At 40.9% G+C, this 57671-nt stretch carries 45 protein-coding genes and 1 tRNA gene (1 of these 46 running past the window's edge); 20 read left to right on the top strand and 26 right to left on the bottom strand.

Annotated elements, in window-relative coordinates:
- The 3 genes in view from fusA to rpsL are tightly spaced (at most 41 nt apart) and all read right to left on the bottom strand, a layout consistent with a single transcriptional unit that may run on beyond the window.
- Positions 1-1945: the 5' portion of an elongation factor G gene (gene fusA / locus G564_RS0107545; RefSeq protein ID WP_029037127.1), read on the bottom strand. The gene continues 167 nt to the left of window position 1, outside the view; 1945 of the gene's 2112 nt are visible here — the first part of the coding sequence; its start codon is at positions 1943-1945; its stop codon lies beyond the left edge, outside the window.
- Positions 1946-1948: 3 nt separating this feature from the next.
- On the bottom strand, positions 1949-2425 hold the full coding sequence (gene rpsG / locus G564_RS0107540) for a 30S ribosomal protein S7 (RefSeq protein ID WP_029037126.1): 477 nt from the start codon (positions 2423-2425) through the stop codon (positions 1949-1951).
- A 41-nt stretch (positions 2426-2466) separates the two neighbouring features.
- Positions 2467-2841 (bottom strand): 30S ribosomal protein S12, encoded by a 375-nt coding sequence (gene rpsL / locus G564_RS0107535; protein WP_029037125.1) that lies wholly within the window; start codon positions 2839-2841, stop codon positions 2467-2469.
- 508 nt (positions 2842-3349) lie between these two features.
- Here rpsL and G564_RS0107530 point away from each other — a divergent pair.
- The 4 genes from G564_RS0107530 to rlmB all read left to right on the top strand — a co-directional run bounded on the left by G564_RS0107530 (position 3350) and on the right by rlmB (position 9673).
- Positions 3350-6607, top strand: coding sequence for a SusC/RagA family TonB-linked outer membrane protein (locus tag G564_RS0107530; RefSeq protein ID WP_029037124.1), 3258 nt, complete (start codon positions 3350-3352; stop codon positions 6605-6607).
- A gap of 11 nt (positions 6608-6618) precedes the next feature.
- Positions 6619-8049: a SusD/RagB family nutrient-binding outer membrane lipoprotein gene (locus tag G564_RS0107525; RefSeq protein WP_029037123.1), complete on the top strand. Its 1431-nt coding sequence runs from the start codon at positions 6619-6621 to the stop codon at positions 8047-8049.
- Between the two features lie 141 nt (positions 8050-8190).
- A complete protein-coding gene (locus tag G564_RS0107520; protein WP_156879202.1) occupies positions 8191-8871 on the top strand; it encodes a hypothetical protein in 681 nt (226 codons plus the stop codon).
- Positions 8872-8932: 61 nt separating this feature from the next.
- Positions 8933-9673 carry a 23S rRNA (guanosine(2251)-2'-O)-methyltransferase RlmB gene (gene rlmB, locus G564_RS0107515; RefSeq protein WP_029037121.1) on the top strand — a complete coding sequence of 247 codons (741 nt, stop codon included), beginning with the start codon at positions 8933-8935 and terminating at the stop codon, positions 9671-9673.
- A 23-nt stretch (positions 9674-9696) separates the two neighbouring features.
- On the opposite strand, the gene G564_RS18825 is transcribed toward rlmB, so the two are convergent.
- The gene (locus tag G564_RS18825; RefSeq protein WP_037373675.1) at positions 9697-10461 is read right to left on the bottom strand and encodes a rhomboid family intramembrane serine protease; all 765 of its coding nucleotides are present in this window, start codon (positions 10459-10461) and stop codon (positions 9697-9699) included.
- Positions 10462-10636: 175 nt separating this feature from the next.
- Here G564_RS18825 and G564_RS0107505 point away from each other — a divergent pair, with 175 nt between their 5' ends.
- Positions 10637-11914 carry a replication-associated recombination protein A gene (locus tag G564_RS0107505; RefSeq protein ID WP_029037120.1) on the top strand — a complete coding sequence of 426 codons (1278 nt, stop codon included), beginning with the start codon at positions 10637-10639 and terminating at the stop codon, positions 11912-11914.
- Here G564_RS0107505 and G564_RS19860 read toward each other — a convergent pair.
- The 7 genes from G564_RS19860 to G564_RS0107470 are packed head-to-tail and all read right to left on the bottom strand — an operon-like array spanning position 11908 to position 18789.
- Positions 11908-12729, bottom strand: coding sequence for a hypothetical protein (locus G564_RS19860; protein ID WP_051205357.1), 822 nt, complete (start codon positions 12727-12729; stop codon positions 11908-11910). The genes G564_RS0107505 and G564_RS19860 overlap by 7 nt on opposite strands.
- A complete protein-coding gene (locus G564_RS0107495; protein ID WP_037373674.1) occupies positions 12726-14123 on the bottom strand; it encodes a DUF5723 family protein in 1398 nt (465 codons plus the stop codon). The genes G564_RS19860 and G564_RS0107495 overlap by 4 nt, the downstream gene beginning before the upstream one ends.
- Before the next feature lie 2 nt (positions 14124-14125).
- A complete protein-coding gene (locus G564_RS0107490; RefSeq protein ID WP_037373672.1) occupies positions 14126-14671 on the bottom strand; it encodes a hypothetical protein in 546 nt (181 codons plus the stop codon).
- Between the two features lie 35 nt (positions 14672-14706).
- A complete protein-coding gene (locus G564_RS0107485; RefSeq protein WP_029037117.1) occupies positions 14707-15396 on the bottom strand; it encodes a YjjG family noncanonical pyrimidine nucleotidase in 690 nt (229 codons plus the stop codon).
- A complete protein-coding gene (locus tag G564_RS0107480) occupies positions 15383-16672 on the bottom strand; it encodes a polysaccharide deacetylase family protein (protein ID WP_029037116.1) in 1290 nt (429 codons plus the stop codon). Before G564_RS0107480 ends, G564_RS0107485 begins: the two co-directional genes overlap by 14 nt.
- A gap of 8 nt (positions 16673-16680) precedes the next feature.
- Positions 16681-17382 (bottom strand): RadC family protein, encoded by a 702-nt coding sequence (gene radC, locus G564_RS0107475; protein ID WP_029037115.1) that lies wholly within the window; start codon positions 17380-17382, stop codon positions 16681-16683.
- A gap of 51 nt (positions 17383-17433) precedes the next feature.
- Positions 17434-18789, bottom strand: coding sequence for a UDP-N-acetylmuramate--L-alanine ligase (locus G564_RS0107470; RefSeq protein ID WP_029037114.1), 1356 nt, complete (start codon positions 18787-18789; stop codon positions 17434-17436).
- A 354-nt stretch (positions 18790-19143) separates the two neighbouring features.
- Between G564_RS0107470 and G564_RS0107465 the strand changes: the two genes are divergently transcribed.
- The 3 genes from G564_RS0107465 to G564_RS18815 are packed head-to-tail and all read left to right on the top strand — an operon-like array spanning position 19144 to position 26687.
- On the top strand, positions 19144-24030 hold the full coding sequence (locus G564_RS0107465) for a T9SS type B sorting domain-containing protein (protein ID WP_084625603.1): 4887 nt from the start codon (positions 19144-19146) through the stop codon (positions 24028-24030).
- A 20-nt stretch (positions 24031-24050) separates the two neighbouring features.
- On the top strand, positions 24051-24989 hold the full coding sequence (locus G564_RS0107460; protein WP_029037112.1) for a PorP/SprF family type IX secretion system membrane protein: 939 nt from the start codon (positions 24051-24053) through the stop codon (positions 24987-24989).
- A 12-nt stretch (positions 24990-25001) separates the two neighbouring features.
- Entirely contained in the window at positions 25002-26687 is a 1686-nt protein-coding gene (locus G564_RS18815; RefSeq protein WP_051205356.1) for an OmpA family protein, read from the top strand.
- Between the two features lie 83 nt (positions 26688-26770).
- Here the strand turns inward: G564_RS18815 and G564_RS0107450 are convergent, their stop codons facing one another.
- Genes G564_RS0107450 through G564_RS20140 form a run of 3 tightly spaced genes read right to left on the bottom strand, consistent with a single transcriptional unit; the run spans position 26771 to position 29497 of the window.
- Positions 26771-27292, bottom strand: coding sequence for a DUF4136 domain-containing protein (locus tag G564_RS0107450; RefSeq protein WP_029037111.1), 522 nt, complete (start codon positions 27290-27292; stop codon positions 26771-26773).
- 58 nt (positions 27293-27350) lie between these two features.
- The gene (gene obgE / locus G564_RS0107445) at positions 27351-28358 is read right to left on the bottom strand and encodes a GTPase ObgE (protein WP_029037110.1); all 1008 of its coding nucleotides are present in this window, start codon (positions 28356-28358) and stop codon (positions 27351-27353) included.
- Between the two features lie 29 nt (positions 28359-28387).
- Complete coding sequence (locus G564_RS20140; protein ID WP_084625602.1) at positions 28388-29497, bottom strand: adenylate kinase; 1110 nt, start codon at positions 29495-29497, stop codon at positions 28388-28390.
- A 126-nt stretch (positions 29498-29623) separates the two neighbouring features.
- Between G564_RS20140 and G564_RS0107435 the strand changes: the two genes are divergently transcribed.
- From G564_RS0107435 to G564_RS0107420, 4 genes are all read left to right on the top strand, one after another.
- Positions 29624-30781, top strand: a complete 1158-nt coding sequence (locus G564_RS0107435) for a 5-(carboxyamino)imidazole ribonucleotide synthase (RefSeq protein ID WP_029037108.1) — start codon at positions 29624-29626, stop codon at positions 30779-30781.
- 50 nt (positions 30782-30831) lie between these two features.
- Positions 30832-31314, top strand: a complete 483-nt coding sequence (gene purE, locus G564_RS0107430; RefSeq protein WP_029037107.1) for a 5-(carboxyamino)imidazole ribonucleotide mutase — start codon at positions 30832-30834, stop codon at positions 31312-31314.
- Positions 31315-31521: 207 nt separating this feature from the next.
- On the top strand, positions 31522-33555 hold the full coding sequence (locus G564_RS0107425) for a M3 family metallopeptidase (protein WP_029037106.1): 2034 nt from the start codon (positions 31522-31524) through the stop codon (positions 33553-33555).
- Positions 33556-33661: 106 nt separating this feature from the next.
- Entirely contained in the window at positions 33662-34213 is a 552-nt protein-coding gene (locus tag G564_RS0107420) for a sigma-70 family RNA polymerase sigma factor (RefSeq protein WP_029037105.1), read from the top strand.
- 247 nt (positions 34214-34460) lie between these two features.
- On the opposite strand, the gene G564_RS0107410 is transcribed toward G564_RS0107420, so the two are convergent.
- Positions 34461-35282 (bottom strand): UbiA prenyltransferase family protein, encoded by an 822-nt coding sequence (locus G564_RS0107410; RefSeq protein ID WP_029037103.1) that lies wholly within the window; start codon positions 35280-35282, stop codon positions 34461-34463.
- A gap of 107 nt (positions 35283-35389) precedes the next feature.
- Here G564_RS0107410 and gcvP point away from each other — a divergent pair, with 107 nt between their 5' ends.
- From gcvP to G564_RS0107385, 4 genes are all read left to right on the top strand, one after another.
- Entirely contained in the window at positions 35390-38239 is a 2850-nt protein-coding gene (gcvP, locus tag G564_RS0107405; protein WP_029037102.1) for an aminomethyl-transferring glycine dehydrogenase, read from the top strand.
- 224 nt (positions 38240-38463) lie between these two features.
- Positions 38464-39522, top strand: a complete 1059-nt coding sequence (locus tag G564_RS0107400) for a 3-oxoacyl-ACP synthase III family protein (RefSeq protein WP_029037101.1) — start codon at positions 38464-38466, stop codon at positions 39520-39522.
- A 1-nt stretch (position 39523) separates the two neighbouring features.
- A complete protein-coding gene (locus G564_RS0107395; RefSeq protein ID WP_029037100.1) occupies positions 39524-40048 on the top strand; it encodes a class I SAM-dependent methyltransferase in 525 nt (174 codons plus the stop codon).
- A gap of 130 nt (positions 40049-40178) precedes the next feature.
- Positions 40179-41027, top strand: a complete 849-nt coding sequence (locus tag G564_RS0107385; protein ID WP_029037099.1) for a glycosyltransferase — start codon at positions 40179-40181, stop codon at positions 41025-41027.
- A 3-nt stretch (positions 41028-41030) separates the two neighbouring features.
- On the opposite strand, the gene pafA is transcribed toward G564_RS0107385, so the two are convergent.
- Entirely contained in the window at positions 41031-42704 is a 1674-nt protein-coding gene (gene pafA / locus G564_RS0107380; RefSeq protein WP_029037098.1) for an alkaline phosphatase PafA, read from the bottom strand.
- Between the two features lie 107 nt (positions 42705-42811).
- Between pafA and G564_RS0107375 the strand changes: the two genes are divergently transcribed.
- Both G564_RS0107375 and G564_RS0107370 read left to right on the top strand, forming a co-directional pair.
- Positions 42812-43549, top strand: a complete 738-nt coding sequence (locus G564_RS0107375; RefSeq protein WP_029037097.1) for an MlaE family ABC transporter permease — start codon at positions 42812-42814, stop codon at positions 43547-43549.
- Entirely contained in the window at positions 43549-44313 is a 765-nt protein-coding gene (locus G564_RS0107370; protein WP_029037096.1) for an ABC transporter ATP-binding protein, read from the top strand. The genes G564_RS0107375 and G564_RS0107370 overlap by 1 nt, the downstream gene beginning before the upstream one ends.
- Positions 44314-44316: 3 nt before the next feature.
- Here G564_RS0107370 and G564_RS0107365 read toward each other — a convergent pair whose 3' ends face one another.
- The 9 genes from G564_RS0107365 to porV form a co-directional block, all read right to left on the bottom strand.
- Positions 44317-45741, bottom strand: a complete 1425-nt coding sequence (locus tag G564_RS0107365) for a DUF389 domain-containing protein (RefSeq protein ID WP_029037095.1) — start codon at positions 45739-45741, stop codon at positions 44317-44319.
- A gap of 2 nt (positions 45742-45743) precedes the next feature.
- A complete protein-coding gene (locus G564_RS0107360) occupies positions 45744-46826 on the bottom strand; it encodes a mannose-1-phosphate guanylyltransferase (RefSeq protein ID WP_029037094.1) in 1083 nt (360 codons plus the stop codon).
- A gap of 1 nt (position 46827) precedes the next feature.
- A complete protein-coding gene (locus tag G564_RS0107355; protein WP_029037093.1) occupies positions 46828-47433 on the bottom strand; it encodes a SprT-like domain-containing protein in 606 nt (201 codons plus the stop codon).
- Positions 47434-47436: 3 nt separating this feature from the next.
- Complete coding sequence (locus G564_RS0107350; RefSeq protein WP_029037092.1) at positions 47437-48117, bottom strand: SDR family NAD(P)-dependent oxidoreductase; 681 nt, start codon at positions 48115-48117, stop codon at positions 47437-47439.
- Between the two features lie 2 nt (positions 48118-48119).
- Entirely contained in the window at positions 48120-49112 is a 993-nt protein-coding gene (locus G564_RS0107345) for a M20/M25/M40 family metallo-hydrolase (RefSeq protein ID WP_029037091.1), read from the bottom strand.
- A gap of 62 nt (positions 49113-49174) precedes the next feature.
- On the bottom strand, positions 49175-50845 hold the full coding sequence (locus tag G564_RS0107340; RefSeq protein WP_029037090.1) for a pyruvate dehydrogenase complex dihydrolipoamide acetyltransferase: 1671 nt from the start codon (positions 50843-50845) through the stop codon (positions 49175-49177).
- Positions 50846-50851: 6 nt separating this feature from the next.
- Positions 50852-51850: a pyruvate dehydrogenase (acetyl-transferring) E1 component subunit alpha gene (gene pdhA / locus G564_RS0107335; RefSeq protein WP_029037089.1), complete on the bottom strand. Its 999-nt coding sequence runs from the start codon at positions 51848-51850 to the stop codon at positions 50852-50854.
- A gap of 108 nt (positions 51851-51958) precedes the next feature.
- Positions 51959-52441 carry a cytidine deaminase gene (gene cdd / locus G564_RS0107330; RefSeq protein WP_029037088.1) on the bottom strand — a complete coding sequence of 161 codons (483 nt, stop codon included), beginning with the start codon at positions 52439-52441 and terminating at the stop codon, positions 51959-51961.
- Positions 52442-52555: 114 nt separating this feature from the next.
- On the bottom strand, positions 52556-53713 hold the full coding sequence (gene porV / locus G564_RS0107325; protein ID WP_029037087.1) for a type IX secretion system outer membrane channel protein PorV: 1158 nt from the start codon (positions 53711-53713) through the stop codon (positions 52556-52558).
- A gap of 420 nt (positions 53714-54133) precedes the next feature.
- Between porV and gldJ the strand changes: the two genes are divergently transcribed.
- Together gldJ and G564_RS0107315 are read left to right on the top strand one after the other, a co-directional pair.
- Positions 54134-55795 carry a gliding motility lipoprotein GldJ gene (gene gldJ / locus G564_RS0107320; protein ID WP_029037086.1) on the top strand — a complete coding sequence of 554 codons (1662 nt, stop codon included), beginning with the start codon at positions 54134-54136 and terminating at the stop codon, positions 55793-55795.
- Positions 55796-55859: 64 nt separating this feature from the next.
- A complete protein-coding gene (locus G564_RS0107315; RefSeq protein ID WP_029037085.1) occupies positions 55860-57140 on the top strand; it encodes a UDP-N-acetylmuramoyl-tripeptide--D-alanyl-D-alanine ligase in 1281 nt (426 codons plus the stop codon).
- A gap of 451 nt (positions 57141-57591) precedes the next feature.
- Here the strand turns inward: G564_RS0107315 and G564_RS0107300 are convergent.
- Positions 57592-57665: transfer RNA gene (locus G564_RS0107300), tRNA-Val, on the bottom strand.
- Positions 57666-57671: the final 6 nt, after the last annotated feature.

Here is a 57671-nt window from a genome sequence, read left to right as displayed (position 1 = left end):
TTACTTTCGCACCAGATCTGTCAGACATGTTATTCACCTGTCCACGACGTCTGTTCAAATCTCCTACTATATCACCCATGTTCTCTTCTGGGGTAACCACTTCAACTTTCATGATTGGCTCAAGGATCACAGCACCTGCTTTCTTAGCAGCAACCTTATATCCCATTTTTGCAGCCAATTCAAACGAAAGCTGATCGGAATCCACAGGGTGGAAAGATCCATCCTTAAGAACTACTTTTAAAGTATCCATAGTGAATCCTGCAAGAGGTCCGGTTTTCATTGCCTCTCTAAATCCTTTTTCCACTGAAGGAATAAATTCTTTAGGAATACGACCACCTTTTATCTCATCAACGAATTGTAGTCCTGGCCCTTTAAAGTCTTCATCTACGGGTCCTAATGTAAATACAATATCACCAAATTTACCACGACCACCAGACTGCTTCTTATAAACCTCTCTGTGATCTGCAGCTTTAGTAACAGTTTCCTTGTACTCAACACGAGGTTGACCTTCATTTACTTCAACCTTAAATTCTCTTTTCAAACGATCAACAAGGATCTCAAGGTGAAGTTCACCCATTCCTGAAATAATAGTTTGGCCGGAAACTTCATCAGTCTTTACCTGGAAAGTTGGATCCTCTTCAGCTAATTTAGCCAAAGCCATACCCATCTTATCAACATCTGCCTTAGTTTTAGGCTCAACAGAAATACCAATTACCGGATCAGGGAAAGACATCGATTCAAGTACGATAGGGTGTTTCTCGTCTGTTAAGGTATCTCCTGTTTTAATATCTTTAAATCCAACAGCCGCACCAATATCTCCAGCTTCAATTCTGTCGATTGGCTGTTGTTTGTTCGCATGCATCTGATAGATACGTGAAATACGTTCTTTCTTTCCGGAACGATTGTTCTGAACATAAGAACCTGCATCAAGAGCTCCGGAATAAACTCTAAAGAAAGCTAAACGTCCAACGAAAGGATCGGTAGCAATTTTAAAAGCTAAAGCTGAAAAAGGAGAATCAACATGCGGCTTACGACTTTCTTCTTTTTCTGTATCAGGGTTAACACCAACAATGGCTTCAACATCTACAGGAGAAGGAAGGTAACGCATTACCGCATCAAGCATAGCCTGAACTCCTTTATTCTTAAAGGCAGATCCACACATCATTGGGATGATAGACATATCAATTGTTGCAGCTCTTAAAGCAGCAATAATCTCGTCTTCAGTAATAGAGTTTTCATCCTCAAAGAACTTCTCCATTAAAGCTTCGTCGTATTCAGCAACCGCTTCTACAAGTTCAGCTCTGTATTTATTTACATCTTCTTCAAGCTCAGCAGGAATATCAATAGTTTCGTAGGTCATTCCGAAATCTTCCTCATTCCACACAACAGCCTTTTTGGAAATAAGATCAACCACACCTTTGAAGTCAATTTCATCCCCAATAGGAATTTGAAGCGGAACAGGATTCCCACCCAACATTTCTCTTACCTGCTTGATCACATTAAAAAAGTCTGCACCCTGACGGTCCATCTTATTTACGAATCCAAGTCTCGGTACACGATATTTATCGGCTTGTCTCCAAACAGTTTCAGATTGAGGCTCAACACCATCAACCGCACTGAAAAGAGCAACCATCCCGTCAAGTACACGTAATGAACGCTCTACCTCAACGGTAAAGTCAACGTGCCCGGGAGTGTCAATAATATTTACAGTGTATTCCTGGTCGCGGTACATCCACTTACAGTGTGTAGCAGCTGAAGTAATGGTAATCCCTCGCTCCTGCTCCTGCTCCATCCAGTCCATCGTAGCTGCACCATCATGCACCTCACCGATCTTGTGACTAATACCGGTATAGAAAAGAATACGTTCTGTAGTTGTAGTTTTACCCGCATCAATGTGCGCAGCAATACCTATATTTCTTGTAAATTTTAAATCTCTTTGTGCCATTTTTTAGAATCTAAAGTGAGAGAATGCTTTGTTAGCCTCAGCCATCTTATGGGTATCAACCCTCTTCTTCACAGCCGCACCTTCTTCCTTAGCCGCAGCAAGAACCTCGGCAGCAAGTCTTTGTGCCATAGATTTCTCATTACGCTTTCTTGAGTAAGAGATCAACCACTTCATAGCAGTTGAAACTTTACGATCTGGTCTAATTTGCATCGGAATTTGAAAAGTAGCACCTCCAACCCTACGACTACGCACTTCTACGTGAGGCATAACATTAGACAGAGCATCCTTCCAGAGCTCCAGTCCTGTCTTCTCATCATCCTGTTTCTTTTCTTCTACGATAGCGATCGCATCATAGAACACTTTAAAGGCAACAGATTTCTTACCATCCCACATCATCATGTTAACAAAACGTGTTACTAACTGATCGTTAAACTTTGGATCTGGTAAAAGTGGCCTTTTTTTCGCCTGTCTTTTTCTCATTTCTTCTTTGTAATAAGTTAATTTTTACTTGCCGTGGAAAATTATTTCTTAGGCTTTTTAGCACCATACTTGGAGCGTCTCTGTGTTCTACCTGCAACACCGGCAGTATCCAGAGCACCACGAACAATATGATACCTAACACCAGGCAAATCTTTAACTCTTCCGCCTCTAACCAATACTATCGAGTGCTCCTGGAGGTTGTGACCTTCACCGGGAATGTACGCGTTCACCTCTTTACCATTAGTTAACCTTACCCTTGCAACTTTACGCATTGCAGAGTTAGGTTTCTTAGGTGTAGTGGTGTAAACACGAGTACAAACTCCCCGTCTTTGAGGGCACGAATCCAAAGCAGCCGATTTACTCTTCTTGGTAATTGTGGCTCTTCCTTTTCGTACTAATTGTGAAATTGTTGGCATAATTTCTTTTACACTAAATTATTTGTTTTTATAATCCCCTTTTTCAAAAGGTCTGCAAAGGTAGAAATAAAACCCAATTATTCAAATCTTAATTGATTAATTTTCAACTGACTTCTTCTTGAATACATTAAGTCTTTTTGAATAAAACATTTTCCGGTACTTTAAAGTAAAATTTTTTCCTCTTGTCCTATATATAATGTCATGTTAGATCCTGTATAATCATACCTATCAATTCGATCATGAACTTTTATTATCCTATCATTTTAATTTTTATAAAAATTTATAAAAGCCGATAAATCATTCTTACTCCCTTACATCATTCATTCAATAGCGAAAACAGACTGTATTTCAGTCGAATACATTAAAATTTACAAAAAGATAAAAAAGTTAACAAAAACATAAAGTTCCATCCATTTCTAGACGAAAAATGAAGTTTAACGGAAAAAAAGTTGTCCAGTTAGCATTTAATTATCAAATTTGGCTTGGCTAATTCAAACAAATCTTAAAAATGAAAACAAAGTTTAGTGGATTACTAACGCTATTACTGGCGTTAGTCGTGCAAATTTCCTTTGCACAAGAACAACAAACAATTACCGGAACGGTGACGGACGGAAGCGGAATGCCTCTTCCCGGAGTAAATGTTCTGGTTAAAGGCACTACGAGGGGAGTGCAAACAGGTTTTGACGGAGATTACTCCATTGATGCCACCCGTGGTGAAGTTCTGGTCTTCTCGTTTCTGGGAATGCAGACAAGAGAGTATACAGTAACAAACGTGAACACTATTGACGTCATACTGGAGCCAGATGCGGCTCAGTTGGAAGAAGTAGTAGTTACCGCGTTAGGTATCTCAAGAGAAAAAAGATCGATAGGGTATGCTACCCAGGAAGTTGCCGGAGATGAAGTTTCTACTGTAAAAACCGACAACGTGATCAACAACCTTTCAGGTAAGGTAAGTGGGGTCCAGATCAAAGCGAACAACAACTTCGGTGGGTCTGCCAACTTTCTTATTCGGGGGGTAAGCTCCTTAACAGGAAACAACCAACCATTATTTGTTATTGACGGTATTCCCATTTCTAACCAGATCAACAACACTGCTGCCCAAAGAGGTGGAAGTACAGGATACGATTACGGAAATGCAGCTTCTGACATTAACCCGGAGGATGTAGAATCTATAAACGTTCTTAAAGGTGCTGCTGCTTCGGCAATCTATGGTTCAAGGGGAGCTAATGGGGTAGTAATTATTACTACTAAGTCCGGTAAACAAGGTCAAACGAAGATCAGTGTAAGCTCCAGTGTAACTGTAGGTGAAATCGATAAGTCTACTTTTATTGAATACCAGGATGAATACGGTGCCGGATATGGACCATATTATGGCGCACCAGATTTTGACGGATATTTTGAAAGATTTGACGTAGATGGAGATGGAACAATAGACCAGGTAGTTCCTACTTATGATGACGCTTCTTATGGAGCTCCTCTTAATGGACAGCTGGTATACCAGTGGGATGCATTTGTTCCAGATCACCCTAATTACCTACAGGCGACACCATATGTAGCCGGTGCTACTACTCCTGTTGATTTCTTCGAAACTTCGCTTCAGTATAACAATTCTGTGGCTGTTTCAGGAGGAACCGAAAAAATGACTTATAGATTAGGATACACCAACTTTGATCAAACTGGAATGCTTCCTAATTCTAATCTGAATAAAAATTCCTTTAATTTAAATGGAGATATTCAGGTAACTGATAGATTGTCTGCCGGTGCTTCTTCCAATTTTATTGTTCAAAGAACTACAGGTAGAAACTCAACCGGATATAGTGACAACCTTATGTCACAGTTCAGACAGTGGTGGCAGGTAAACGTAGATATGGATTCTCAACGCGAAATTTTTGAGCAAACAGGACAAAATATCTCCTGGAACCACGAAGGTGGAATGGAAGGATCATATTTGCAACCACATTACTGGGACAACCCGTACTGGACTAGATATAGAAACTTTCAAACAGACAGAAGAAACCGTTTCTACGGAAATCTCTTTGCAACTTACAACGTGACCGAATGGTTAGATCTTACTGCTAAAGGAGCGGTGGATACTTACTCAGAATTAAGGGAAGAAAGAAGAGCTGTAGGTTCTGTTGGTGCTCCTTTTGGAGTTTTGAGAGATGTTGAAAGTTCAGGTTATGATCGAAAAGATGTGGACTTCACAGAATACAATTATGACTTCATGGCCAATGTTAACAGAGACTTTGGTGATGATTTCAGTCTCGCCGGGGTAGCAGGTATTAACCTTCGAAGAGAAACTTACAGCTTTTACCATCAGGCGACTGCCGGAGGACTTATTGCTCCAGGTGTATTTGCACTAAGTAATTCTGTAAACACTAACCCTAAACCGGTAGAAGCTTTACAGGAGAAGGAAGTATTAGGATATTATGGCCAGGCTTCTATTGGATACCAGAACACTGCTTATGTTGATGGTACATACAGATATGATATTTCTTCTGCACTACCTCCAGACGAAAACGGATATGGATATTATGCAGTAAGTACAAGTTTAATTTTTTCAAATCTATTTGAATCAGACTGGTTCAGCTTTGGAAAATTAAGAGCAGGTTATGCAGAAGTAGGTAATGACCTTCCTGCAAATAATGTTTACGACACGTACAATATTTTGAATAACTTTGGACAAGCAGCCTTATTTTCTTTCCCGGGAACCAAACAGAATGAAAACCTGGTACCTGAAAGAACTAAGGAAATCGAGGTTGGTCTTGAAGCCCGTATGTGGCAGAATAGAGTAGGATTGGATCTTACCTGGTACAAAAAGAATACAGAAGACCAGTTGATGCCGGTTTCTCTTTCTACTGCAACAGGATTCTCGAACCGCTGGGTAAATGCAGGAGAGCTTCAAAATAAAGGTGTTGAAGCAAGATTGACCCTTGTACCTTTTACAACCGATGACTGGAACTGGACTATGAACATCAACTGGGCCAAGAACGAAAACCTGGTTGTAGATCTTTATGGAGACCAGGAAAATCTTGTTTTGGCAAATTATCAGGGAGGTGTTTCTCTAAACGCCACAGTAGGACAACCATATAACACCTTGAGAGGTACTGGATACAAGTACCATGAAAATGGTCAACGAATTGTGAACGCAAGCGGATATTATGTCGCTGTTGCCGATCAGGTAATTGGAGATGCCAATCCTGATTGGAATGGAGGTATTTCAAACAAGATCTCTTATAAGGATCTTGCTTTAAGCTTCCTAATTGATGTGCAACAAGGTGGAGATGTTTTCTCACTTGACTTGCATTATGGAAAAGGAACAGGTCTTCCTGACTTTACTGCCGGTCTTAACGAATTAGGAAACCCAGTGAGGGATCCTGTCGCTGATGGCGGAGGTATTCTAAATGAAGGAGTGACCGAAGATGGTCAGCCTAACACTACTCGCGCAAGAGCAGATTTCTACGGCGGAGTCTTCTACTGGGGTAACTCCAGCAGAAACCCGAACGAAATCAACGTGTATGATGCTTCTTATGTTAAACTAAGAGAACTTGCTCTAACCTACAGGTTGCCGGTTAAAGATTGGTTTGGAGATAGTGTAAATAGCGGAAATATTGCTTTAATAGGTAGAAACCTTTGGATCATTGATAAGAATGTACCATTTGCCGACCCAGAATCAGGTCTAGGTGCAGGAAACGCTCAGGGATACCTTTCAGGATCTTATCCTACTTTAAGAACCATTGGTTTAAGTGTAAACTTTGAATTTTAATTTTTTAAAAAATGAAAAAAACATTCTTAACAATATTTTGTTTTAGCCTTCTCCTCGCTTCATGCGAAGTTGATGAAGGTTTAAACATAGATCAGAAAAATCCCACTGAAGTTCCTGGAAGCGGACTATTTACTAATGCAACCAGAAATTTCTTTGACCTAATGCAGTCTGCAAGTGTCAATTTTAATGTCTTCAGACTATATTCTCAGTATTGGGCCCAGACAACATATCCCGATGAGAGTCAGTATAACCAGGTTACGCGTAATATTAGCGCTAACATGTGGAATACCATATACAGAGATGTACTTCAGGATTTAAAGGGAGCACGTGAGTCTCTTATTGCCAATGAAGCAGACAACCTCGATAATAAGCTGGCTGTTATTGAATTTATGGAAGTATACTCATATTCGTTTCTTGTAGAGACGTTTGGGGATGTACCATATACTGAAGCCCTCGATCCAGAGAACCCTTCACCTGTTTATGATGACGCCGCTACTATCTATGCCGATCTCATAAATAGATTGAATGCAGCAATTGCTCAAATGGACCCTTCCGCTCCAGGTTTTGAACCGGAGCAGGACCCTGTTTACAATGGAGATATGACCGGATGGCTAAAGGCAGCAAATTCCTTAAAACTAAGAATGGCCATGCGACTTGCAGAAGTTGACATTGCCGGAGTAGACTCTCAGGCAGTGGCCGAAGATGCTGCTTCAGATCTTAGTATGTTGATTTTAAATAATGAATATAATTTTGGAATCGAATACCTTGGAGGAGCACCCAATACCAACCCGGTATGGGTATCTTTAGTACAGAGTGGAAGGACAGATTTCGTAGGTGCAAATACCTTTGTAGATGTGCTTAAGGATTTGGATGATCCCCGTCTGGAGGAATATTTCCAAACCGTGGGTGGCGAATATACAGGAGGAGTTTATGGAACAGCTAACTCTCCTTCGAGCTTTTCCCTTCCGGGAGAACCACTATATGATCCAACACTTCCAGGAAATATTATCACAGCGAGTGAAGTATATTTCTTGTTAGCTGAAGCTGCCGCCAGAGGATATACCGTAGGAGGTACAACTGAAGAATTCTTTGAAGAAGGTGTTGTGGCTTCGGTATTGGAATGGAATGCTGCAAGTGAGGAAGAAGCTGAGGCATACGCCTCACGGGCATGGACGGAAACTCCTGGAGATGCTTTAGCGAAAGTGGCTTACCAGAAATGGATTGCTTTATATAATAATGGGTTTGAAGGCTGGACTGTTTACCGTCTTTTTGATGATGCACTTCCATTAAATGCACCACCAGAAATGAGCCTTGAAGACATACCTACTCGTTTCCTTTACCCAACTACAGAAGCGACTTTAAATCCAAGTGGATATGGAGCTGCATCAACTGCAATTGGAGGAGATACAAAAGCTACAAGGTTATTCTTTGATGTAGAATAGTCCTGAGCACATAAATGACTATGTTAAAAGCTACCGGGAAACCGGTAGCTTTTTTATTTATCTAATCATTAATTACCATAAATTGTGTATTTTTAGCACTTCCCCTATTTTATTTAAACTTTAATCATTAAAAACTTGACGATGAAAAAATTTTTGTTAATTCTACTTTGTACGCCCGCTATAATGCTTGGGCAAAGTAGAGACCTTGGGCCAGGAAGCTCCATATTTGCTAATAACCTCGGAGACTTCGCCCTTCAAAAAATAGATAAGGTTTACAACAGTGAGTATTCCAACAATGTTAGTGGGGAAATCTACTTATTTGACGACTGGCAGCAATGCATCGTTAAGACTAACCTGAAGGAAGAAGGCTTAAATTTCGCAGTTCCCTGCAATTACAATCTTCTTACCGACCAATTTGAAATGAAAGTTGATAACGAGATCTATTTCCTCCAGCATGATGTCGTAGTTGAGATTCAACAAGGCAATAGAATATTTATTCCCAACAGAGATTTTGATGGAAAAAATAAAAAAGCCTATATGGAAGTATTGGGAGAAGGAGATAAATTTGATCTTGTAAAAATTTATGAGCTAAAGATCAAGGATGTCCAATCTAAAAGATCCTTAGGTCTTTATGAAAAGAAAATCTCGACTAAGGACCACTTGTTTTTTGTGGATCAACAGAATGATATTTTAATTGAAGTTCCCGGCTCCAAACGTAAGATCTATAACATTCTGGATTTAAACGAGGAGGAAAAAAAACAAATCAAAGGAAATATAAAGCGAACAGAAAATCTAATAGAGGCAGTAAGGCTGGCAAGTTAAAAACCCAATAAAGGAATAGCCACCCACTTCGGGTGGTTTTTTTTATTTCTATCTTTGCCAGATGAAAGAAAAAGAAACCACTACTATATACGGAATACGTGCTGTCATTGAAGCCATCCAGAACAACGAGACTATTGACAAGATCTATGTTCAGAAAGGCCTTAGCGGACAACTAATCCAGGAATTACAGCAAAAAACAAAATCGGGAGAATACAATCTTTCATATGTTCCGGTGGAAAAACTCAATAGACTGGTAAAAGGAAATCATCAGGGAGTAGTCGCAAAGATCTCCCCGGTTTCATTTTCAACAATAGAGGAAATAGTGGAAAAAGCTTTAGAAAAAGAAACCGCTCCCCTCTTTCTACTTTTGGACCAGATTGATGACGTAAGAAACTTTGGAGCTATAATTCGTACGGCAGAATGTTGCGGAGTAGATGGAATTATTATTCCTAAAAAAGGAGGAGCTCCCGTAACGGCCGATACTGTGAAAACATCAGCAGGAGCTATCTTCAATATTCCGTTAATCAAAGTTGACCATATTAAGGATGCTATTTATTACATGCAGGCTTCGGGTATTAAAGTAGTGGCAGCAACAGAAAAGACTGATGCCCTCCTCTACTCTACAGATCTTACTCAGCCTCTGGCTTTGATTATGGGAAATGAAGGAAAGGGAATATCAGATTCAGTGCTTAAACTTGCAGATGAAAAAGCGAAACTGCCCATGGAAGGCAGCATTGGATCCTTAAATGTTTCTGTGGCTTGTGGGGCATTTTTATATGAAGTGGTAAGACAAAGGCTTTAGACCAGTGGAGACGCGTGGACGTGCTATAGCGCGTCTCCACTATTTCTGCTATCTCCCTCTTCCCCTCTCTTTTTATAATGATAAATATATTGTGGCTCCTCATCGCCCTCGGGATTTTCAATGAAGTTCCCGTTTTCGTCGAAGTGCCTCATAAAAGGATCATCTTCCTCTTTATAGGTTTCCTTTTCCCACTCATATTTAGGTGCCCTGGCAATGTTCTGTTTGTAGATCACTGCAAAGATTAACCCTGAAAGTAAACCAGCTAAATGTCCTTCCCAGGAAATTTTAGGATCAATTGGAGTAATGTACCATAGTAAACCCCCGTAAAGGAAAACTACAATGAGAGAAAGAGCTACCAGCCGGTAATATTTTGAAAAAATACCTTTAAAGAATAGAAATCCCGCCAATAGATAAATAATTCCGGAAGCACCAATATGATATGCCGGCCTGCCAATAGACCAGGTAAGGATTCCGGAAAGTAAAAGCCCGAGAAGAAGAACTTTCCAGCTCAAATTTCGGTAAAAATAGAAAAGAGACATCGAAAGAACGAAGAGCGGAATAGTATTATTAAAAAGATGTTTTATATCGCTGTGAATGAAAGGAGAAAAGATCACCCCCCGAAGACCTTCCACTCTTCTGGGATAGACCCCAAAAGAAGTGAAGTCCCATCCAAATCTTATTTCCATCCAAAAAACAATCCAGAGTAAAAGCACAAAAAGCAACGGATAACCGAGAACTCCGGTGGTAAAGACAAATGGATCTTTTAAATGCTCTCGCTGTCTTTTCATATTAATTATATAACAAAAATTCAACCACTGATAAGCGGACCTGACAAGACCATCCAAAAATGCCTTTTTTGACTACCTATTTTTTACATCACTCAATTGTGACTGCCAGATCGTCATTATTCAAATTCGGCTCTGAAACTTTTCTGCAGCAAAGGCAATTTACTATTTTTACTCAATGAATATACCACTGGCCGAAAGATTAAGACCACGTAACCTTGACGATTACCTAAGTCAGCAGCACCTGGTAGGACCCGAAGCTGCCCTGAGGAAACAGATCAAAAGAGACATTATTCCTAGTATGATCTTTTGGGGCCCTCCCGGTGTTGGCAAAACCACCCTGGCAAATATTATTGCTACAGAATCTGGCAGACCATTTTTTACCCTGAGCGCCATTAGTAGCGGAGTAAAAGATGTCCGGGAGGTGATCGAAAAGGCTAAAAAAAGTGATGGATTATTTACTACCAAAAATCCGATACTTTTTATTGATGAGATCCACCGTTTCAGCAAATCACAGCAGGATTCCTTGTTGGGTGCTGTAGAAAAGGGCTGGATCACACTTATTGGTGCCACTACAGAAAATCCGAGTTTCGAGGTTATTCCCGCGTTGCTTTCCCGCAGCCAGGTATATGTTCTTAATCCTTTTTCCAAAGAAGATCTGGTCGATCTGCTTCAAAGAGCGATGAAGGAGGACGAAATTATTTCTAAAAAGGAAATTGAACTTAAAGAAACTGAGGCATTACTTCGTCTTAGTGGGGGTGACGCCCGGAAACTGCTCAACATTTTTGAACTCATAGTCACTTCCGAGGAAGAGGATAAGGTTGTTATCACCAACAAAATGGTACTGCATAAAGTACAGCAAAACACAGTACTATATGATAAGACCGGAGAACAGCATTATGATATTATTTCAGCTTTTATAAAATCTATTAGAGGGAGTGATCCTAATGCAGCAGTTTACTGGCTCGCCAGGATGATCGAAGGTGGTGAGGACGTAAAATTCATTGCCCGCAGATTGTTGGTTCTAGCTGCCGAGGATATTGGAAATGCAAATCCGACAGCTTTAATCCTTGCTAACAATACTTTTCAGGCTGTTTCTACCATTGGATTTCCGGAGTCGCGCATCATCTTAAGCCAGTGTTGTATTTACCTGGCCACTTCTCCTAAGTCTAACGCTTCCTATATGGCCATTAACGAGGCTCAGGCGTTGGTAAGAAAAACCGGCGACTTACCTGTACCTCTTGCTATTCGAAATGCCCCCACAAAACTGATGAAGGATTTAGGATACGGAGAGGATTATAAATATGCCCATAGCTACAAAAATAATTTTGCCGCTGCCGAATTCCTTCCGAAGGAAATTGCAAACACTACTTTATTCCACCCCGGAAATAATCAGCGGGAACAGGCACAGAGAGATTTTCTTCAGAAAAGATGGAAAGGCAAATACGGTTATTGAGACTGAAGCTTATAAATTACGGATACCAGTTGCTGACTTTCGGGATCAAGATATTCTACAATAAGATTTCCTGAGGTGTCAAAAAAGGCATTTCCGGATATATTTCCGGAAGCATATAAATAATTATTCCCGCTTTTGGATTTCAGAAGCTTTGCAAATATTTCATCACTGCCCTCTTTATATAGATCAAAACCGGCAGAAGTATTTTTTAATATATACCTCAAGGGTCCATTGGTGAATATTTTCTCTTCGGAAGCATAATTAATTCCCGAAGCTTCTCCGAAAGATTTCTCTTCAGCCTCGAAAGAATCAATTTCTTTAGCGGTGACTACAGGATCAATGATCACTTCCTCAGTTTCCTCCGAAGCAGGTTCAACCACGTCTTCAGCTTCAGTATTTAATTTTTTAACGGCAGATCTTTCCAAAGAGTCAAAGGCACTCCTTAAAGCCTCATGATAAGAATTCTTGAAATCTTTTTCCCTGCTCACCCCGATTGCGGAAGTAAAAACAATCTCATTTTTGCAATTTTGCAGTGTAAAATATAACCTGGTCCTAAATAATCCCGAATCGCTGTACACATTAGCCTGTAGCACATCGCAGGGATCAATTCCTTTTGTAATATTGTCTCTGTACAGCACTTCAAAACCTTTCTTCTCAAAAAGAAAAGCAGTCAGCGCATTTAGCTGATACTGGTTCTCCTCTTTTAAAAATTCAAATTGCACAGGTACTTTAATATAATTGTACTCCTGAAGATTTTGTCCCTGTGCAGAAGCGATTAAACTAATAGAAAATATCAGTAATAAAACTCTTTTCATTCTCTACTAAACAAAAGCTGAAAACCTAATTGCACAGAAGCATTACGGGCTTTTGCAAGATTAGTATAATCAAGCAGGTTATCTGCAGCAAGATAAACATTAAAGTTGTACAATTTTGCAGAGACCATTAATCCAATATTTGAAAACGAATAAGAATCTGCAGTATAGGTGAACTTAGCACGTAGATTTTCGTTAAAAGTCCGATCATAATAGAGCGTTGTAGCATAATTGAGTCCCCGCGGCCTCTTCATTGCAAAAACCTGAGCCCCAATATGGTTGTAGTATCTCCTCCTTCCCATTGGCCTGTAACAATTACATGGCTCGGCATTCTCATAGAAACCGTAATCTATGGAAGCATTAATTTTAACCGGCCGCCAGGTAATATAAGAATTAGTAAGAGTTTCATCCTTTAAATTCCGGTCCAGATCATCTTCCCATTCGTCCCAGTAAGAAGGAGCATTATTACCCGGGAAAAGTAGTTGTATTCCATCTGTTTGATAGTTCCCATAGTACCGGTAATTTTCAACATTTTTAGAATGTCTTATAAAACCTATATCGAGTATACTTCCGGTTACCCGGTATTGATCTGACGGGTACCAGGTAAATCCTGCATCTAAACCTAATCCCAGATTCCCTCCCAAAAATGCTCTTTTTCCAATCTTACTTAGGGTACCAATCCCGGAAGGGTTTTCAGCATCCAGTAAATCTGCATAACCTGCCGTATTAATGAGGACATCAACACCGTTCATATAATGCCGGTAAATATTAGGACCTTCAGGCGAAAGTTCTGTCCTGAACGTTCCTTTGTTGCCAACGCTATAGGAATTAAATACTCCTGAATAAATTTTTCCCCGAAAACCATAATTAAGATCTTCTGAATAGTAATTTGTAAAGCCTATATGAAAAACATTCAGCGCATCTGCAGTAAATGCAGCATCAGAAAAATTGAAGTTTTTTCCGATGTAATTCTTATTACCTTCATATGCCAGCAAGGCAGGATCTTTTGGAAAATAAAGGAAAGCATCCAGTTCCTGATATATTCCCGCGGTATAGTATCTTCTTTTTTGGTCACGCCAACCTATCGAAAATATTTCAAGTTGTTGATTAACAGTGAAAAAATCTCTCCGCGTCATTTTAAACAATGATCTTCTAATGCGATCGTTAACTGAACCTCCCTCCTGAAAAATATCATAAAGACTCACACCGGAAGATCCTGCCGATAAATGGATCTGAGAGAGTAGCGGCAAACCAATATGCATATCAAAATTGGTTTCCCCACCGGGATTTGTCAGAAGATTTTGGGGTAAATCGTCGAAGTTGTATATGAGCTGTTTATTTTGAGCCGAAGCCGACAGAGAGATAAACCATATGAAGACCAGGAGCTTTATTCTCATCCTCAAAATTCAAAGTAAAAAAAGCCCCGTGATTGGAGCTGGAGTTCTCCGTCAACAAAGGGTCCGCTATGGGTGGTGATCTCCACTGACATTTTTATACTTCTTCTAATTTTATTTATTTGATCTTCATTAATGATATCGGTGTAATTTACTTTTGCCGGCGAATCGGTGGTGCCGGCAGGAATAGGTATTAAAATCTCATGTTGTACGCCATTACCTTCTGAAAGCAACTTTATTACCGCCACGAATTCTCTTTGAAAACTATTTGTAAATCTGAAATTGAGATTGGCACTTTTAAGGTTGTTCTGAATATAATCGTCATCAAGAAAATCCAGGCGGGTTACGTCTGCAGCCCGCAGACGGTTATTTTGTTCTCCTGTAAAATCTTCACTGGTGAGATTGAAGAAAATCAGATCGAGCGATGCCTGAGGGGGAAGTACAATTTCCTCATACTGGCCAAGATCCACATCCTTGACACAAGAAAAAAGCAGCAGGATAAACAGGAAAAATGCTGAGAAAAATTTTATTTTGACAAGGGGCTTTTTCATATGGCTGTATTTCAAACGAATAGCCGGGTTAATTATTACAGGTATTTAAGCAATTCTTTCATTTCAATTATTTGATGATGATCTTCGGAAAATTCTGCCTTGTAATAATTATATAAAATGGCTTCCATTCCAAAACCTTTTGCTCCCAAAATATCCGCTTCCAGGTTATCTCCAATCATAATACTTTCGGAGACCTTAGCAGAGGCACTTTGCAAGGCTGTTTCAAAGATCCTGCGATGTGGTTTCTTTACCCCCACATCTTCGGACGTGGTAATTGTTTTAAAGTATTTCAGAATTCCTGAACTTTCCATCTTTCTACGCTGTACCTCCTTAAATCCATTTGTGATAATATGAAGCTCATAAACAGGATGCAAATAATCAAGAATTTCAATTGTACCTTCAAGCAGATGATTATGATGGGGCAAATGATCAATATAATCAATACTAAGCTGTTCAATTTTTTCATCTGTCACATTAATCTCTAAACCATCAAAAGATTTCTTAAGCCTCCCATAACGAAGATCTTCCTTGGTAACTTTGTCCTCCCGGTAAAGCTTCCAGTAAGACTCATTTATTGGTGTGTAAACCTCAAGAAAAGATTCCAGTCGCACCATGATCTCGTGCTTTTTAAATATCGATTCAAAGGCCAGCCCCGAATTCTTATCAAAATCCCACAGCGTGTGATCGAGGTCAAAAAAGATATGTTTGATATTATTGAATTTCATTTACAAGTTTTAAAATGCGGTAATTTCTTTTAGAATTGGCATATTCTGCAAAATCTGTATTTGCAAATATTGAAATTAAATGGCCGTTTACCAGTTTGATTTGTCGTTTAATTTCCAGAACCTTATACTCTATTTCAGATTCTTTTATTTTATTAAGGGCTTCAATGTTGACGGCGTATGGATGCAACAACAGAGGAGTTGTAACTTCAAAATTCAGATCATAAAATAAAAAGGGCGTGCAGGTTCCTGCCCGAAAGCCCAGGGCTTCGGTATAACCCATTGAATAATCATTTTTAAAATCCAATTCGACCATGTGATTATAAGTATCAGGCAAAAGGAGGTTGTAATGATTATTGATAGCACTCACCACAGGTCTCTTTACAATGTCCTCCAGGCGTTTCTTTTCCTCTTTAAGCACTTTAAATTTTTGGTTGGCGTAATAACCAGGCTGCAGCCCCACCTCAGCATAGTCTGCAACAGATTTGATCAAACTTTGAAATTCCAGACGATTGTGATTAATATTTCTGTCATAAGTAGAAAAATCACTCACCTGGAATAGGAAAGTCATTGACACTTTATGTTTTTTGAGGAACCTTATGAGACGGGAGTAAATATCATAGGGATCCTTTTTGAATTTCAGCATTACCTGCAACCGGTGTAGCACATACTTGGGTTTTAACTGTAGTAAATCTACCAGCCATCCCAGTACCACTCTTACAATCCCTTTTTTCTTATAACAGTAGGCTTCCGTTACTGTAATTATATTTTCAGCCTTAAACTGTTTTTCAGGAAAATCGTAAGATGGAAACCGGTCTTTAAGCAGACTCCTGAATTTGTGCGCCCAAATATCTATTACCGGCTTATCAAGAAAATCCTCCTGAAAAGCAACACTTTCACTGGCCTGGAATCTTCCGGCCTTATCTTTCACGTGGGGCAGGTATTCTTCATAGCGACTAAGCAGGTAAAAAGAAGCAGCAAAAATGTCAAAAGGTACAGAGCTTGTTTCCCCTACTGAAAAAAAGCAGGGAATTCCATCCCAATCCTGCACCTTCACTTCCAGATCGCTCATCCCCTGTTCGAGAAGAAGATCAACGTTTTGTATAAAAACTTCGTTAGCGAGATTTTGTTTTCCATAAGATAATTTCATTCCCTCATGGGCAACAAATTCCTCTATTTTTGAGGTAAAACCAACTTGTACACCCAGGATTTGGGTGCAAACATGTTTAAAAACATAAGTAATTCGGGGCGTAATTTTTTGAGTATAGACCAGTAGCATAAGTGGAGTTATAGCAAGCCTTCATCAGCAAAGCTATAGTAAGATTTTTCGGTTATTATAATATGGTCAAGGACTTTAATATCAAGACTTTCTCCCGCGGTTTTAAATTTCTGCGTCAGCTGCTTATCTGCTGCACTGGGATTTAAATTGCCCGAAGGATGATTGTGAACAAGAATGGTGGCTGTGGCTCCTAAATGCAATGCCTGCTTAAAGGCAAGTCTTATATCTACCAAAGTTCCTGTAATCCCACCTTTGCTTAATGCATATCTGTCAATAACCTTATTAGAATTATTAAGATAGATTACATGGAATTCCTCGTGAGGAAGCTCTCCAATTACAGGTTGCATTAGTTCAAAAACTGATGAACTTGAGGATATCTTTTTCTTTTCCAGGGCCTCTTCTGCTCTCCGTCTGCGTCCCAGTTCAAGAGCAGCAACAATGGTCAAAGCTTTAGCCTGTCCTATTCCTTTATTCTCCATGAGGTCTTTAACAGAAAGTCTGCCGAGCTCATTAAGATTATTGCCCGCTTTCCCAAGGATCTTTTGACAAAGTTCCACGGCAGTCTCATTGCGACTGCCCGAACCAATAAGAATAGCTAGTAGTTCGGCATTAGAGAGAAATTCCCTTCCCTTCTGAAGAAGCTTTTCCCGTGGCCTGTCTTCTTCTGCCCAATTTTTAATTGTAAAAGATGTTGATTTTACAGAATCCATTTTACGAATTTCCTTAAAGATAAGAAAAGGAAGTAATTCGCAGAGGCTCCTTTAGTTAATCCAGTCTTTTATTTCGTCAAAGTCAAGTCCTCCATAATTTCCACTGCTCATAAGTAGTAGCACTGATTGATGATAATTTTGTTCTTTCAGAAATTTTCTGAAGCGCTCGGCATTTGTGTAGACCACAAGATCCTTTCTATTAAAAGAATTAAAGATCTGCTCCTCTGTAATGGGATCCAGTTTTTTATTCTCAACAGCTTCGGGGGAGAAAAAAACCACAGCTTTGTCTGCCGCATCGAGGGTATCCTTGTATTGTTCTAGAAATTCAGAATTTAAGCTACTATAGGTATGTAATTCCAGGCAGGCGAGAACTTGTTTAGAGGTATATTGAGCTTTAACAGCTTCTGTAGTTGCTTTAACTTTGGAAGGACTATGAGCAAAATCCTTGTACACTATAGCTTTTCTGGATTCTGCGATCTTTTCCAGTCGCTTAGACGCTCCCTTGAAGGAAGCTATAGCTTCATAAAAGTCTTCCTCATCTATTCCCATGTGCTGACAGATCCATTTGGCCCCGGCAAGGTTCTGAAGATTATGGGCGCCAAAAATTGCTACAGGCATATCTCCTTCCGGAGTATTTAAAAAAGTTTGTTCCTTATCCACGTGAAATTCGGGAGTACGGTAAGGATGTTTTCTGATAGTGTTGGTTGTTTCCTCCACCAGCTTTTTCAAAAGCGGATCTTCCTCGTTGTACACCAGGATTCCTCCTTTTACAATGGAATCAATAAAAATCCTGAATTGATCCAGATAATTTTCAAAAGTGGGAAAAACATTAATATGATCCCATGCAATGCCACTAAGTAATGCAATATTAGGCTGGTATAAATGGAATTTTGGACGGGGATCAATGGGTGAAGAAAGATATTCATCACCTTCCAGTACAATAAAATCCGTATCGTCTGAAAGTTGTACCATGGTGTCAAATCCCTCCAGTTGTGCACCCACCATAAAATCAACCTCCTTTTGATGGTATTTTAGCACGTGTAAGATCATGGAAGTAATAGTAGTTTTACCATGAGAACCTCCTATTACCACTCTGGTTTTTTCTTTGGATTGTTCAAAAAGAAATTCAGGATAAGAATATACAGGTATACCGGCCTCCTGAGCTGCCAGCAACTCCGGATTGTCTTTACGGGCATGCATTCCCAGAATAACGGCATCAACATTTTTCTGAATTTTTTCAGGAAACCAGCCATATTCTTCTGGAAGCAAATTTTGTTTGGCCAGTCGGGACCGGGATGGTTCATAGATCATATCGTCACTGCCGGTTATTTTGTATCCTTTTTGTTGCAATGCCAGAGCCAGATTGTGCATTGCACTGCCTCCTATAGCAATAAAATGTAAATGCATTTTGAAATTTTGAGTAAATATAAATGTTTAGAAAGGATGGGGAATTGAAATTTACCGAAAAAGAAATGGAAAATTGTGTAACAATTCCTGGATAAATAGGTCCAACTGTGAGTAAGAATTTCCCGATGAAGGGAATAGTTAACAAGTTATGTGTAAAAAAAATCCTAAAAATGTTTTATTAACGAAAAAATTGTACTTTTAACGCTCCCTACTTCAACGAAATACACAGCTTTGCGCTGAGCCCCCTTAGACTCCATCCTTAACAGGAGTTTAAGTTTTAATATGAATGATTAATTTATATTTGAACCGTAAAAACCTTTAATGAAAATCGATTTAATTTAACACTTTGAGCCTATGCGAATTTTTACTCTGGGTAAAATGAGAGTACCATTACTCTTTTTTGCCTTTATTTTATTTAGCGGAACCACGATGTATGGACAGGACTGTCCTACCGTAGATAGTGGAGATTCCCTACAGTTTTTCTGTGATTCACAGGAAGCTGTTGTTGGAGATTTGGTAGTAACCACGGGAACAGATGTAGTGTGGTATTCAAGTCAGACCACCTCCACATCAATTCCAAATACTACCTCCTTAGTTAGTGGCACCTACTATGCTGGAACAAGTTCTGACAACTGTCAGGGCACACGTGCGGAAGTTACCGTCCAAATTGCAAGCGAACCTGAAATTTTAGGAATTAAAGCTTCCACTACTCCTACCAGCTCGGCAAATAGAAAACAGTCATTATCTGTTATCGGTGTTTGTGTGGCAGATGTTGAAAATCCAGGTTTATATATTGAGGATTTGAGAACAAACGCTGAAAACGAAGACAATGTAAGATGGTATTACAGCAGAACTTCCACTGATCCTATCCCTGCGGGTACTGAGCTTCAGAATAATACTGATTATTTTGCAGCAGTATATTCACCCGAAGGAGATTGTGAGACCAACAGAAGGAAAACCACTGTTCAGTTTTATTCAGAACCAGCTCCCACCGGACCGGCAGCACAGGAATTCTGCGCTATAGACGATCCGACTCTTGCAGACATTGAGGCGACGGGAACTAATAGATATTTTAGCACTGCAACTTCCCAAACAGAATTAAGTTCCAGCACACCTCTTGTAGATGGAAGAACTTATTACGTATCTGCAGTTGGTGAAGATTGTGAGAGTATTGCCAGACTAGCAGTAACTGTTACTGTTATCGAACCACAAGATCTTGGAACTCCGGAACCGGGAATTGTTTGTGAACTCGATGTAGATGAAACTTTTCCGAGTATTGACGCCATTGAAAATTATCTTTTAGGGTTATTGGCTGAAGGAGTTCCAACTGACGGAACATTTAGTCCTACAGCAGAACAACTTGCCAATCAATACCAAAATGACGAGGACGGTCTGGGAGATTTCACCACAACATATACAGTAGGTTGTGACCAGGTAGATCTTACCATAACAATTATTGAGGCATTAGATGCCAATGCAGGAGATGATGTTACAATTGAATTGGACCTGAACGATTCTGCTATAGATCTATACAACTATATTTCTGGAGTAGGTGCAATTGAAACGGGATTCTTTGTTGAATATCCCGATGGCAATTTCGATCCTGCAGCCGAAGGAGAAGGAACTTATACTGTTACTTATACTGTAGATGAAACTTCCGGTTGTATTGTGGGTAGCGATTCTGCCACATTTACCATTATAGTCGCTCCTTGCACGGCTAATGCAGGTGCGGATGTTGACGCAGATCTATGTCAGTCTGAGGCCGAGGCTCTTGCAGTACAACTGTCTACTGCACAGTCAGAAGAAGAGATGAATGCCATTTTAGCCTCCTACTTTGGAGAAAGAGATACTGACGGCACATTTACCGGAGATCCTGCAGCCGAACTTATTTTAAAATACAATACCGGAGTATATCCATTTACTGTTTCCACAACCTACATTGTGGGGGAAGGAGTATGTGAGGATCAGGCAGAGATTACAGTAACTGTATATGAGGATGTATATGCCGGCGAGGATGCAAGCATAACATTAAATTCTGATGACGCTCCTGTTAACCTTTTCGACCTTTTGGGAGATAACGCTGAGGAAGGCGGAACATGGAGTTCCGGAGATGGAATTTTTGATCCGGCTACAGATTCACCGGGAACTTATACTTATACCGTTGGAGACGGCTGTACAGATTCAGCCGATGTTGTCGTTACAGTTACCTCTGATCCTGTAGATCCTACAGATCCAGGTGATGCAACGGGATACGCTATTGTTTGTGAAGCTGATGTAGATACTTTTTTTCCAAGCTATGATGAAATTAGAAAATTTTATTTAAGACTTCTTCCTGAAGGAGTAGCCACTAATGGAACTTTTAATCCTACGCCGAGACAGATTAGTGAAATGTATCAGGCCGATGAAGACGGATTGGGGGAATTTACAACTGTATATACAGTAAATGGAGATTCATACGAGCTGACAGTGAATATTGTTACTGAAGCTAATGCAGGAGAAGATGCCTCTATTACCGTTAATGAGGATGATGCTCCGGTAGATCTTTTCGCTCTGCTTGGTCCGGATGCTCAACAAGGTGGAACCTGGAGTTCCGGAAATGGGACTTTTGATCCGGCTACAGATGAAGCAGGCACTTTCACCTACACCGTAGGTTATGAAACTTGTATGGATTCAGCTACTGTTACTGTAAATGTAACAACAGATCCGACAGATCCAACAGATCCTACCACACCAGGTACCGGTTATGCCATAGTTTGTGAAGGAGATGTAGATACTCTCTTCCCAAGTTTCGACGAAATAAGGAAGTTCTATTTAAGGCTGCTCCCGTCGGGTGTACCTACTACCGGAACATTTAATCCTACTCCACAACAAATTTCTGAAATGTATCAGGCAGATGAAGATGGTTTGGGAGAATTTACAACTGTTTATACAGTAAATGGAGATTCATATGAGCTGACTGTGAACATTGTTACTGATGCTAATGCGGGAGAGGATGCAACTTTTACCGTTAATGAAGATGATGCTCCGGTAGATCTTTTCGCTCTACTTGGTCCAGATGCTCAACAAGGCGGAGTCTGGAGTTCCGGAAATGGGACTTTTGATCCGGCTACAGATGAAGCAGGTACTTTCACCTACACCGTAGGTTATGAAACTTGTATGGATTCAGCTACTGTTACAGTTAACGTAACTACAGATCCAACAGATCCTTGCGAGGGTGTGGTGGATGCAGGAACAGATACAAGTACTACAGTTTGTGAAACCGATGTTCAGGCAACCTTTCCTAGTGTGGATGAAATCAGAAAGTTCTATTTGAACCTACTAGATTCCGGAATTGACAGAACCGGTACTTTAAGCCCAACTGCTGCTCAGATTGCCGCCATGTATCAGGCTGATGAAGATGGTTTAGGAGACTTTACCACTACATATACCCTTACTGATGGAGAGTGTTCAGACTCTGTTCAGCTTACAGTGACTATAATTGCCGTTGAAGAAGCAAATGCAGGCACTATCGACAATTTCACGGTATGTGTAAGCGACAACACACTTGATCTATTCGCATATTTAGCGGATGATTCTTCTCAAGGTGGTAGATTTTTTGACGCAGACGGAAATGAGATAAACAATGGAGCTCTTGATGTTTCTGTAGAAGGTGATTACACAATTACCTATACAGTTAGCGAAGATGATCAGGGCGCATGTGTCACAGGTACAGATTCAACAGATTTCACAGTTACTGTTGGAGAGAATACCGCAAACGCCGGGGCAGATAACTCAATTGAAGTTTGTAACTCAGAAGTTGAAAATTTAAGTAACTCAGGAGTTAGAAATCTTTATCTGAATCTTCTTGAGGCTGGAGTTGATAGGAACGGAACATTCAATCCGACTATTCAGCAAATTATCGACCAATACAATATCAATAGTAGATTCGGTGATTTCACAACTACTTACACGGTAGGTACTGGACAGTGCGTAGACTCTGCTGTTCTTACTGTAACAGTTCTTGAAAATCCCGATGCCGGTCAAAGTGCTACTGTGAACCTTGAAGAAGATGCTACTGAAACAGTAGATCTATTCGCTGAACTTGGAGGAACTCCGGAGACAGGTGGAACATGGACCTTCGGCGGAGAAGAAGTTGATGGAACATTTGATCCCGCAACAGACGATGAAGGTGTTTACACCTATACAGTGACAGGTGACAACGGATGTTCAGCATCAGCTACAGTTACCGTAGTTGTAGGAACAGTAGAACCAAATTGTCCTGAAGTAACTCAAACAGAACAAACTTTCTGTGACGGTGCTCCAACTATAGCCGATCTTTTACCTGCAGGAGTGCTTTGGTACTCTTCTGTAGATGCAGCGACACCACTTGATGCAACTACTGCTCTGGTTGATGGAAGCGTATATTTTGCCGGTGACGCGGAAGGAACCTGCGACGACAGACCTTCTGTTACTGTTACAATTTCTACCACTCCAGACGCCCCAACAGTTACCGACTTCACAGGATGTGTTGTTGAAGGTGCTACCGTGGCCGACCTGGATATTACAGGAGAAGATGGTGCTACTTTCGACGTGTTCACAAATGCAGAACTTACAGAGCCTGCAGCCGGTACAGATGTGTTGACAGAGGGAACTTACTATGTGACCCAAACTAACACAGCAGGTTGTGAGTCTGATGCTGCAATGATTGAAGTAACTCTTGAAGACAGCACTGCTCCTACGCTTGAAGCGGGAGGAAATGTCTTCTGTGAATTTGATGGAGCTACCATTGCAGACCTTCAGGAAAATGTATCCGGATCGGGAACGATTACCTGGTATGCTACGGCTACAGGAACACAAACAGTTCCTTCGTCCACAGTACTGCAAAATAACACTACCTACTATGCAGCGTCTACAGATGCTACTACCGGATGTGAAAGTTCTGAAAGACTGCCGGTGACAGTTACTCTTGAAGTTTGCGAGATCATTATCCCTGAGGCCTTTTCTCCAAACGGAGATGGAATAAATGACCGTTTTGTCATTGAGAACCTGGCTTCAGAATATCCAAACTTTAACCTGGAGATCTACAACCGCTGGGGAGAACCTGTTTACAAAGGAAATTCTTCTACCCCCGAATGGGATGGAGTTTCAACCGAAGGATCTTTTGGAAGCGGAGTACTACCTGCAGGTGTATATTTCTACATCCTGTATTTCAATGATGGACAAACCGCACCTACTCAAGGTAGATTGTACTTAAGCAGATAATTTTGAAATATTCAAAACACATGAGAAATTCTTTTATAAAAATTTTTACAGTTGTTTGCATTGCCCTTTTTTCACTAAAGGGTAATGCACAACAAGACCCAATGTATACCCAATACATGTATAACATGAGCGTGATCAATCCCGCTTATGCAATAGATGACCTGGGAATGCTAAACGTGGGAGGTCTATACAGAAATCAATGGGCCGGAATGGAAGGCGCACCGGAAACAGCTAATTTCTTTGCTCATACCGGTCTTACCGAGAGGCTGGAAGTTGGTCTTTCCATTGTTCATGATGAAATTGGTGACATTGTTAAAGAAAACAACCTATACGCAGACGTAGCTTATGTTCTGCCGGTTACTGAATCTTCAAAATTATCTTTTGGAGTAAAGGCAGGGGTTACCTTCTTTGATGCCGACCTTAGCAGACTTAGAACAAATGAGGCTAATGACCCCGCAATGCAAAACATAAGCGAGGCATTTCCAAATTTTGGAGTAGGTGCTTACTGGTTTGGAGAGAAGTATTATGTTGGTCTTTCAGCACCAAATATCTTCACATCAAAACACCTGGAGAACGAAACAGGATTGGCCCGTTTGGGTGAGGAAAATATTCATTACTTCCTAACAGGAGGTTATGTCTTCGATCTTAACCCAAACCTGAAACTAAAACCTGCCTTTATGGCCCGTGCCGTGGAAGGAGCTCCTCTTTCGGTTGATGTTACTGCAAACGTGCTTCTTTATAACCGTTTTGAAGCCGGGGTGGCATACCGTTTCGATGAAACCGTCAGCGGACTTGTAAACTTCAGGGTTACTCCGGAGCTTCGTATAGGTTATGCATATGACTATACTACAGGAAACCTGGGTGATTTCAACGACGGAACCCATGAGATCATGGTGTTGTTCGACCTTGACCTGCTAGGCCTTTCAAAAGGTTATAACGTATCCCCAAGATTCTTCTAAAACCTAAGACACATGAAAAAACTTTATACCATACTTTTCACAATACTTGTTGGATTCTCGGCCTTTGCCCAGAGTTCACAGGTTAAGAAAGCAGACAGGCTCTTTAACCAAAGAGCTTTTATGGATGCTTCTGAAGAATACCGCCTGGTTCAGGATAAGGATCAAAAAGTTCTTGAAAATCTTGCCGATTCCTATTTCTTTACCAACAGGATGAAGAATGCGGCGGAAACTTACAGATTATTATTTCTGAGACATGAAGGAAGTACTGCACCTGAATATAAATTCAGGTTTGCCCATGCCCTTCGTGCAACCGGTGAAAATGAAGAAGCCGATAAGTACCTCAGCGAATATCTGGGACAAGAAGTTGATTTCGAGGAGTGGTCCAGTAAGTTAGATACTACAGTATCCCACACTTATACTACCAACCAGGTAATGCAAAATGCTGCATCCTCAGACTTTGGAATTACTTTTATGGGAGACCGTATTGTTTTCGCATCTACGCGAAACTCAGCACGCCCTATCTACAAATGGAACAACAAACCATATTTGGATCTTTATGTAGCCGACATTGATAATGAAGGAAAGCTAAGCAACATTTCTCTGTTCAATGACAAGATCAATACTGATACTCATGAGAGCTCTGCATCTTTTTCAAACGACGGAACTGTAATGTATTTTGACCGTACCAACTCAAGAAGAGTAAAAGTGGATTGGGCAGATGTTCCGGTGGCAACTATCAGGATCTATCGTGCCGAGCTTGTTGACGGAGAGTGGACAAATATTGAAGCTTTACCTTTTACCAGCGACCAGTACTCTACAGAACACCCAACCCTAAGCGAGGATGGTTCAACTTTGTACTTTGCCAGTGATATGCCGGGTTCTTTAGGTTCTTTCGACATCTACAGCGTTTCTGTAAATGATGATGGAACTTTCGGACAACCTGTAAATCTTGGTCCTAATGTGAACACTGCTAACAGGGAACAATTCCCTTATATCGCTAACGACGGAACTCTCTATTTCACATCTGACGGGCATGTTGGTTTTGGAAATCTTGATGTTTTCAAAAGTGAACAATCCAACGGCACTTTTGGAGAAGCGCAGAATCTTGGCGCCACTCTAAACAGTGAGTTTGATGATTTCGCCTTTGTACTTAGAGAAGGAGAAGAAAAAGGTTACCTCGCTTCAAACAGAAGAGGTTCAGATAACCTGTATGCTTTCACAAGAGAAGACTACACTCCTCCAGTTCTACCTAAGGAAATTAGTGAGATCAATCCTGATACAGGAAGAAGACAAATTGCAGGTGTAGGAAACATCTACTTTGACTTTGACAAGGCCACTATTAAGCCAGAATCTGAGCCTACGCTTAACAAAGTAGCTGAGATCATGAAAAACTTCCCATCTCTTAAAATCGAGATAGGTTCTCATGCCGATGCCCGTGGTAGTGATCAATACAATATGAAGCTTTCACAGAGACGTGCAGAAGCTACTTTGGAGTATCTGGTTAACCAGGGTATTGACAGAAGCAGACTAACTGCTAAAGGATTTGGTGAAAGTATGCCGCTTAATGATTGTACAAAACCAACCGGTTGTACAAACGAGCAGTATGCAAGAAACCGTAGAAGTGAGTTCACCGAAATCACCGGAAAAACTCCTACGCAACCCGAAGAAGAATCGGGAGTTTACGAAAACCAGGAATAATTTTATACGTTACTAACTAACCAACCAAACAGGCCCCGGGAAACCGGGGCCTGTTTTTTTATAAGAAAAGATGTAGGTTTAAATTACCTTTTTGGAGGATAAGCTTTGAAGGCTTCTTCCACTATTTTATTAAAGCGTCTCTGTCTTTCTTCAGGATTGGCATTAAAATCAAATTTACTATCTACAACAGCCTGCCACACCAAGGCATCTGTACTTACATCAATAAGATCAAAAGTAAGTCTAAGATATGTCTCAGGACCTCCGAGGGGGATTCCGCCACTCACTCCTACCCCGACATTTCTTCCGGTGCCACCCAGCCCGATTCCCAGACTGTTACGGCTTTGCTCCCGGTACTCTTCAGTATAGACATTAAGGTAAAGATCGGGATTCGAAGAAAATGACAAACTCTCATTTGTCAATTGCCCCTCAATGGCAGTCATTAAACGCTTCTCGTCTAACTGGCTCAGACCACTGCGCAATTCCGGATAAATAGCAACTGAATTATATGCTGTAAAATCTGCCTGTTCGTCGTAGTCATAGACTGCCTGTGTACCACTACATGCAGATAATACAAGGCAGAGAAAAAAAAGTTTTAGAAATTTCATAAAGTGTTTTTCCTAAATTTAAAGAAAACACAACTGAATACTAAGAGATTAACATGAATTAAACAGCTTCCCTGTTCAGCATTTCCCAGAGCTTATCCTTTAATTCTGTCAGCCCCTGTTGAGCAACAGACGAAATAAAGAGGTATGGCTCATCAAAGGTCTTATCCAGCTCTGTCTTCATTTCGGCTCTTAATTCACTGTCCAGCATATCGCTTTTTGAGATAGCAATAAGTCTGTCTTTATCCAGCATCTCGGGATTGTAGCGTCTTAACTCGTCTACCAGTATCTCGTACTGCTTCCTGATATCTTTAGCATCTGCAGGAATTAGAAACAACAGTGTGGAATTTCTTTCAATATGTCTCAGGAAACGATGACCAATTCCTCTCCCCTCGGCTGCACCTTCAATGATGCCGGGAATATCGGCTACTACGAATGTCTTAAAGTCGCGATATTCGACTATTCCAAGGTTAGGCTTAAGGGTGGTAAATTCGTAATCGGCTATTTTTGGTTTAGCCGCTGTGATCACTGAAAGTAAAGTAGATTTTCCTGCATTGGGAAAGCCTACAAGACCAACATCGGCTAATATTTTCAGCTCCAGAGTGACATCACGTTCTTCGCCGGGAATACCCGGTTGGGCATATCGCGGCGTTTGATTGGTAGATGATTTGAAGTGCCAGTTTCCCAGTCCTCCCTTTCCGCCTTCGGCAATTACAACTTCCTGCCCGTCCTCTGTGATCTCATGAAGGATATTCTGAGTCTCGGTGTCACGGATTACAGTTCCCAGGGGCACCTCAACATATTGATCTTCTCCATCGGCTCCTGTACTGCGTTGTTTGCTCCCATGTTCTCCATGGCCGGCTTTCACATGGCGTTTAAATTTTAAGTGAAAAAGCGTCCAAAGATTCTTATTGCCTTTAAGGATCACATGTCCTCCACGCCCGCCGTCACCACCATCGGGACCGCCTTTAGCTACATATTTTTCCCGGTGTAAATGAGCAGACCCCTTCCCCCCGTTTCCGGAAGCTACGTGGATCTTCACGTAATCAACAAAATTCCCTTCAGTCATATTTTTATCTTATCCGGAGTCCGGAAATTTTAGACCAACCGGTCTATAACATCTTTTAAACGGGAGGTGATCTCATCAATAGAGCCCACACCGTCAACGCCGTAAAATTTATTCTCCTTGAGGTAAAATTGTTTTAAGATAGCAGTTTCTTCGTAATAAACTTTAATTCTTTTTCGAATTACCAGTTCATTGGCGTCATCTGGTCTCCCTGAAGTTTTTCCGCGTTCCAGTAAGCGCTCCACCAGAATCTCGTCATCTACTTCCAGTGCGATCATGGCGCTAACCTGCGTTCCTTCCTCATTAAGAAATTCTTCAAGAGCTTCGGCCTGTGCCACAGTTCGTGGAAACCCGTCAAAAATAAAACCGTTTCCTTCGCTTGCCTGCCTCACTTCAGCTTTAAGCATATCAATGGTTACACTATCAGGTACTAACTGACCTTTGTCCATATAGGCTTTCGCCAGTTTTCCCAACTCGGTTTCATTTTTAATGTTATATCTAAACACATCTCCCGTTGAAATATGCTTTAAATTATAGTATTCTTTAAGAATAGTCGCCTGAGTGCCTTTTCCGGCTCCCGGAGGTCCAAATAACACGAGGTTGGTCATTTTATTTTCTTTTAATTTATACACCTGGGTAAGATTTCTTCCCAGTCCGTTGTAATCCAAACCGAAACCTACAATAAAATCATTGGGAATTTCCATTCCCACATAATCGATATGAAGGTCCTTTTTATAAGATGCAGGCTTATAAAATAAAGTAGCAATTTTGTATTGATTAACCTGTTCTTTTAATAATATCCCATGAATGCTTTCCAGGGTATTACCTGTATCAACAATATCCTCGATGACTACCACATTTCTTCCTTTTAGAGACTCGGTAAGTCCCATCAAAGATTCTACTTTTCCGGTAGTGCCGGTACCGTCGTAAGAGCTAAGCTTGACAAAATTAACCTCACAATCCCCTTCAAACCTCTTAATAAGTTCTGCTGCGAATAGAAAAGCGCCGTTAAGAACACCTAGAAATAAAGGATTTTTTCCAGCAAAGTCCGCATTAATTTGTGCGGCCACTTTTTCAATGCCAGCTTCAATCTCGGCTTCAGAAATAAAAGGTGTAAATTGTAGATCGTGTAATTGTACCAAACGAAAATATTTTTGGGAAGCAAAGATACATATTCCATTCAACTCATTATGTCACATCTGCGCATTTCTGAGTGAATCCTGCGGCATTTCAGTTTTTTAAAATTATTTTTGCTGAAAGACAGATTAATGAACAACTATTTTTCTTCAGATTTCACCCTTGGGATCCTTGGCGGAGGCCAGTTAGGAAAAATGCTGCTGTACGAGACCCGAAAATATGATATCAGGACCATTGTCCTTGATCCCAGTGCCGAAGCTCCCTGCCGAATCTCCTGTAATGAATTTACTCAGGGAGATCTCATGGATTTTGAAACAGTCGTCAATTTTGGAAGAAAAGCAGATATAATAACCTTTGAAATTGAGGGGGTCAATGTTGATGCATTAAAGAAACTCGAAGCTGAAGGAAAAAAAGTCTATCCTTCCTCTAAAACCCTGGAGCGTATTCAGGATAAAGGGGTGCAAAAAGATTTCTACAGCAGTCATGGAATTCCAACGGCCGCTTTCAAGAAATACCCCTCAAAAATTACATTTTTGGAAGGTCTTGAGAAAGGAGAAATTTCCCTGCCGTTAGTCTGGAAAAGTACCACGGGAGGCTATGACGGGAAAGGCGTAGCAGTTATCAGGGATCAGTCCGCTGCCGAAGCTTTACCCGAAATTCCTTGTATCGCAGAAGAGCTTATCCCTTTCAAAAATGAACTTGCAGTGATCGTGGCACGAAATCCTTCAGGAGAAGTAAAAACTTATCCGGTGGTAGAAATGGAGTTCCATCCTGAAGCCAATCAGGTAGAATATGTGATCTGTCCGGCCCGGATTGACGCTTCCGTAGCTAAAAAAGCACGGGAGATTGCTGAAAAAGTTTCAGAAGCTTTTGAACATGTAGGTTTACTTGCCGTGGAAATGTTTCAGACGAAAAATGATGAAATCCTCGTCAATGAGGTAGCTCCGCGTCCACACAACAGCGGACATTACAGCATAGAAGCAGCGTTTACAAACCAGTTTGAGCAACACCTAAGAGCAATTTTAGATCTGCCTTTGGGTGAAACTGAGAGCAAAGCCGGCGGAGTAATGGTTAATTTGGTAGGAGAAGAAGGATATACCGGAAATGTGGTTTACGAAAACATCGCCGAAATCCTTAAATTGAATGGGGTTACTCCCCACATTTACGGAAAAAGGATCACCCGTCCTTTTAGAAAAATGGGACATGTTACTATTGTAAACGCCGATCTTTCTGAAGCAAGAAGAATTGCTGAAGAAGTTAAAAAGAAGATAAGAGTAATAAGTGAATAAATACCAGACCTCATAGATTTGACAACTTGTGAGGTCTTAAATATATCAATATGAGCAAAATAGGGATCATCATGGGCAGTACCAGCGACATGCCGGTAATGCAGGAAGCAATTGACATTTTAGCTTCTTTTGGAATAGAGACAGAGGTAGATATCGTTTCTGCTCACCGCACTCCCGATAAACTTTTCGATTATGGAAAGAATGCCCATAACAGAGATATAGCTGTTATTATTGCAGGGGCAGGCGGGGCAGCCCATCTTCCCGGAATGATCGCCTCCCTCTCCCCTCTTCCGGTAATTGGTGTTCCTGTAAAATCCAGCAATTCGATCGATGGCTGGGATTCTGTCCTGTCCATATTACAAATGCCCGGCGGAGTTCCGGTGGCCACAGTAGCTCTTAATGGCGCAAAAAATGCTGGAATTCTCGCCGCCCAGATCCTTGGTAGTTCAGATTTGAAAATACTTCAGAAAATTGTAGATTACAAAGAAGGCCTGAAGCAAAAAGTAATAGAAGGCGCAAAGAAAATTAAATAGTAAAGCCACGCTCTCGCGTGGCTTTAAAGTAGCATTTTGTTGTTTTAATAGTATTTATTAACCATTCTAAATATATTAATCAAAAACCTAAAAGCTACTGTCTTTAATATTTTCGAAATGTGAAGTAAAGAATAATTTTTAGAATTTCCCAATTTTTTCTGAAAATTTAGTTAAAGTACACACTTTTAGGTTAAAATGAGATACAGCATGATGAAAGAAAATCCGCTTTTGGAGCCGTTTGATACTGCTCCATTTATGAAGATAAAGACTGAACATTACAAGCCTGCCATTGAAGAAGCTATAAGTCTGGCAAGGGCAGATATTGAAAAAATCACCAGATCTACAGAAGTACCGACTTTTGAAAACACTATAGAAGCTCTTGAATTCGCCGGAGAAAAGCTGGACCGAATTACAAGTATTTTCTTTAATATCAATTCGGCCGAAACGAACGATAAAATTCAGAAGCTGGCGCAGGAAATTTCACCAGTATTGACCGATTTCAAAAATGATGTCATTCAGGATGCCGAACTCTTCAGTAAAGTTAAAGCGGTTTACGACAAAAAAGATTCCCTGGAGCTCAATATTGAACAAAAAACCTTGCTGGACAAGAAATATAAAATGTTCACCAGGAATGGTGCAAATCTAAATTCTGAAAAAAAACAGGAGCTGCGCGAACTGGACAAGAAACTTGCTGCATTGAGTCTCAATTTTGGAGAAAACGTTCTGGCAGAAACGAACCGCTACGAACTTCATATCACCAAAGAAGAAGATCTTGACGGGTTACCGAAAGGAATAAGAACCGCCGCCAGGATGCTGGCCAAAGAAAAAAATAAGGAAGGCTGGATCTTCAATCTCCACTACCCCAGCTATATTCCTTTTATGAAGTACGCGAAGAACCGGGAGCTGCGTAAGCAACTGGCAATTGCCTTTGGAGCAAAAGGATTTCACGGGGATGAATTGGACAACAGGGAAAATGTACTGCAAATAGTCAAACTCCGTCACCAAAAAGCCAATCTTCTCGGTTACCAAACTTATGCCCATTTTAAACTAGAGGAGCGCATGGCCGAGACTCCCGAAAAAGTTAATTCCTTTATGGAGGAACTACTGAAAAAAGCAAAGCCCGCAGCCGAAAAGGAATTTAAGGAACTGGAAGATTTCGCAAAAGACCTGGATCAAATTGACCGCCTGGAGAAATGGGATGCAGCCTATTATTCCGAAAAATTAAAACAAAAACTTTTCGATCTTGATGACGAGCAGCTAAAACCTTATTTCGAGCTTAATAAGGTAATCGATGGAGTTTTTATAGTAGCCGAAAAACTGTACGGACTTAAATTCAAACAAGTATTTGAAGTTGAAGTATATCATCCGGAGGTAAATACTTATATGGTAACCGATGAAGACGGAAAGGAAATCGCACTGTTTTATGCCGACTTTCATCCCCGGGAAGGGAAACGTGGCGGAGCCTGGATGACTTCCTATAAATCCCAGTACCGGCAAAATGGAGAAGATGAGCGACCTCACATTTCTATTGTGTGTAATTTCACTAAACCTACAGATGAGGAGCCGTCTTTACTTACCTTCAATGAAGTGACTACACTTTTCCATGAATTTGGCCATGCGCTTCACGGAATGCTGGCCAATACCATCTACCCCAGCATATCGGGAACCAATGTATTCTGGGATTTCGTGGAATTACCGAGTCAGGTGCTGGAAAACTGGTGTTATGAAAAAGATGCTCTAAAACTTTTTGCTAAACACTTTGAAACAGGCGAGGTTATTCCAGATGAACTCATTCAGAAAATAAAAGATTCCGCTACTTTTCATGAGGGAATGGCTACACTAAGACAGTTGAGTTTCGGAATGCTTGACATGAGCTGGCATAGCAAAGACCCTTCAGGAATTACAGATGTGAAAGCTCATGAAGAAAAGGCTTTTGAATCCACACAATTATATCCTGAAGTGAAGGAAAATTGCATGAGTACTTCTTTTTCACATATCTTTCAGGGAGGCTATGCAGCAGGATATTATTCTTATAAATGGGCAGAGGTTTTGGATGCAGATGCATTCGAATTCTTTACCGAAAATGGCATTTTTGACAGGGAAACAGCTAATAAATTCCGGGAAACAATTCTATCACAAGGAGGCACGGAGCATCCGTTAACCCTGTACAAACGCTTCAGAGGGAAAGAAGCTGCCCCGGAAGCATTATTACGACGGGCAGGATTGCTTCCGAAGAAATAGAAGATCGGAATACCCCTGACTTCCGCAGCATTAGAAAAGGTTTGGTGAAACTTCAGAAAGTATTAACCAAATCTTTTCCTATTTTTGAGAGACACCAGCCACCAAGATGGAAGAAAACGTTCTTAACCCCGATAAATGGGTTGACAGGTATGCAGATTACCTGTTCAACTATACCATTGTGCGCGTAAATGACCGGGAAGTGGCGAATGATATTATTTCGGAAACTTTTTTGGCAGGCCTTAATTCCATGAAGAATTTTAAGGGCGATGCTACAGAAAGAACCTGGCTTATCTCAATTTTAAAGCGAAAGATCATTGATCATTACCGCAGGATCAATTCCGGTAAGGGACAGGCCGAGGTAAAGATGAATTTCCCGAATAGTGAGGATGAAGGAGACTGGCTGGAAGAGAAGGTGGCAGATCTTTCTGACATGACTGCCGAAGATCGTATGGAAAATACCGAACTGGGGCTCGCAATTCTTGAATGCCTGGATCAACTTAATGAAAAACAGGCCCAGATCTTTAAAATGAAAACAATTGACGGAATTGATACAGAAACCATCTGTAATGAATTTAATATAAGTCCGTCTAACCTTTGGGTGATTATTCACAGAGCCAGAACTTCTCTGGCTAAATGCCTGGAGAAAAACTGGTTTTAATATGAAGGGATTAAGTCTTATGAAACTAAGTTGTGCAGAAGCAGCAAGCCTTTGCACCAAAGCCGAATACCGGGAGGCAAATCTCAAAGAGAAATTAAGGCTTAAGCTCCATATATATTTATGCAGGACCTGCAAAGACTACCAGCACAATAATAAGAAGCTGTCTTCCCTCCTAAAAAAAGCCAATTTAAAATCCTGCTCCTCCAGTGAAAAAGAAAATTTCAGGAAAAAAATGAATAACGGCAATTCACAGGCTTCTCAGGAGCAAAAGAAACATTAACCACAGTACCGGAATCCCTTCAACCCAAAGAGCAGTAAAATACCGGGATTGATCTTCATTTGACTTCCAGACCATCACAGCTGTTACAATAGCAGTAAGGATAACTGCCAATATACTTTCAAGGGTAGAGTAATTCTTCAAAATCTCCAATACCACTACGGCTAAAAGGATTACCAATCCAATTATCTTTGTTGCTGTAACACCAACCCGCTGCGGAATTGTACCTAATTGCTGGAGATCATATTTAAGATCTCTTATCTCAAACGGCAGGATCCAAACCAGCACGAGGAAAAACCGCTGAGAAAATTCAAGTCCTATAGTTTCAAAAATGACATTTTGGTTGCTTGTTATTGGCAGCACTACAGTCACCCCTGCCCAGACAATAGCAATTATGAAAATTTTCAATCCCGATACACTTCTAAGGTTTTTTTGTCTGCCAAAAACGGGGAGTGCATAAAGTAAGGTTAGAAGGCCAAAGCCTGCACTCCACAGCAAGACCTTTAAAGGGACCAGGAACAGAGTAATTAACAGACCCAGCAGACTAAAAAGGGAAACAAAACGGATAATTTTGAGGCTTTTAGCAAGATTGCGGTGATACAATTTTACCACACCTGAAAATTTCACAAAATTGTAGCCTGTGATGGTCCCGAAAAATACAAAAATAAGAAGGCTTTTATCTGTCGTTAAATTAAAATGCAGATTGGTGATCGTCACCAGGGAAACTACCGCCACTGCCACATGAATACTACTGTTGATGTAAACATCTAAAAACTTCTTTGTGGCACTCATATCCTGTTATGGAAGCTTATAAAACTTAACAAATCTTGCTCCTTCAAATCATTAAAAATTAGGTTATAATTCCGTATTTTCGCTCCTCGAAACACAACTTTTATTTGATGAATACTTATTCTTTTGCCTCACGTCATATAGGCCCCCGGGAACATGATCTTCAGGACATGTTGAAGACGGTTGGAGTTGATTCTATAGATCAGTTAATTTACGAAACTCTTCCGGATGATATTAGATTGAAAAAAGATCTTGAGCTTGCCCCCGCCATGAGTGAACATGAATATCTTGCTCACAATATAGCACTGGCTGCCAAAAATAAAATTTTCAGAACATATATTGGACTTGGATATCACCAATCCATAACTCCGCCGGTAATTCAGCGGAATATACTGGAAAATCCGGGTTGGTACACGGCTTATACTCCGTACCAGGCAGAGATTGCCCAGGGAAGACTGGAAGCTCTACTGAATTTCCAGACCGTCGTTGCCGATCTTACCGGAATGGAACTTGCCAACGCCTCTCTTCTGGATGAGGGCACTGCGGCAGCCGAAGCTATGTCTCTGCTTTACGAAGTAAGGGAGCGTAACCAGAAGAAGAATGAAGTTAATAAGTTCTTTGTTTCTGAACTGGTACTTCCGCAAACTATAGATGTACTTAAAACCCGAGCAATTCCGCTCGGAATTGAACTGGTTTTTGGAGATCATGAAGAATTTGATTTTTCAAATGAATTCTTCGGTGCATTCCTTCAGTATCCCGGAAGAATGGGGCATGTATATGACTATTCACATTTTGTTGCTAAAGCAAAGGAAAACAATATTAAGACAGCTGTTGCTGCAGATATTCTGAGCCTTGTTAAGCTACGTGCTCCGGGAGAATTTGGCGTTGATGTAGTAGTGGGAACAACCCAGAGATTTGGAATTCCATTAGGATACGGAGGTCCACACGCTGCGTATTTTGCCACAAAAGAGGAATACAAGCGTAATATCCCCGGAAGGATCATTGGAGTTACAAAAGATACCGACGGGAATTTTGCTCTTAGAATGGCTCTTCAAACAAGGGAGCAGCATATTAAAAGAGACAAGGCCACTTCCAATATTTGTACTGCCCAGGTATTATTGGCAGTAATGGCGGGAATGTATGCCGTTTACCATGGTCCCCGAGGATTGAAATTTATTGCAGACAGGGTACACCGGTCTGCCGTAACTGTTGCTGAAAGTATTGAGAGCCTTGGATATTCTCAACTGAATTCCTCTTTCTTTGATACCGTTTTGATCAAAGCTGATGCAGCTAAGATCAAGGAGATTGCTGAAAGAAATGAGGTGAATTTCTACTATCCTGCTCAAGATGTTGTTGCTATGTCTCTTAATGAGACTGTCAATCTTGACGATATAAATACCATTCTTGCAATTTTTGCTGAAGCTGCAGGGAAAGAAACCATCACAGTTTCTAAACTATCAGAAAATAATCACATCCCGGCTTCTGTGGAGCGGAAAACTGAATTCCTCAAAAATGATGTTTTCAACTCTTATCATTCAGAAACAGAGTTGATGCGATATATCAAAAAACTTGAGAGAAAGGATCTTTCTCTTAACCATTCCATGATCTCTTTGGGATCATGTACCATGAAACTTAATGCGGCTGCAGAGATGCTTCCAATAAGTTATCCGCAGTGGGGGAATCTTCACCCGTTTGTTCCTGTTGAGCAGGCAGAGGGTTACCAGATCGTATTAAAGAGACTTGAGGAACAACTTAATGAAATAACCGGTTTTGCAGGGACTTCCCTTCAGCCAAATTCCGGAGCACAGGGAGAATATGCCGGACTCATGGTAATTCGTAAATACCATGAATCAAGAGGAGAATCTCATCGAAATATCTGTCTCATCCCATCTTCTGCCCATGGAACCAATCCGGCATCGGCAGTAATGGCGGGAATGAAGGTAGTAGTAACGAAATCAACTGAATCAGGAAACATCGATGTAGATGACCTGAGAGAGAAGGCTATTAAGCACAAGGATAATCTTGCTGCGCTCATGGTTACTTATCCTTCCACCCACGGAGTATTCGAATCGGCCATTATTGAAATTATTGATACTATCCACGAGTATGGCGGACAGGTTTATATGGATGGAGCCAACATGAACGCTCAGGTAGGTCTAACCAGTCCCGGAGCTATCGGTGCCGATGTATGTCACCTCAACCTGCACAAGACCTTTGCGATTCCGCATGGTGGCGGTGGTCCCGGAGTGGGTCCTATTTGTGTGGCTGAGCAACTGGTACCCTTCCTTCCGGGGAACCCGGTGATCCCAACAGGAGGAGATGATGCAATAACAGCAATCTCTGCAGCCCCCTGGGGATCTGCATTAGTGTGCCTTATATCTTATGGGTACATCAAGATGCTGGGAGCCGAAGGCCTTAAAAGGTCAACTCAATTTGCCATTTTAAATGCCAATTATATTAAAGCCCGTATTGAAGAGCACTATAAGACACTCTATAGTGGTGAGCGTGGAAGAGCAGCTCACGAAATGATCGTAGACTGCCGCCCATTCAAAAGCAAAGGAATTGAGGTAACAGACATTGCTAAGAGGTTAATCGATTATGGATTCCATGCACCCACAGTATCTTTCCCTGTAGCCGGAACCCTGATGATCGAACCTACCGAAAGCGAGAGCAAGGCCGAACTGGATAGATTCTGTGATGCACTTATTTCTATTAGAAAAGAAATAGATGAAGCCTCTGCAGATGAACCCAATAACGTGCTTAAAAATTCTCCTCACACACTGGGAATGTTAACATCAGACGATTGGAAATTCCCGTATACCCGTGAAAAAGCAGCTTTCCCCATTGATTACCTGGCAGAAAATAAATTCTGGCCTTCAATAAGAAGAGTGGATGAAGCTTTTGGGGACCGAAATCTCATTTGTACCTGCGCTCCCATAGAAGAATATATGGAAGATTAAGCTAATAACAACCGAAGGCACTCCACCTTCGGTTTTTTTCTATTTTATTTTATTAACATCTTCTTAACGAAACTTGAATTTTTGGTATGATTTTTAATCATATGAAATAAATTTAATTCATCTTTTGAAGATGTCGCAAATCTGAATTTTTTCTATAAAAAAGAGGGGAAACCGGCATTACATTTATTAATTTTGGTAGATGTCGATCGTATAACAGACAGAGAATGAGCATAAAAATTACAGGGGTAGGAAGTTATATCCCAAACAAGGTTGAGAAAAATTCTGACTTCCAGCAGCATGAATTTTTATATGAAGATGGTTCTTCTTTTGAGCAGTCCAATACTGTGATCATTGAAAAATTCAAGGCTATAACAGGAATTGCCGAACGCAGATATATACATTCTGAACTGAATAATTCAGATATCGCATATCTGGCTGCAAACAGTGCAATTGAAGATGCGGGTATAAATCCTGAGGAGCTGGATTATATCATTGTCGCTCATAATTACGGAGATGTCCTTCATAACGATGTGCAAAGTGATACTGTCCCTAGTCTCGCCTCCCGGGTAAAACACAAACTCCGTATAAAAAACCCAGGTTGTGTTGCCTATGATATCCTGTTTGGATGCCCAGGATGGGTAGAAGCCGTGATTCAGGCCAAGGCATTTATTCAAAGTGGTATGGCCAAAAAGTGTCTGGTTATAGGATCTGAGACGCTTTCAAGAGTTGTGGATAAACATGATCGGGATTCCATGATCTATTCTGATGGTGCAGGGGCAACTGTAATTGAAGCCAGCAATGACGAAGGAGGAATTTTGGCGCATGAAACTGCCTCTTATACTTTCGATGAAGCTAATTTTATTTTCTTCGGAAAATCCAATAATCGAGAGGTTAATGATTCCCGGCGTTACATAAAAATGCACGGCAGAAAGATATATGAGTTCGCCCTTAGCCATGTTCCGGATGCCATGAAAGCCTGTTTGGAAAAAAGCGGTAAGAGCATTACAGATGTCAAAAAGATCCTCATCCACCAGGCCAATGAGAAGATGGATGAAGCCATTATTAAACGCTTCTACAGGCTTTTTCAAACCACACCGCCTGCGGGCATTATGCCGATGACAATAGAGAAACTTGGAAATAGTTCTGTAGCTACCGTACCAACTCTCCTGGATCTTATTCTTAAAGGTAAGATGGAAGATCAGAGTATTAATAAAGGAGATATAATTATCCTTGCCAGTGTTGGAGCAGGGATGAACATCAATGCTATAGTGTACCAGTTCTAGAATGTACGAAAAGAACTTTCCGAACAAAAGGTATAAAGAAACTATCGAATTTTTAAAAGCTGTAGCTCCGGCTCCCGCTAACATTCTGGATCTGGGGGTTAGAAATCCATTTTCGGAAGTTATGGAAAGCCATGGATATTCTGTTTCCAATACTTCCGGAGAGGATCTCGATCTGGACACCACAGCTGTAAAGAATACTTCTGCCGAAATTGTTACTGCTTTCGAGATTTTTGAGCATATGCTTGCACCCTATAATGCACTTAGGGATATCAAAGCAGAGAAACTCGTAGCCAGTGTTCCGTTGAGATTGTGGTTTTCCCCGGCCTATCGCAGTAAAACAGATAAATGGGACCGGCATTTTCATGAGTTTGAGGACTGGCAGTTTGACTGGCTCCTCGAAAAGGCAGGTTGGGAAATCAAAAAACGTCATAAGTGGGCGAATCCTGTAAACAAAATTGGTTTACGACCATTGCTGAGAAAGTTTACTCCGCGGTACTACGCCGTCTACGCCGAAAAGAAAATCTAGTTAAAAATGCCATTTTTGACACCCCTGTTGAGGATCATTTCCCCTTCCCATTCCTTGGGATCAAGCCACATCAAACTACTTCTGTAACAGACAGGCAAAAATTGTAAATTAGCTGAAACTTTCAGAAGCATTGAAATTTTACATTGTCATTCCCGCCCATAACGAAGCAGATCTTATTTCCCTTACTCTGGATTCCCTTGTGAATCAAACGCTGCTTCCGAAAAGACTTGTGGTGGTTGATGACCAAAGCAACGATGAAACAGGAGAAATCATTAAAAAGTTTGCTTCAGCCTATCCATGGATCTCTCTGGTAAAAACTACCTCCTCCCAGGCCCATCTTCCGGGCAGCAAAGTAGTCAATGCTTTTCAAAAAGGACGGGACCAACTGGATGAGGATTATGATATCATCTGCAAATTTGATGCGGACCTGATTTTTCCTAAGCATTATTTAGAGACTATTGCAGGAGAATTCAGCAAAGATCCCAAAGTAGGATTGTGCGGCGGATTTTGTCACATTCTGTCAAAAGAAAAATGGGTAGTGGAAGATCTAACGGATAAAGATCACATTCGAGGAGCACTGAAAGCCTATCGAAAGGAATGTTTTAAGGCCATTGGAGGATTAAGACCATCAATGGGTTGGGACACGGTAGATGAACTGCTTGCCCTGTTTCATGGCTGGAAAATTAGAACAATTCCATCTCTGATTGTGAAACACCTGCGTCCTACCGGCTCTACCTATAATAAAGCCGCAAAACTGAAGCAGGGAGAAGCTTTTTACAAGCTGCGATATGGCTTTATCATCACTCTTATAGCTTCTGCCAAACTAGCTGCAAAAAAGAAAAATTTAGGACTGATGAGGGATTATGTTCAGGGCTATTTTAATGCAAAGCATCAAAAAATTCCTTTTTTGGTAAACCAAAAAGAAGGAGCCTTCATTAGAAGGCTCCGGTATAGAAAAATGCTGGAAAAATTATTTTAAATTTTATTTTTCAAGAACCATCTCAAGAGGTTTTCCGGTTGAACCATTAGGGAATGGAATTCCCAATAAAGCTGAAATAGTTGGAGCAATGTCTATAATTTCTGTTCTTTCCAGGCTGTTTCCGGCTTTTATTCCTTTTCCGAAGAAAATAAGCGGGGCGTGAGTATCATAATTTTGTCCGCTGCCGTGAGTGGAGCCGGTGCGGGAATATGAGATCACAGAAGGATCTAAAAGATATACGACATCGCCACTTCTTTTCTGGTGGAATCCATTATCAATAGCTGCAGCCAATCCTTTCCCATAAGATGAAGACTCGAGTTGTTCGCGAGTATAGACCTGGTTGATCCTGTCGTACTGCAAAAGATAATGCGCAATTTCCATTTGAAGTTCCTCTCTTGAAATATCATTTTTGGCAATCTCCTCATAATCAAAGAAAACCTGTCCATTAGAAACGTTCATAATTAAGGAATCAGATTTGAATTTTTGAGAAATAAAAGTGTCAAGATCATTTCTAAAATTAGATGTTTCAAAATATCCTGAAGGGACTTTTACTGTTTCCAGGTAAGCTGGCACCTGAACTCCTCCATGGTCTGCGGTAAGAAATAAGGTATAATTACCCTCTCCTACTTTGGCATCAAGCTCTTTTAAAAGCCTGGCTATATCTCTGTCGAGTCTCATATAAGTATCCTGAATTTCTTTGGAATTCACGCCGAAGTTATGACCAATATAATCGGGGGAAGAAAAGCTGAGAGTTAAAAAGTCGGTAAATTCATCCTGACCTAATTGTTCTCCGTCAATAGCGGCAAGAGCAAAATCCAGCGTAAGGTTATTCCCAAATGGAGTTTCTTTTATGATGTCATAGCCTCTATTTTGTCCGCTCAATTCTTTAAGATCGTAAGGGAATTCAGCAGTCTCCTGACCTCTGAACCCGCCTTCGAAAATATTCAGATCCTCTCCGCTTTCCACATATGTATTTACATCTTCTAAAGTATTCCATGGCTTCAGGTAGCTTTCTACATGTCCTGCAGCATTAAAATCTTTTACCCACTGCGGAAGATCCTGAAAATAAAAGGAACTGCTTATCCATACTCCTTCATTTTGTCCATGGAACCAATAAGCAGCATTAGCGGTATGCCCTGCCGGAAGTATTGCACCGCGATCTTTCATTCCCACCCCAATTGTCTTTCCACGCATTTGGGTGTGCAGCCTGTTCTCATCGGAAACTGTGGTGGTAAGAAGTCTATGAGGTGACATTTTTCCTGCATCATCCAGGGTTCCCACAGGTTCTACCCCCGCATCTTCAACACAATAAACCATTTGCCTCTCAAACTTATTGAACCAGTTATTTCCAATAATACCATGAGTTTCGGGCGCAGAACCGGTAAAAACAGAAGCATGACCCGGGGCAGTGTAAGTTGGTATATAATTGAAATGATTATTCCGTAGGTTGTAACCTTCAGAAACTAATCTTTTAAAACCATCTTCCCCATATCTGTTCCAAAACCGGGTAAGATAATCGTAGCGCATTTGGTCCACCACCACTCCTACTACGAGTTTTGGAGTCGCTATAAGATTCCTTTCCTGATTAAAAGAACCTTGAGAATTTGTTATTTTTTCCTGTGGAGCTGCACAAGAATAAAAAAGAAATATCAACAGAGTCTGAAAAAAATACTTCATTATAAAATTTTCCACAAAAATACGAAGTTCCCCGGGTTTTAAGATTAAGTTAAGCTTAAATACAATGGATTAAAAAATTAGTATTTTAGCCGTTACAAAAGCATAGAATGAGATACCTGCAGTCTATTGGTGAATATTTCTTAATGTTAAAAGGAGTGTTTGGAAGAATGACCAAACGCAACGTCTTAAAAGAATTAATTTTTAAGGAAATAGATGAACTTATAATCGGCTCCCTGGGAATTGTGGCTTTTCTTTCCTTCTTTATTGGAGGAGTAGTAGCACTACAAACGGCCTTAAATTTAAATAATCCTTTAATTCCCAAAAGTCTTATTGCTTTTGCGGCGAGACAATCCATTATATTGGAATTTTCTCCAACCTTCATTTCCATTATTATGGCGGGAAAGGTTGGATCTTTTATTACGTCAAGTATAGGATCCATGAGGGTTACCGAGCAGATCGATGCACTTGAAGTAATGGGAATAAATTCCCTTAATTACCTCATATTCCCCAAGATCATTGCTATGTTCACCTATCCTTTCCTCATAGCCATATCGATGTTTTTGGGAGTGATGGGAGCTTATACAGCGGCAGTAATGGGAGGATTTGTACCTGCCGATGTGTTTTTACAGGGGCTACAGGAGGAGTTTGATCCTTTTCATCTTTTCTATGCCTTTTTTAAAACATTTTTATTTGCATTTATTCTGGCAACCATACCATCTTACTATGGCTATTATATGGAAGGAGGTTCCCTTGAGGTGGGGAAAGCAAGTACTACTTCGTTTGTCTGGACCAGTGTTGTTATTATTGTTACAAATTACGTAGTTACCCAGTTATTACTTAGCTAATGATCGAAGTAAAAGGTTTACAAAAGAGTTTTGATGATGAGCACATCCTTAGAGGGATTGATTTCGTTTTTGAAACGGGAAGGACAAATCTTATCATAGGACAATCGGGATCGGGAAAGAGTGTACTCATGAAGTGCATGCTTGGACTGTTCACGCCAGATGAAGGCACCATAGAATATGACGGAAAACCCTATTCCACTTTTTCAGATGAACAAAAACGGGAATTGCGACAGGAAATGGGGATGTTGTTCCAGGGCGGGGCATTATTTGATTCTATGACCGTCGAAGAAAATGTAATGTTCCCCTTGAGAATGTTCACCAATAAAAAGAAAAAAGAATTAAAAACCAGGGTAGACGAAGTTCTTGAAAGAGTGAATCTTGTCGATTCCGGCAGAAAATATCCTGCAGAAATAAGCGGAGGTATGCAAAAACGGGTCGCAATTGCCCGGGCTATCGTGAACCGACCTAAATATTTATTCTGTGACGAACCAAATTCCGGCTTGGATCCAAGGACGGCTACCGTTATTGATAATTTAATTCATGAACTGACTGTAGAGTATGACATCACTACGGTAGTGATTACGCATGATATGAACTCTGTTCTGGAAATAGGAGAAAATATTGCCTTTTTAAAGGATGGGGTTCTGGCCTGGAAAGGTGACAAATCCCAGATCTTTAAAACCGAGGATGAAACAGTGACAGATTTCGTGTATTCCTCAGACTTGTTTAAAAAAGTACGTGATGCTCAACAACAGGGACTTTAATTTCTAATTAACAGCTTTAACTGACAGGGTATCGAGAGATAACCGAACCTGTAGCCACTGCTCAAGCTTATTCATTTCTGCTTTTTTAGCCGTGTTACTCAGACCCGAAGCCCAACGCACATTAAAAGTGGGTACAGTGTCAATTCGGGAGAAGTTGGTCACCAGACTATTGGCATAACTCATTTCTTCAATGGCTGAATAATTAATTTTAGCTTCCCGGGAAATGCTTGCAAATGGAATGCCGGCACTCCGATATTTGACAAGCTCCTGCTCAAGAAGTCTAATCCTTGCATCTTTATCCTCTACTACCTGTTGATTTCTCACATACAGATCTTCTAAGATGCCGGCACGTACTTCTGTAGATAATCTTGCAGCCATTTCAGAACTTTGATCAGATCCCTGATAAACCTGCAGCACGACATCTTCAAAATCCGGAAGCTGCTTTATCTCGGTAATCCATTGATCCACCTGTAACTGTGGCACCTGTCGACCAATAAGATAGACCTCTATAATTTTAGTCTTATAATTTTGTTCGAATTTTACTACCTCAGCACCGGGATAATTAATTACCTCGTGTACGAATTCTTTCGTTTTACTAACAAAAACCTGCTCTCTTAAAAGATTTACGAATAGAATAATACTCGGTATCATTACAAGAATTGCTACCAAAGAAGCCAGTCTTGCTGTGTTTCTTCTTCTTTTACTATTTGCATATTTCACAAGCGGAAAACGAAGTAATTTTGCCATCAGGAAAGTGGAAAGTGCAATAAATATGGAGTTGATGGTAAAGAGATAAAGTGCGCCTCCTGCATATTCCCAGTTTGCTATAGCCAAACCATAACCTACTGTACAAAGTGGCGGCATAAGAGCTGTGGCAATTGCAACTCCCATGATCACACTGGCAATCGCTCCTTTTTTTGTTTTAGCGACAATTAGTGCCAAACCTCCAAAAATAGCAATTAACACATCCAGTATAGTAGGATAGGTACGCGCTACAAGTTCGGGAGTTTCTTCTTTAATTGGGGAAATTAGAAAATAAAGATAAGCGGTGAGTACGCTCAAAAACACCATTACTCCCAGGTTTACCAGGCTGCGTTTTAAGGTGTCAATATCATTAATAGCCACAGAAAATCCCACTCCCACAATAGGCCCCATTAAAGGAGAAATTAACATGGCACCGATCACTACAGCAGTACTACTAACATTCAGACCAATAGAGGCCACAAAAATGGAAAAAACAAGGATCCAGGCATTATGCCCTTTAAAAGAAATATCCCGTTTAACCGTTTCAAGAGTTGTCTCTCTGTCGGTATCATCATGTATATCCAGAAGCTCCTTCAAAAAATTCCTGATCTCCTTTAGAAAAGATTTCCCGTTATTCATCAGTTCTTTTGGCAACTCTGCTTTACCGGCCGTATTATTTTCCATTCTTATCCTAAATTATCACCATATTTCCTCTGTACCTTCTCCCGGATATTTTTAATCTCCTGCTCCTTTTCTTTGGGGACGATTAATAAAATATTTTTTTCGTCCACCACAATATGATCATTGAGACCATCAATTACCACTACTTTATTCTTGTCTGAAGTTATTATGTTTCCCGATGCATTTTCTGCAATCAACCTTACATTAAGTACAGCATTCTGCTGATCATCCTTAGCACTCTCGGAATATATGGAGCCCCAGGTGCCAAGATCATTCCAGTCAAAAGATGCAGGAATTACGTATACCGTCCCCTTTTCTTTTTCAAGAATACCATAATCAATGGAAATATTTTCGGCGGCAGGATAAGTATCTTTTATGAATTTCTTTTCTCCGGAGGTGTTGAAGACTTCCGTTTCCACGGAAAATATCCGGTACATTTGAGGAAGATTATTTTTAAAAGCCTGAAGGATATAATTTACATTCCAAACAAATATTCCTGAATTCCACAGATGGTTGCCGCTGCTTAAAAATTTTTGCGCAAGCTCATATGAAGGTTTTTCAGTAAATACCTCCACAGGCTTTACCTGTGCCTCTTCCTGAGGATCGAATTTTATATAGCCATATCCTGTGTTCGGAAATGTTGGCCTGATTCCAAGGGTAATGATCCTGTTTGCTCCCCGTGCAGCTTCAAAAGCTTTTTCGACATCTACAGAAAATGCGGCTTCATCTTCAATCCAGTGGTCGCTGGGAGCCATGATCATAACTGCATCCTTATTTATTTTGTTGATCTTTAGAGCTGCAAGAAGTACTGCAGGAGCTGTATTCCGCATTACCGGCTCCAGAACAATCTGCTCCTCTGTAATTTCGGTCAACTGCTTCTTTACAAGAGATTCATAGGCCTCATTAGTAAGTATGAAAATATTTTGAACCGGCACAAGCTGACTTAACCTGTTGAAAGTAGTCTGAATAAGGCTTTCTCCTTTCCCCAATAAGTCTATAAATTGTTTTGGATGTACTGCTGTACTCACCGGCCAGAATCGTGATCCAACTCCGCCTGCCATAATTATCGCAAAATTATTCTCCCTCATACTAATTAGCTGTTTTTAATAATTCTACTTCCGCATTAGGCTGAAACAGGTATATTCTTCCTGTTTTGACCTCTACACACTCATATCGTTTAATTCGCCGTTCACCTTTTTGAAAAACCTTTCCGTTATAGATCCTGAAGATCCCTCCCTGTGGGATCTCAAAAATGTAATTTTTGTCGTTCTCTTCATCAAATTGTTTCAAGGCCACAGAAAGATGTGCATCTGTATCACTGCTGGCTTTGGGACTCTTAAAATGCCTGGCAATAACAGGCAGTAATTGTGAGGGAAATATCTCCGGACGGATAAATGGTATCATTAATTTTTGAAAAGTTCTTTTCCATTCTTCCCCATGTGGTTTTATGTGCCTGCCAAAGGATTCAAATGCCAGCAGGTGTGCAATTTCATGAATTAAGGTGATTAAAAAACGGTATTTATTCAGGTTGGCATTGACAGTAATCTGATGAGAACCTCCCGGAAGACGACGATAATCCCCGTGCCGGGTCTTTCTTTCATTGACGATCTTGAGGTGGATGTGATTTGCCTCTATTAAACCAAAAACAGGCTCAACGGCATGGGTAGGTATGTACTTCTCAAGTATTTGCTTCATTCTTTAAGGGGTACTACTGGAAACCTGCAATAATTTACCATTGTAAAATCTATTTCCCGTCAGGGAAAAGTCTGCAATATACTCTGCCATTTCTCCCGGCTGCAGCGGTGCCTTATAGCCGGGGAAAGCCTCCTCCAGCATTTCTGTCTGTACTGCACCTAAAGCAAGAACGTTAAAGGAAGGACCTGTCTCTTTATATTCTTCCGCCAGTACTTCGGCAAGCGTTATCACGGCCGCTTTACTGGAGCTGTAGGCAGAAAGACCGGGGAATTTCATACTTCCCTGCACTCCTCCCATGCTGCTCACAATGACCACATGGCCCCCGGGATTTATGAGCGGAAGCAGTTTACGGGTGAGTGCAGCCACTCCGAACACATTTATTTTATATACCTCTTCAAAGTCTGCTGTTGAGAGCTCCTGAAAGGGTTTATTCACTATTGCTCCCGCATTATGAATCAGAATGTCAACCTGTTCCCATTCTTCACTAATAAATGAATAACTTTTCTGCAGATCCTCTTGCCTGGTAATATCAAAAGGGAATGCGTGAACGTTCTTAAGCTGTAGTACATCCACTGGTTCGGTATTTCTGGACAAAGCCAGAACATTATGTCCGGCTTTGGAAAAAATCTTCACCAGCTCAAATCCAATCCCCCTGCTTGTTCCCGTTATAACTATATTTTTCATGCCTAGTTCAATTTTATTTCCTTCCCGGGAGTATTGGCCATTCCAACAAGTCCCGGCAGGATAGCTTCAATTAAATCCTTCATATGTGTGACATCCATTTTTTCGAATTCATCATCCACATGATGGTAATATTTATAATTTGTAAAATCAAAGGTAGAGATCGTTTGAGCCGGCACATTGAATTCCTGAAAAAATGGATAATTATCGCTCCTTTGGAACAGGCTGTATTGTTTTGCTTCAGGTAAAAATCCCAACACCGGTTGACCTGAATATTCATTCAATTTTTCTGCCATATTGGATATGTCATAACCTGTTATATAGGCTTTATATTCTTTGCCGGTCATAGGCACCCCAATCATTTCTATATTGAACATTGTATACAGGTCCAGACCTTCTGATTTAAGCTCTTTCGCCAGTTCTTTTGCACCTACCAGTCCCATTTCTTCTGCTGAAAAAAGAGTGAACAAAACTGACCTTTTTGGCGCCCTTGCAGAAAAATACTTTGCCAATTCTAAGACTGCAGTGGTTCCGGAAGCGTTATCATTTGCTCCATTGGCAATATCATCTCCACCCACAGGCTTTTGACGACCCACATGATCATAATGTGCTCCCACAATAATGAACTCATTTTTAAGCACAGGATCTGTGCCTTCAACCATTCCTACAAGATTATAACCGGTTCTTCCTTTTACCTCAAAGGAATCTCTATAGGTCCCAAAAAAGGGCTTTAAATCATGCTCCTCAAAAACACTTTCAATAAATTGGGCAGCTTTTTCAATTCCGTCGGTACCGGTTTCACGGCCCTGTAGTTCATCTGAGGACAAATACTCCAAAGCGTCACTGATTTCCTTTTCTAAAATGACATCTTTAGGAGAAGCTTTTACAATAGAATCGCGCCGGGAAGTATCTCCACCCGAGACTTCTTTGACTTGACCACAACTTAGCAGGAACAGAAAACTAAAGGCTGAAAGCCAGAAAAGGGATTTTTTTCTCATGTGGCTAAAGATAAAAAAATCCCGCTTATTGCGGGATTTTTCATATAAGAGTATGAAGGTTCTTAAGCCAGCATTGTCACCGGATTCTCAAGATATTTCTTAAGGGTTTCAAGGAACTGAGCTCCTGTTGCCCCGTCTACTGTCCTGTGATCACATGCAAGTGTAAGCTTCATAGTATTTCCAACCACAATCTGCCCATTTCTTACCACCGGTTTTTCTACTATAGCACCTACAGATAGAATGGCAGAGTTTGGCTGATTAATTATGCTTGTAAACTCTGTAATACCAAACATGCCAAGATTAGAAACCGTAAAAGTACTACCCTCCATTTCCTGAGGCTGTAATTTTTTATTTCGTGCTTTCCCGGCCAGATCTTTTACCTGCTGTCCTATTTGTGTCATGGTCATCTGGTCTGCAAATTTAAGCACAGGTACTACAAGTCCTTCGTCTACAGCCACTGCCACTCCCATATGGATATGTCTGGCAATTTTTGTCGAATCACCTGTCCACTGTGAATTCACCCTTGGGTGTTTTCTTAAGGCCATAGCCGTAGCTTTGATGACGATATCATTAAAGGAAACCTTGACCTCGGGCAGCTCATTGATCTGCTTGCGGTTTGCCATGGCATTTGCCATATCCACCTCGATGGTGAGATAATAATGAGGCGCGGTGAATTTAGACTCTCCAAGTCTCTTGGCAATGGTTTTACGCATCTGCGAATTCTTCACTTCCTCGAAGCTCTCTTCGCCGGCAGGAACGTAAGGCTGTGCGGCCGGCGCCTGTTGTTCCTGTGAAGGAGCAGCGGCAGGTTGTGCCTCAGTTGCTTTTTCTGAAGGCTTGAAGTTCTCGATATCCTTCTTCACTATACGTCCATTCTCTCCGGAACCTTTAACATCGGCAAGATTAATTCCCTTGTCTTCGGCCATTTTTTTAGCCAGCGGAGAAGCAAATATTCTGGCGCCATCGCCGGAAGCAGATTCCCCTGAAGTCTGAGAAGCTTCAGCTTCTTCGGTTTTCTCTTCTTTCTTTTCTTCGGTCTTTTTTGGAGCAGGCTTTGAGGCACCACCACCTTTTACAAATGATGAAACATCTGTACCCTCAGGTCCAATTATTGCCAGTACCGCATCCACAGGTGCAGTTTCTCCTTCCTGAATACCTATATGCAGTAAAGTTCCACTGTAGAAAGATTCGAATTCCATTGTAGCCTTATCGGTTTCGATCTCGGCAAGGATATCTCCTTCTTCCACTTCGTCTCCCTCTTTCTTGATCCAGGAGGCAACAGTTCCTTCTTCCATAGTGTCGCTTAGACGAGGCATTTTAATAACCTCTACTCCTTCAGGAATCTCACCTGCTTCAGAAGAATCATCTTCAGTAGAGCTATCTTCAGAAGATGATTCAGCAGCGTCTGACTTTTTAGCGTCAGCTTTTTCAGAAGTAGCTTTGTCGGCAGCAGCTCCACCGGACTCACCATCCAAAAGTGAGGAAATATCCTCTCCTTCTTCTCCAACAATGGCCAGTAGTGCATCAACCGGGGCAGTTTCTCCTTCTTCGATACCAATATGCAGTAAGGTGCCCTCGTAGAATGATTCGAATTCCATAGTAGCCTTATCGGTCTCGATCTCGGCCAGGATATCCCCCTCTTCTATTTTGTCACCTTTTTGTTTAAGCCACTTTGCCACAACACCTTCTTCCATGGTGTCGCTAAGACGTGGCATTTTAATTACTTCTGCCATAATTATTTATAATTTATGGGGTAAAAACGGATAATCTTTTTGCTCATAGACCACGTCATACATCGTCTGAATTTCAGGAAATTCAGATTCTTCAGCAAACTTCTCACATTCGGCCACCAGGTCTTTCACGCGCTTGTCCATTTCCTTGATCTCCTTATCTGTGGCGTATTTCTTTTCCTTAAGGATGTCCTTTACCTGAGTGATTGGATCTATCTTCTGATATTCGGCAACCTCTTCTTTAGTACGATACTGCTGGGCATCACTCATTGAGTGACCGCGGTAACGGTATGTCTTTAATTCAAGGAAGGTAGGACCTTCTCCCTTACGGGCACGCACTATAGCCTCATCCAGGGCTTCCGCTACCTTTTCGGGATTCATTGCATCTACAGGACCACAAGGCATATCATATCCCAATCCAAGTTTCCAGATCTCTGTACTCTTGGAAGTTCGGGCTACAGATGTTCCCATCGCATAGCCATTATTTTCCACACAGAAGACCACGGGCAGATTCCATTTCACAGCCATTGTAAAAGTTTCGTGTAGTGAACCTTGTCTTGCAGCTCCATCTCCTAAAAAGGTTAGGGTTACAGCATCTCTTTTAAAGTATTTATCGGCAAAGGCAAGCCCCGCACCCAGAGGAATTTGTCCTCCTACTATCCCATGTCCACCATAGAAGCGGTGTTCTTTGGAGAAGATATGCATGGAACCACCCATTCCCATGGAAGTTCCGGTTTTCTTACCATACAATTCGGCCATAACTTTTTTGGGATCAACTCCCATACCAATTGGCTGCACATGATTACGATAAGCAGTGATCATTTTATCTTTCGAAAGATCCATAACGTGCAGAGCTCCCGCAAGAATAGCCTCCTGACCGTTATACAGGTGTAAAAAACCTCTTACTTTTTGCTGAATATAAACCTGGGCCAGTTTGTCCTCAAACTTACGCCAAAACAGCATCTCCTCATACCACTTAAGGTAAGTGGCTTTTGTAATTTTCTTCATTTAACTACTATTTTTTAAGGCTAAGCAATGCTTCCGCCAAGAGAAACACAAAAATACTATTTTCAAAAGGAATTGAAAACAGTTTCTACCTTAAAAACCGCGAAATCGTTATAGATAAGAATTGTCGAAGATAAGCGGCAATAAATCTGAGATAGAATTGGCTTTTACAATCTTACCCTTCTCCCCCATAAAATATATTTCAATGGGTTGTTCCTGCTTCACTTCATACTCTGCAATAGCTTGCCGGCAAGAGCCGCAGGGAGGAGTAGGTACTTCAACCTGATGATTTTCAGAACGGGCAGTAAGGGCCATTTTTGTAATTTTTATCTCCGGATATTTCGCACCTGCGTAAAAAATGGCAGTCCTCTCGGCACATAAGCCTGCAGGGTATGATGCATTCTCCTGATTGCTCCCTGTAACCACCTCTCCATTTTCCATAAGAATTGCGGCTCCAACTTTAAATTTTGAATAAGGAGAATACGATTTTTCTCTCGCTTCTATGGCTTCTGTCATTAGATCCTGCACATCATTCGGTAATTCTGCTTCCGAATCATAGATCTCTAGATCGGCACTTATGGTAATTTTTTTCATTTATGATATTTCTAAAGATGAAAGCTCCCGCAACTTATAAAGTCCGGGAGTATTGATCTGCTTTTTAAGGATGTAAAGTTAATGAAAATATACAGTGAATATCACAGGAAGCTGTTAGTATTCATTATACTGGCTTCCGAAGTTAAAGGTTAGACCAAAACGTAAGGTTCCTTCCAGCGGACTCACCACCTGAGACGTTGAGAAGAGATAGGAAATATCTATATTCACTACTGTGTATTTAAAACCGGCACCAAAAGAAATAAACTCTCTTGAACCTTTTTCAGGACTTTCATGGAAATAACCCGTTCTAAGTGAAAAAATATCATCATAAACATATTCGGCTCCCAAAGCATATGTAATCTCCTTTAGCTCCTCACTAAAACCATCGGGTGCATCACCAAAAGATTTAAATATTCCTTCAATGGCACCTATGGAGTTATATTCTTCATTGTCTTCGGGCCCAATTTGTCCATCTCCGTTAAAATCCTGAGGAGTTGGCACGAGTAGTTTGTTAAACTCCAGGTAAGTTCCAATCCGGTTTTGATTATCCAGAATAAAATCAAAACCACCTCCCAGCTTTAGATTTGTGGGAATGAAATTCTCCTGCCCACCTTCATCATATTTAATTTTTGGACCTACGTTAGAAACAGCAAGACCTGCTCGCCACCTTCCATCGAATTGAGTAAAATCGATCCTGTCACTCTGGTAATATGCCGTTACATCAACACCAAAGGTATTTGCAGCAGTAGCGTCTGCATCAACCGGAGCAAGTTTAAGATCGGACCTTAAAAATCTACCGGCAACCGCCATAGAAAACCTCTCACTTAATCTCAAAGAATAAGAAAGATCCAGCGTAAATTCATTCGGACTTAAAATTAACGGAAGATCATCGGGCGTATCACGCGCCTCAATATTTCCCAGACTAAAATATTTAAAACTGGCTCCAAAGGCACTTCTTTCGCTTATCCTATTATAATAGGTAATATTTCCGAGGAAAATATCATTTACCAGCTCACTCAAATAAGGAGTATAAGTCACTCCAAATCCCTGCTGACTCTCTGCAAAAACATATTTCGCCGGGTTCCACTGCTGGGAAAAAGCATCAACCGGTGTTGCAACCCCCTGGTCACCCATTCCTGCTGCACGGGCATCTGCAGCTATTAATAAAAAGGGGACAGCCGTGGTAATTACGCGATCCTGCTCTTCCTGGGCCTGAGCCTTTCCACAAAACAGCAGTATTGCCGATAAAGTTAAGAGTGATAATTTTTTCATAAGACTGGTAATAATTAACAAATATACCCGAAAAGTTTAAAATTTATTCTGATAGCCGAATTTCTCCATTTTATTCTAACATAACGTTTAATTTAACAGAAGCTTATATCTAAACCAAGATTTTCACAAAAATCTTTGAAATAAAAAGTATTGCCGCCTGTTGAAAATTGCTATGTTAGCTTCATCAATAAAAGCCGGGAGCAGGTACAAAGAAATTAAATTGTTGTAAAAAACCATTACTTTTGCCCGGATTAGTGAGGGATAAGTTATTGTAACACTATAAAATATAAACTTAAAACTTCCGTTATCATAAAGATTTACAGGAAACTACAAGTTCTTGTTTCTACTGAAATAAACTTGATAGTTTTACGTTAATTACTATATTGCAAAGCCAAAATTGCTACAAAAGACATTGTGTATATGAGAAATAAGGTTGCTGTAAAAGCTCTTTTTGCCATCGCTGTAAGTGTTGGTCTATTTAGCTGTAACAACTCGAGGGATTACAAGGATAATTCCCGCGCCACAGGTTGGGATATAAATTCCAAGGAAGGCGGTTTCAATTACAACGCCGACTACGATGAGCAGGAAGCCGGGCCTGGCCTGGTGTTTGTTGAAGGAGGTACATTTACTATGGGTCGTGTTCAGGACGATGTGATGCATGACTGGAACAATACCCCCACTCAACAGCATGTGCAATCCTTTTACATGGATGAAACTGAAGTTACCAACCTCATGTATCTGGAATATCTGGACTACCTGAAAAGAGTTTATCCTCCAAGTGAACCCCGTTACCGGAATATTTATCTTGGTGCATTGCCCGATACTCTTGTTTGGAGAAACAGATTGGGCTATAATGAGACCATGACCAATAACTACCTGCGGCATCCTGCCTATGCAAACTATCCTGTAGTAGGAGTTAGCTGGATACAGGCTGTAGAATTCAGTAAGTGGAGAACAGACAGGGTAAATGAACTCAGGCTGGAAAAAGAAGGTTTCACTGCCAAAGGCGCACGTTTCGCCGCAGAACCGGGTCAAGGTTTTAGCTCTGAGACTTATTTAAATGCTCCAAGTCAGGTTTACGGCGGAAGTGATAGTCTTGTTCGTGGCGGTAATAAAGCTGACCGATTCATGACTGCAGACAGTACCAACCTATATGTACAAAGAAAACACGGAGTTCTGCTTCCGGAATATCGTCTTCCTACGGAAGCGGAATGGGAATATGCAGCTCTTGCTCTTGTAGGTATCAGAAATTACAACGTTTACCGCGGAAGAAAAAAATATCCGTGGGATAGCCAGTACACCCGAAGCGGAGATGCCAAAAGACGTGGAGATCAAATGGCCAACTTCAAACAGGGAGATGGTGATTATGGGGGAATTGCGGGGTGGAGCGATGATGGTGCCGATATTACTGCCGAAGTTAAATCTTATGAACCAAATGATTTCGGGCTTTACGATATGGCAGGAAATGTAGCCGAATGGGTTGCAGATGTTTACCGTCCAATCGTAGATGACGAATTCAATGATTTCAACTACTACCGCGGAAATGTTTACACAAAACACGAAATTACTGAAGACGGAACTGTAAAGGTTCTGGGAGTAGATGAAATTGAATATGACACTTTAAGCAACGGAAGAATTGTAGCAAGAAACCTGCCGGGGGAAATTAAAACAGTTCCTATTACCCCGGAAGATACTTACCTGAGATCAAACTTTAACGAGAGTGACAATAGAAACTTCCGTGATGGGGACAGGAGATCTACCCGCTACTATAACACCTTTGGGAATGAAGGCGATGCCGATCCTACTCAACGTATGTACAACTCTCCCGTGCACACTGCAACGGTAGACAGTCTTGGAGGACAAAGCCTTCAGTATGATCAGTCAACCGGACGTACTACCCTTGTTGATGACAATGTAAGAGTTTACAAAGGTGGTTCATGGAGAGACCGGGCATACTGGCTTGATCCTGCACAGAGAAGATATTTCCCTCAGGATATGGCCACAGATTATATTGGCTTTAGAAATGCAATGTCAAGAGTTGGTTCTAAATCTTTGAAGAAGAACAAGACAGCAAAGAATTAGAAACGAAACCATAAATTTTATATAAGCCCTAATTTGATTAGGGCTTTTTTTATAGTTTTATTCAATGAACATAGAACAACTTCACCGGCTTTTCCTGGAAAGCACAGGCATTAGTACAGATACCAGGAAGATCAAATCAAACAGCATATTTTTTGCCTTAAAGGGAGCAAATTTTAACGCCAACGAATTTGCTGCTGAAGCACTTCAAAAAGGTGCATCCTATGCAGTCATAGATGAGGATCTCCCGCAGGATGACCATCGATTCATCCAAGTAGATGATAGTCTGAAGACACTGCAAGATCTGGCAGCATTCCATAGAAAACATCTGGCCCTTCCTATTCTTGCACTAACCGGCAGTAATGGCAAGACAACAAGTAAAGAGTTGATCCATGCTGCACTGTCCAAAAGGTTCAGAACTGTGGCAACTGCAGGCAACCTGAATAATCATATTGGAGTTCCGCTCACCCTGCTTTCGATGACTTCCGATACCGAAATCGGAATTGTTGAAATGGGAGCCAACCACCAGGAGGAGATCTCTTTCCTGTGTAACATCGCAACTCCCGATTTTGGTTACATCACGAACTTTGGCAAGGCACATCTGGAAGGATTTCGAGGTGTAGAAGGTGTCATAAAAGGCAAGAAAGAATTATATCAACATATTAAAAAATCAGGAAAGCTTCTTTTCCTGAACCTGAATGACCCACTTCAAAAACAGGAAACAGAATATTCCAAAATTTTCAGTTTTGGCTCCACGCCCGATGCAGATGTACACGTGAAATACATCAGCAGGGACTCTTTCGCGGGAATAGAAGCAGGAGGAAGAACTATTGTTGGGAATCTTTCCGGTGCCTACAACAGCACCAATATGGCGGCAGCTTACGCTATTGCCACTTATTTTGAAATTCCCACAGAAGAGGTCGCAAAGGCCCTGGAGGAATATATCCCGCAGAACAACCGTTCCCAGATCATATTAAAGGACAACAGAAAGATCATTATGGATGCCTATAACGCCAATCCCTCAAGCATGGCTGCCGCTTTACACAACCTCAGCAGTATAGATCTCGCTCCAAAAATAGCCATCCTGGGTGATATGTTTGAATTGGGGGCTATGGCTAAGGATGAGCATCAACAGTTGGTGGAGGATTATGAGAATGCCGACATAGACAAAATATACCTGATTGGATCAAATTTTTATAACACCACCTCCTCCTCAGGAAAAGTGAAGAAATTTGAAAGCTTTGAAGATTTTAAGGAGTGGTTCCAGCCATCTGAATTTAATGCAGGCTCGATTCTAATCAAGGGTTCAAGAGGTATGGCATTAGAGCGGGTATTGGATTTACTATAATTCAAGGTTCAAGGTTCAAGGTTCAAGGTTCAAAAAATTAAAAGTTCAGATTAAGCCTCCTCTGATAAATTAAAAAAACCTAACAGGTCTTTGAGATCTGTTAGGTTTGCATACTTCTTCTCATATTGTTCCAACCTTACAGGCTGGTTATCTCATCTTATTTTATTCCGGGGCGTTGGCCCCGGGCTTTTAAATGATAGCCCTTCAGGCTATTGGGAAATCATTGTTACACCTCCCTTTTTCTACCTTAACTCCGAAGGAGCGGAATATTTACAACAAGCAGGAGCTCCGGAGGAGCGATATATTTATAGAACTGTATAGAAGTTAGATGCGGGAGCTCCGGAGGAGCGGCATATATAACATCAATAAAAAACCTCACAGGTCTTTGAGACCTGTGAGGTTTGAAACAAAAATTGGAATTTCTTTTTTGGAAATTGGAGCTTCCATTTTGTGGGTGATACTGGGTTCGAACCAGTGACCCTACCTTGTCGAGGTAGTGCTCTGAACCAGCTGAGCTAATCACCCTTTGAC

The organism is Salinimicrobium xinjiangense DSM 19287, assembly GCF_000423585.1.
Classification (GTDB): Bacteria; Bacteroidota; Bacteroidia; order Flavobacteriales; family Flavobacteriaceae; genus Salinimicrobium; species Salinimicrobium xinjiangense.
This window is presented reverse-complemented; position numbering and strand designations above follow the sequence as displayed.

What these genes read in the sequence shown, in the direction of transcription:
- rpsG (WP_029037126.1), bottom strand. Translation starts at nt 2,425, where the DNA reads ATGAGAAAAAGACAGGCGAAAAAAAGGCCACTTTTACCAGATCCAAAG.
- rpsL (WP_029037125.1), bottom strand. Translation starts at nt 2,841, where the DNA reads ATGCCAACAATTTCACAATTAGTACGAAAAGGAAGAGCCACAATTACC.
- G564_RS0107530 (WP_029037124.1), top strand. Translation starts at nt 3,350, where the DNA reads ATGAAAACAAAGTTTAGTGGATTACTAACGCTATTACTGGCGTTAGTC.
- G564_RS0107525 (WP_029037123.1), top strand. Translation starts at nt 6,619, where the DNA reads ATGAAAAAAACATTCTTAACAATATTTTGTTTTAGCCTTCTCCTCGCT.
- G564_RS0107520 (WP_156879202.1), top strand. Translation starts at nt 8,191, where the DNA reads ATGAAAAAATTTTTGTTAATTCTACTTTGTACGCCCGCTATAATGCTT.
- rlmB (WP_029037121.1), top strand. Translation starts at nt 8,933, where the DNA reads ATGAAAGAAAAAGAAACCACTACTATATACGGAATACGTGCTGTCATT.
- G564_RS18825 (WP_037373675.1), bottom strand. Translation starts at nt 10,461, where the DNA reads ATGAAAAGACAGCGAGAGCATTTAAAAGATCCATTTGTCTTTACCACC.
- G564_RS0107505 (WP_029037120.1), top strand. Translation starts at nt 10,637, where the DNA reads ATGAATATACCACTGGCCGAAAGATTAAGACCACGTAACCTTGACGAT.
- G564_RS19860 (WP_051205357.1), bottom strand. Translation starts at nt 12,729, where the DNA reads ATGAAAAGAGTTTTATTACTGATATTTTCTATTAGTTTAATCGCTTCT.
- G564_RS0107495 (WP_037373674.1), bottom strand. Translation starts at nt 14,123, where the DNA reads ATGAGAATAAAGCTCCTGGTCTTCATATGGTTTATCTCTCTGTCGGCT.
- G564_RS0107490 (WP_037373672.1), bottom strand. Translation starts at nt 14,671, where the DNA reads ATGAAAAAGCCCCTTGTCAAAATAAAATTTTTCTCAGCATTTTTCCTG.
- G564_RS0107485 (WP_029037117.1), bottom strand. Translation starts at nt 15,396, where the DNA reads ATGAAATTCAATAATATCAAACATATCTTTTTTGACCTCGATCACACG.
- G564_RS0107480 (WP_029037116.1), bottom strand. Translation starts at nt 16,672, where the DNA reads ATGCTACTGGTCTATACTCAAAAAATTACGCCCCGAATTACTTATGTT.
- radC (WP_029037115.1), bottom strand. Translation starts at nt 17,382, where the DNA reads ATGGATTCTGTAAAATCAACATCTTTTACAATTAAAAATTGGGCAGAA.
- G564_RS0107470 (WP_029037114.1), bottom strand. Translation starts at nt 18,789, where the DNA reads ATGCATTTACATTTTATTGCTATAGGAGGCAGTGCAATGCACAATCTG.
- G564_RS0107465 (WP_084625603.1), top strand. Translation starts at nt 19,144, where the DNA reads ATGCGAATTTTTACTCTGGGTAAAATGAGAGTACCATTACTCTTTTTT.
- G564_RS0107460 (WP_029037112.1), top strand. Translation starts at nt 24,051, where the DNA reads ATGAGAAATTCTTTTATAAAAATTTTTACAGTTGTTTGCATTGCCCTT.
- G564_RS18815 (WP_051205356.1), top strand. Translation starts at nt 25,002, where the DNA reads ATGAAAAAACTTTATACCATACTTTTCACAATACTTGTTGGATTCTCG.
- G564_RS0107450 (WP_029037111.1), bottom strand. Translation starts at nt 27,292, where the DNA reads ATGAAATTTCTAAAACTTTTTTTTCTCTGCCTTGTATTATCTGCATGT.
- obgE (WP_029037110.1), bottom strand. Translation starts at nt 28,358, where the DNA reads ATGACTGAAGGGAATTTTGTTGATTACGTGAAGATCCACGTAGCTTCC.
- G564_RS0107435 (WP_029037108.1), top strand. Translation starts at nt 29,624, where the DNA reads ATGAACAACTATTTTTCTTCAGATTTCACCCTTGGGATCCTTGGCGGA.
- purE (WP_029037107.1), top strand. Translation starts at nt 30,832, where the DNA reads ATGAGCAAAATAGGGATCATCATGGGCAGTACCAGCGACATGCCGGTA.
- G564_RS0107425 (WP_029037106.1), top strand. Translation starts at nt 31,522, where the DNA reads ATGATGAAAGAAAATCCGCTTTTGGAGCCGTTTGATACTGCTCCATTT.
- G564_RS0107420 (WP_029037105.1), top strand. Translation starts at nt 33,662, where the DNA reads ATGGAAGAAAACGTTCTTAACCCCGATAAATGGGTTGACAGGTATGCA.
- G564_RS0107410 (WP_029037103.1), bottom strand. Translation starts at nt 35,282, where the DNA reads ATGAGTGCCACAAAGAAGTTTTTAGATGTTTACATCAACAGTAGTATT.
- gcvP (WP_029037102.1), top strand. Translation starts at nt 35,390, where the DNA reads ATGAATACTTATTCTTTTGCCTCACGTCATATAGGCCCCCGGGAACAT.
- G564_RS0107400 (WP_029037101.1), top strand. Translation starts at nt 38,464, where the DNA reads ATGAGCATAAAAATTACAGGGGTAGGAAGTTATATCCCAAACAAGGTT.
- G564_RS0107395 (WP_029037100.1), top strand. Translation starts at nt 39,524, where the DNA reads ATGTACGAAAAGAACTTTCCGAACAAAAGGTATAAAGAAACTATCGAA.
- pafA (WP_029037098.1), bottom strand. Translation starts at nt 42,704, where the DNA reads ATGAAGTATTTTTTTCAGACTCTGTTGATATTTCTTTTTTATTCTTGT.
- G564_RS0107375 (WP_029037097.1), top strand. Translation starts at nt 42,812, where the DNA reads ATGAGATACCTGCAGTCTATTGGTGAATATTTCTTAATGTTAAAAGGA.
- G564_RS0107370 (WP_029037096.1), top strand. Translation starts at nt 43,549, where the DNA reads ATGATCGAAGTAAAAGGTTTACAAAAGAGTTTTGATGATGAGCACATC.
- G564_RS0107365 (WP_029037095.1), bottom strand. Translation starts at nt 45,741, where the DNA reads ATGGAAAATAATACGGCCGGTAAAGCAGAGTTGCCAAAAGAACTGATG.
- G564_RS0107360 (WP_029037094.1), bottom strand. Translation starts at nt 46,826, where the DNA reads ATGAGGGAGAATAATTTTGCGATAATTATGGCAGGCGGAGTTGGATCA.
- G564_RS0107355 (WP_029037093.1), bottom strand. Translation starts at nt 47,433, where the DNA reads ATGAAGCAAATACTTGAGAAGTACATACCTACCCATGCCGTTGAGCCT.
- G564_RS0107350 (WP_029037092.1), bottom strand. Translation starts at nt 48,117, where the DNA reads ATGAAAAATATAGTTATAACGGGAACAAGCAGGGGGATTGGATTTGAG.
- G564_RS0107345 (WP_029037091.1), bottom strand. Translation starts at nt 49,112, where the DNA reads ATGAGAAAAAAATCCCTTTTCTGGCTTTCAGCCTTTAGTTTTCTGTTC.
- G564_RS0107340 (WP_029037090.1), bottom strand. Translation starts at nt 50,845, where the DNA reads ATGGCAGAAGTAATTAAAATGCCACGTCTTAGCGACACCATGGAAGAA.
- pdhA (WP_029037089.1), bottom strand. Translation starts at nt 51,850, where the DNA reads ATGAAGAAAATTACAAAAGCCACTTACCTTAAGTGGTATGAGGAGATG.
- cdd (WP_029037088.1), bottom strand. Translation starts at nt 52,441, where the DNA reads ATGAAAAAAATTACCATAAGTGCCGATCTAGAGATCTATGATTCGGAA.
- porV (WP_029037087.1), bottom strand. Translation starts at nt 53,713, where the DNA reads ATGAAAAAATTATCACTCTTAACTTTATCGGCAATACTGCTGTTTTGT.
- gldJ (WP_029037086.1), top strand. Translation starts at nt 54,134, where the DNA reads ATGAGAAATAAGGTTGCTGTAAAAGCTCTTTTTGCCATCGCTGTAAGT.
- G564_RS0107315 (WP_029037085.1), top strand. Translation starts at nt 55,860, where the DNA reads ATGAACATAGAACAACTTCACCGGCTTTTCCTGGAAAGCACAGGCATT.